Raw genomic sequence first — 57,671 nt, forward strand, 5'->3', positions numbered from 1 at the left:
TGCGATGGCGCTGTTTCCAGCTCATGCTGCATGGTGAGGCACTCTACGTAGTCCACATAATCCAGTTGCTCCACAAACCTCACAACGTCCGCCTGGTGCACGATTTGTCCGAACGACAGTTTATCCAGTTTTCCTATCGCCCAGGGGGCGAAAAATTCCTGCAGGTCTGTTTTCAGTTTTTCGGTATAATATTTTTCATCTTTCCCTTTATACAATTGAATGGAGATGTCAACCATCACTCTTTCATATCTTGGATTGGTGACCTTCAACCGCACAAAAGGAGATGAACGTTGTTTGAGGAAGGTGTGTATTTTTTCCAGCAGGCTTAACGGCGCTTTGGGTTCCATCAGGTTGCCGGCAGCAAGCTGGCGCAAATCGGGGATTACGGCTACTACTACATATCCGCCGGCAGCTACCAGGTCTTGCTGGTACACTTTGGCGCCAAGCCCCAGCGTATGGTTCACGCATTTCACTTTATACAGCTGCGGAAATTCTTCAAGTACCAGTCTTTCATAATCAAACGACTGGATAGCACGGCCTTTATGGCGCAGCTGTTCGCTGACGCGCACATAAAAATGTCCTGCCGCTTCCGGCAACCGTCCGTTGAAGCCATCATAAAGTTGTGTAACGGTTTTGATATGCGCATCTGCTTCTGCCAGTTTGGAGATGCTGCCGGCCTTTAATACTTCGCCCAGGCGCATCGGGTCATTTTCAGGCAGCACCGTGAAAGTAGCCAGTGCGGCCTGTGTATGCACGCCGATGGTTTCACACACGGCCGCTACGTTTTCGGGGATAGCGGCTTTCAGCCAGTACGTACCGGCGGGCATAACGGTGTTGACTATATTAATATCGCCGGGTACGGCTATTTTGATAATGCCGGAGCGGGTTAACCCGTCGGTATCATCATTAAGCACCTCGAATCCTTTGCGAAGCGGCTTCCAGACATTGCTGCACAGGTAAAACCATTCCACTTCCGCTTTTTCCGATTCAGAATCAGCCGTAGCTTCTGCCAGCTGAAATAAGAGATTCAGGTTGCCGTATGGCTGCAAACGATCAAGCCCTACAAACAAAGTACCTTCGTCGCAAAATACCGGTAACAGCGAGGGTTCAAGATCCAGTACTTCTTCCTTAAAAGTATTTTCAAAAGGATACAGGTGCAGCAACTGCACATCTTCCCGGATAGCGGTAGCGCTGTAGTCAATGGAAATCTGGCTGATCACCGGTGTCCAGGGTTCATTGGGGATGATGGCAGACAGTGTGTTGGTGTCTACCACGGATACCTGGATGTCTTCCAGCTTTTCTTTGATATCTTTTGCCAGTTCGGTGAGCCCTTCAAATCCCTGGAAGAAGCCGCCACGTAAGGGGAAGTCCGGTGGATTGGGGCCCCTGGAAATATAGCGGATGGTTAATGCTTCCGCAGGTGTGGGCGTCCAGGCCCAGGGAGGCGACATGCTATCAGATGGAATCCTGCCATCGAGACCACTCGGCCCCTGAATATATTTATTGAGATTTAAAGCATCTGCATAAGTATCCTGTACCAGTTGCTTCAGTTCTTTCAGGTTGAACACTACCGGGGAGCCTACTGAATTGTAGTAAGCAGCGGTATCGATCCTGTTTTTCGGATCTTTCGGATCATCCAGCAGGCGGTTAAAGGCGGTCATCTGGCGGGCCAGTACAAATGCATAATCTTTATGCATAAAGTCCTGCCGGGTGAGGGTTATCTTAGCGAAGTAATTACGGGTATCCGCATTGTACCGGGTTACCTTGTCGCTGGTAAGACTGAACTGATCCTTGAAATCTATTGCCGTTGGCTGATCAAAAGCGATGGAGTAATCGTATATCTTCTGCGGATCACAGGGTACATCCTCATTTTTGGTGAACAATTCTTCTGCCGATGCATTCTCTTTAAACCATTTTCCATCCTGCAAAACATATTTATTAATCTTGAAGTCGGTTTCTGCCAACCCGCCCTGGACGTAGCCTGCATAATACGCTTCAAAACTGGCTGGTTTATCTTTCCAGTTCATGTTCACATATACCTTGTCCCATTTCTTGCCGAAAATTTCTGTAGAGCCAATGTAGAAACTGGGGCCTTTAGCAGTGGTGGAAAATTCCTTTTTACCTTTCAGTATTTCAAAATCAATGAGCGCTGGCCGGGTACCAAAGGGATAAACAGGCGAGTTAACATCCTGCACCGTTTCATCATTTTGCACAATCACATTTTTCACACCACAAACATCTACTTTGATAGACACATTCTTTATGCGGAAGTCGCGCAGGAAGTGATACAGCGCAATAGCGGTTACTGTGTTCTTTGGCTGGCGTTCCAGTTTACACTGGCCGCAATCGCCCCCCACTTTTTCAACCAGGATATCATCCAGACTTAATTTCACCTGCTGGTCCACTTCCACACGCAGCACGGGCAAGGTGGTGTTATAGTTGCCACTGAGCGCTTTCTTATCATAAAAAGTAACCGCGGGTACTTCCGGTGGCAGCTCTACTTTCAGCGTTAATTTATACCCCCCGGGTTGTGTAATAATGGAGATGTCTGCCAGCTTTGGCGGAGCAATCCACTCTTCCGCACCGCTGAAAAACAGCTGCAACACGCTGCGGGGTTTAAACAATTCTTTTACTGCTACCGGCAATGCGTTGATGTTCGTTAACGGTGGGTCAGGCGTTACGCCGTTGTCCGTTAACACCGCATGTGTACCATCTGAAGCATATCTTACATCCGTAAGCGCATCCCGCAATACGGTGATGGTGGCGGCGTCCACGCCCATTTCTTCCGCCTTTGCAATCAGGTCGTCCGACAGGTAGGTGTATTTATTTTTGAGGATAATTTTCAGTGCATCGAAGTAATCGCTGTCCTGCAGCAACACATTATCGTCGCAGTTTTCAGAAAGGATGCACTCAATATCCACCGTGATTTTACGGGTGCCTTCCTGCAGGAGTAATACCGGCGAAGCCAGCATAAATCCGAGGCGGGCATAAGGATGCTGCACCGGTTGTACTTTGCCGGGTGCAATAAATTTACTGTAGCGGGAACCAGCGGTAAACCAGTTCTTCGGCATATTTTCCTGGAAGGGTTTGTCTACCCCATCCGCCATATTGGCTTTGGTGGCGATATACAATCCTTCGATAAAATTCCTTTTATAACAAAGCTGGCCTCCGTCCGTCAATGTTCTTTTGAATGCTGTTACCGGGTTTACATACAGGGTAAGTAAACTGGAGATGGCAGCATTGTCTACTACTATTTCATCATCAAGCCGGAAGAGCACATCTGTTTTCAGTTTATCCTTTCCATCGCGGAGGGCAGTTCCTTTCGGGAGCAGGTATTGCTGAAAGGGTTGCTGTACCTCAAACACCACGTGCGCCTTATCCGGCGTGAGCGGTTTGGGTACCAGTTTTAATACCTGTTGAAAGAAGAAATCAAGATGTTTTTGTGTGAATCCGTTCAGTTGTTGCTGTACATGTGTGAAGAGGTACAGGAATGCAAAGAGCAGACCCAGGTGTGGTGTATGATTCTTTTTATAGGCTTCATTCAGTGGTTGCAAACTTTCTCCGATGCTATCCGGCGCCAGTGCGGCGATAGCGGCAATAGCATCCATGAATGGCTGAAAGATGGACTGGTAAGCCTGCAACAGCAGCAATGCTTTTTCGCGGGAGGTGGCGGCGTAATGAAAACTTTCGTTCCATTCGAGATAAGCGAATAGCGGATCAATACCCCAGATGTCTTCATTTTTTATTTGAGAAAGATCGATGGGACGAACGCAGAACCATTTCACAGCGCCGTTGGTGAACTGGATGAACCGCGACAGCGGGGTACGGAGTTTTTGTTGTATAATGGCTTCTATACTACGTTCCATTGGCAGTCCTGTACCATGAAAATCCAGCTGCCACTGTGCAATAGGAACAATTACATCATCATATAAAAAATTGATCAGGAGTTGAAGCGTATCTTTTGTGGGGCGTTCATATACCTGGTTTACATATCCTTCAAAATTATCTTTCAGCTGGCTGGTATTTGTTTTAGCCAGTTGTGCCAGCAGAAAAGGGAGGCTGTTCCGGAAGAAAGGCTGCCAGTCGTTGATCAGGTAGGCATCTTTGTATTGGTAATAATTGATCTGCGGCGCCATTTGTACGAAGTAATGGAGCAGGTCCGCGAGCTTTCTCCCGTCTATCGGTGCGGAGGCAGCATCCAGGGCCGGTAGTAGCCGGTTACGCTGACTGATGCCTGGTTCATATTGAAAAGGATGTACGATCATGATTTAACTGATTAATTGATGACCCTGTGGCGGAGGCGCCGGTCAGGGTTTTTGCGCTGCTTCCAGCAAATAGAAATCATACACATAATTGTACCTTGAATTAGTACTGGCAATCGTATAGTCGATAGAGATAGTAAACCTTCCTTCTATCAGGTCGGGGCTATCCATCGCTACCACGCCTACTTCTTCCACTTTGATACGCGGTTCATAGAAGAGGATGGCATTTTCCACCAGGTCGCGCAGGAAGCCGATCATGGCGGCGTTGAGCGGTTCAAAAATATAGTCCTGCAGATCGCATCCGTAACGGGGTTGCATCACTCTTTCTCCCAAACTGGTCGACAGCAGGATGTCCAGGCTTTCTTTGATATCGGCTTCATTACTCACCAGTTCCACTGCTCCGCTTTGCAGATCAAATGTTGGCGGGAATTTCCAGCCGGTGCCGAGGAATGAACGGGGATCATTTTGTAACATGTCTGATATTTTTTAACCGCCAATAATTACTGTAGGGGCTCCCATCACAATTACGCCGCCGTGTGCCGTGAGGTCGCCCATTCTTGCGGCGGGCCGCCCTCCTATCATCACGGTGGCAGATCCTTTCACGATAGCATCCGGCGGACCTACGCAGGTGCAGATATCACCGGTTACGGCTGCCGGGATACCGGCAATCATCACCGTGGGTACGCCTGGGCCTACCACCGGACCGCCTACATGAGGTACCGGTCCTGAAAACAGGGGGCAGGTGTGAAAGTCGCTGATGCGTGCTGCAGGAGGCATGAGATTAACAATTTAAGTGACCGGCAATCGTTGTTCTTTTTGGGGTTTGCCGGCTAGTTTATTTTTACTAAAGAACCTGTTATTTCAGTGATACCCTGTGAAGATAATTTTGCGATCGCTCCTTTCAGCTCTACTGCGCCATCTGCTGCTGCCGAGATACTGGCGCCGCCTATCGACAAGGCCGCACCGGCCGACAGCACCAGGTTTACGCCTGCTTTCAACTCCACGTTCATAGGGCTTTCCAGCTTGATACCGGAAGTATCCATCGTTACCGTGTTGCTGTTCTGGTCTTTCAGTTTAATGCTGGTAGAAGCTTCATCGATCGTAATACTGTTTCCTGCGGGGGTATCTATGGTGATTGTTTTCGTATTGTCGTTGAAGTGAATACGCATGCCGCTTCTTGTTACAAATCCTTTTTCATCATTGGCGTCCTGCGCATTGATGGGGGCCGGCTTTGCGCTGCTGTTGAGCATTCCCAGCACAACGGCATCCCGGGGATCATCGTTGATAAAACCCACAATCACTTCATCATCAATTTCCGGGCGGAAAAAAGCGCCGCGGTTATTCCCTGCATCCAGGCTGGCTACCCTCACCCAGATGCCACGCGCCGCGTTATCTATCACCGGGATCTTTACCAGGATGCGGTGTTCGCCATCGGGATCATTTTGCAGCTGCACCACCTTGCCGATCTGTAAACCGTGAATAGCGGGCAGCAATCCTGCTGCGGGAATATCTGAAATATCCTTATAGGCTTCAGCGAGCCAGTCGGGTTCCAGTCCGAACTGGATATGTGTATCCCAGCTGCCATGTGCTACTTCATGCCGCACACCGGTTACAAAAGCGTTGCCGTTATACCGGTTGCCGATGCCCTGGAGGGTAACCATATCGCCGGGCGCTACGCCGGAGAAGCCGAGGAACTTTGCCCTGCCGCGGATCTTTGCCAGCCTGCTTTTGAGCATAGCGGCATTGGTGAGCTGCTGCAACTCTTCTGCTGCACGGCGGCCGCTGTGCGCCAGTTCATAGTGTTGCAAACCGATTACACCGGCTAATGTGCTGCCGGAAACATTGCCCTGCTCCGTATAATCAGCGGAAGAGGTTTCTGCTTCGTATAGCTGCTGACCGGTGTAATCCCAGGCGCTGGCATGTACGGAGCTCCATTGATAGCGGGCATCCATTTCTGCTTCCAGTTCCAGCAAGGAAGCGCCGTAGGTAAGCTGTAATACCGCCGATGCTGTGGTATCCGGTTTCTTTACCTTTACCTTTCCCTGGTCGGCGATCACCAGTTTGCCGTTGGCTTCTGCACGAAGCAGGAGGAAGTCCCAGTCGGTGCTATGGTGTTGTACCAGTTCTTTGTGCTGCACGGTTGTTGCTTCCACATCTGCACTTAAACCACTATAGCCCCTGATGAGCTGTTCAATCACTTCGCTGTCCTTTACTTTTTCATAGTACCTGCTATGCCTGCCGATGGCCATTTTCACAGTTTCATCGCGGCATTCCACCGTGAGCACCGGGTTGCCATCCTGGCGGAATTTGATGCCCTGGTGAACGATTACGCCTTTGAATAATACTTTGTTGGAGCCATCGCGTCCGATTTTGATGGTGAGTTTGGTACCGGGCAGGAGATCGCTGGTATTGCTGATAGCGAAATTCTGGTCGGCGGCAGCGCCGTCGCGTAACACGATCTTTGCCACCGGGATTTTATTCACCACCTGTGTAAGCGTGAGCGACAGCACCTCGTACACAGGATTCAACGGCTCGGTACCGTTCAACAGGATGTTGTAACTCGCTACATCATGTGCAGAAGTATTGGGTATTCCTGTTTCGTTCATGATACTTCGCTTTTATCGAATGGAGGGAAATAGATCTCTTTACCAACCGGTACTCTTTTGAAAGAGGTAAGGTTATTTTGCCGGGCTACCTGTAACATGTATTTAGGTTCCTGGTAGATCTTGAAACTGAAAAGATCCAGCCGGTCGCCCTGTTTAAAAACGCGGTGGTGTGTAAGGTCAGGCGATGCTTTGCTTTGCTCCCTTTCATTGGCTTCCCTTGCGCGGTAGTTGAGAAAGGTAGCGCTGACCTTTACCCGGAGCGGGCTTCCGTCTGCATTAAACAACACATAGTTCAGGTCCAGGTTGGACATTACGCAGGGGAATGCGATCTGCTTGCCCCAGAACACTTTCAGAAAACGTGGCCGATGTGTTTCCCCATCCATGTAGTACACGGTATCCAGCAGCAGCTTTACCTGCGCCTGTACATCCATACCGGGATAACCGTATCCTTCTATGGTGTTGGTACCGTCCAGTACAAAGTCGAGCTTCAGCTCTTCCGGGATGGTAGAAATAAAACGTGCTTCTGTTTTCTGGCTGCCTGGCTCACGGCGGATGTCATAGTCTACTTTCAGCGACCGGGTATAAGTTTCCGCATTTACCGGGATGGTAAATTTGTGGTTCTTATCCAGTTGCTGCTGCAACCTGTCAGAATACGTGAGGATGTAGATCTTTTCCACTTTTGCGTCTGTCATCGTTCATTTTTTTCTTTCAGTGCCTGTAATACTTTTTCCACGCACAACGCGATCATGGCTTCTGTTGCATGGCTGCCATCGGCGGCGGCTGTTGTGCTGCTGCCTGCCGATCCGCCGGAGGCGTTATCCGGCGCCACTTCGGCTTTGATGATCAGTTCACGGATTTCTATGGGCATGACTCAGCTGTTTTTAAATTCAAACCGGTTATAGTTCAGTTCCAGTGTTTCTATCAGCACTTCGCTGCGTTCTGCGTGTAACTCCGCCAGCTTCCAGCTGCGGGGCCATACCCAGGCGAGGTTCCAGTACATGAGGATGTTATGGTCCTCATCCAGCAGCGCCACCTTTACCAGCTGCAAAGGCTTGATCTGCTGGTCTTCCAGCGCCCTTCGGCACCAGGATGACAAAGAAGAATCAGCCGGCCGGAGCAATCCCCTTTTCAGTACCAGCGGCGAGTAAGTACGCCGCACGGGAATGTTGTGCTCAAACCTGTTCTCCCCGCCTTCCTTCACCTGTTCAACACCGATGCTGGCTTCCAGACCGGTAACGCTCTGAAAGCGGATATCGAGATCCGATCCGGAATCTTTGCCACCGCTGTTTTTGGGTAATCCAAAAAAAGTGACAGAGAAATGGAAGCCTACCGTTTGCCAGAAGTTATCGGGCTTTATCACTGCTTGTGCCATGTTAATCTACGTTCATGATCTCCAGCCCTTCGTGCACCAGTTCCATTGTTTCAATGGCTACTTCATTGGCGTCGGCTTTCAGATCAGTGGAGGTTATTTTGGAAGGCCATGCGTTCAGTACTTTCCAGGTGATCACCGGCTCATGACTTTCATTGAGCAGCTTGATGGTTACATCGCGGCGGTATTTGCTACCGGCTTTGTTGCCTTCCTGGAAGTAGTATGTTTCGCGCCAGGCTTTGTAGAAGTCGTAGTCGCCTTCAAATATGCCACGTTTCAACGTGATGTTGGCGTATTTGGTCAGCCCCGGCTGTTTGCTTTTATTATATTTCTTGCTGTTACCTTCCCGGTATTCGATCACTTCTGTTTCAAAGTCGAGGCCGGAAACTTCTGTGAATCCCAGGCGTACGTCTTTCCCCCATTCTACCAGGAAATGAAATTTGGGTAACGGGTATGTTCCTTTTGCGGGCATATCTTTAAATTTAAAAAGATGATAAAAATTTGAACAATGCTTAATAGTCAGGCGCCGTTATTTACAAGCTTTGGCGTCCTGGGCCTGTTTGATAGCTTTGGTAAGACTATCCGTACATGCCTGCAGGCGGTTTGCTTCCTGGCTTACTTTATCGTATTCCGGTTTAATGGCCGCCAGCCGGGTATCCGCATTGGTGAGGTGCTTTTCAGTAAGCGTATAGTAATGATCATTTTTGAGCGGGAATACAGGGCATACCAGTTTATCGGTGCAGCATATTTCCATGTCATCTTCCCCGGATTTGATACCGCCATTACCATTATTGCCGTTGCCGGTTGGATTAAAGATGCAACCGATACCGGCAATCGCTGACTTAATGCCGTAGTCCTTCTCGCAGATGGTTTCATCCAGGATGGTAGCAGCTTTCAGGGCAATTACGATATTATTGAAGATATCATTGCCGATAGTGATCACGTCCTGGAGTTTTTTGCCATAATCCACCCAGGCATCTGTGATACCGCCCTTCTTCAGCACCTGGTCGTTTGAGCAGTCGATGGCTTTGGAAATATTATTGTAGCAGGCCGCTACTTCATCCACTTTTGTATATAACTCTTTGGTCATGCAGAAGAGGATTTCAATAGCTGTTACAGAGAAGCCGGTGCTTTTACAGAGTTTTTCCAGGATGTCCAGCACTACTTTTACTTTGCTGGTGATGGCATCTGCTTTCTCGGCGCTTTTCTGTACGTTATCGAAGTAGAGCTTTACTTTATTGCGCCAGTCGAGTGCGCGGGCCAGCTCTTCTTTTTTCTTGGCTGCTTCGGCTGCTTTCTGCTGATACAGGCTGCCTTTTGCTTTCAGTTCTTTTTTCCAGTCGTCCACACAGCCGCACTCCGTCTCATTGCTGCCTGGAATAGTGGCGCAGCAGGAGTCTTCACTTTCTATAAAGGGTTCATACACTTTATCGCAATTCATGGTGAATATTTTTTTGTGATCAGGAATATTTATTTTCTGCCGGATGGGAATCAGTCATCACAGTGTCCGCCATTGCCGTTGCTGTTGCAATAATTACCCTGTGCCTGTTCGCAGATGGATTTGATAGTGGGTAAATCGCCGCAGGGCAGTGTGCAAAGGAATTCGCGGATATCGTCGATTCCCTGTGTCTGGGTTCTGGCAGACCAGAGTGTTTCGCGGATCGTTACCTTCTGGATCTTGGCATCGCCCAGTTCGCCGTAGGTTTTCTTCTGATCGTCCTCTCCGGTTTTGATATTCTGCAATACATCATCCCGGAAAATTTTAATAGCGTCTGCGAGATCTTTATGCAGGGCGATCACATTTTCCAGGCTGGTAAACGACTGTATGCCGGAAACGTCGCCGATGGCGCAGTGCAGCTTGTTGATGCTAACGGTTTCACCGTCGCCGCAACCGCCTTCGGAGGCGTACATTTCCTGTGAGCCATCTACGATGTTATCAAAGCAGGTTTTGAAATCTTTGCTGCCGGCTTTCAGTTTACCCAGTGCGGCGCGTTGTGCTTTGTTGCAGTTGTCTTCTGCTTTGTTGTTCAGCTTATGGGCTGCTTCACTAAGCAGGGCAAACTTCTGTTTGGCGTCCTGGATGTTTTTGGCAACAATGGCGAGAGCGGCTGCCACGGCTTTGTTCACGTCGTTTGCTTTGCTCAGTTTATCTTTTATCAGGTCCGCATCTTTTTGTGCAGGCAAGGTAGCACACAGGTCGATGGAGCGGTAAAAGCGCCAGGTTTCTTCTGCTTTGATAAAGAAACACTGTTTGTATTTGTACACCGGTTTGTAGCCTTTGTACTCGCCTTCGCGCATACGCAATACATTCAGCGAATCTGAGAAGGCGCTGCAGATTCCGCGTTTGTTGTTATCGATGTATTGCTGCGTTTTATTGGTGGAGTCACCGCAGCCATTGCTGGCCGATGATTGGGTGGGGTTCATTGCGTTCATACAGTATTCAGTTTATTTGGTCTGAATGTAAAAGGATTAAGATTCCTGCAGCATTTTGTGGCTGAAGCGCAGGATGATGAATTCTGCAGGGCGTACCACTGCCATTCCTATCTCCACAATCATACGTCCTTCCCATACATCCAGCTCCGTCATGGTTTCGCCAAGTCCAACCTTTACAAAATAGGCTTCCCTGGTGGTAGTGCCCATTAATGCGCCGGCCTTCCATTGCTGTGTGAGGTAGTTTTCTATCATAGATTTCACGCGTACCCAGGTATTCAGGTCGTTTGGTTCAAACACAAACTGCTGGGTGGCATTCTTCACAGATTCTTCTACCATGTTGAAGAAGCGGCGAACGGAGATGTAACGCCACTCGTTGTCGTTACCTGCCAGTGTGCGGGCGCCCCAGATGATAGCCGGACCACGGCCGGGGAAGAACCGGATCACATTAACGGATTTACCATCGCGTACATCCACGTTGAGGTCGTCCTGTTCACGTTTGGTGACAATCACTTCAGGGCTTACGGCGTAATCAATGCCGATGTTGGCAGGTGCCTTCCATACACCGCGGCTGTTATCTGTTTCAGCATATTTGCCCACTACTGCAGCAGAAGAAGGCAACAGCATTCTTATCTGTGTAATAGCATTTAATGCCTGGTAGTAAAACGCGTTGTTAATACCCTTCAATGCCGCAAGCGTACCGTTAAGAGAGCCATCGCCGCCGGTTTGTACCACCTGTACGGTTGCTTCGTCGTAGGCATAAGCCAGCTGGGTGTTTACCCGTGGAAAATAAACGGCGCCGTACTTTTTGGTTTCTATCTCACCAAAACCGGCATCCCTGAACAGGGTAACGTTATGATCGATGATGCTTTCAGCGGGACCAATAGCGGGGTCCATCCATATATCAAAAACGGTAAAACGGTCTTTCAGCAGGCTGCACTGATCCAGTGCTGACTTATGCAGCGTGTAATAAGAAGCTGCATCCGTGAGGTTGATGGCATCGGGGAAAAGGAGAAGCGTTACCTCATCAATCTTTTCCACGGCATTCAGTCCGTCGGTGAGCGTAGTAAGTGAAATCACGCCACCGGTGCTGTAATCTCCTGTAGAAACGATGTAGCATGGACCACCGCCGTTGTTGAAAAACATCTGCAGCTGGTATGCCATCAGGTATTTGGATGCTTTTAACGGATCTATCACTGCTTTGATCACTGCCTGTGGCTGGGAGCTGTCGATGTTCACCGTAATGCTTTCTTCTTCCTGCTGCGGGCCGCCGAAGATGCGGTTGTAGTCGAGCATAGAAGTGATACGGGTGGGAATCATCACCAGATCGCCTGGCACTTTGTTCTGAGCAGATTCCGTATAGCCGATGAAAGCCGGAATAGCTGTTTCAACAGAGGCTATGGAGGGGGGAAATTTTACGATCTCCTCGATGTAGACGCCGGGAGTTTTATATTCTGCCATATGTTTGGGGTTTTAACTGTTTTTAATTGTTGTTTGAATAGATCATACGCTGAACTTAAGGCCCTTGCGGAAATATTTTTGAGAGCAGCACTACCACATCCGCGTACAGCCGCTGATCGGCATCACTGGTAATGGAAAGTCCACGTGGATTTGGTAACAGTTGTTCGTAGTTAGTGATATTGTTTTCTGTAACGGGGAACAACCGGTTATTAAAGGAAAACGGCCAGGGCTCTTTGGTGGTGCGAGCCCCATTGCCGTCTGCTACGGAGAGCAGTGTGTTGGCGTGGTTACTGAACACCAGCGTTTGCCCGTGTTGGGGTGAATAGCGCCAGTAGGAATTCCTGCTTCTGAAGCGCAATTCATAAATCGTGTGCAGGATTTTTGTACCGTTCTGTTGCAGTTTTGTTTTGAGGGTACCATCGGCATCCAGCATGGCAAAATCGCCACCGGCTGTATTTACGCGGAGGTCCACTACTCCGATGTTGCCTGCCCTGTACATTTCACTACGACTTACATACACCAGGTGTTGCGCCGTGAAGTTATTGTCGCCGGTTACTTTGAGGTTATACCAGCCGTCACCGGGCAGGGTTTTATCCGGCAGCGGCCCGGAGAAATCCAGTTTTACCTGTGATAAAATACTGGTGGACGTAAAAGATTGTTGTAAAGACGCATTGCCTGAAATGCTTTCCAGCACAGCAGCTCCGGCGGTCACCGATGCGGTGGGCGGAAAAAAATACTGGAAAGAGAAAGGCAGTAACAACCGGTCGCCTTCATGAACAAATCCGTTGCCTTTGATCTTGCGCCACTGCGAAGGATCGTTGGCGGGTGTACCGGGTTTGTTGAGGTACTCCGATACATCGGCGCCTACTTTAGCCAGTTCTCCCTGTTCGTATTGCCGGGTGTTATCATTTACGGGCACCGGAACGGAAAGCGATGGAAATGTTTTTGTGTTATCGGTGTTGTCGTTGGAGAAATAGTACTGCGCCGGTAGTGCGCGGCGCATCCGCATGCTGGTAAAGGCCAGTGCGCCTGCATTCCGCGGTACAATTGCAAACCGGAAGGCCGTATCCGGGGGGATCTGCACAAAGGGTGTGTATGCGAGTGTGGTACCCTGCATTACCTTCTTTACTTCTATGGCTCCTTTGAAACCTGTAGCAGTGGGCAGTAACCGGAGGTGATAGTTTTTCATCAGCACAGCGGTGGCTGGCAGCGGCTGAATGTCCCAGTCGCGGAGTAGCCGGTACTGGTCCTGCCGCAGCTTTTCCATCAGGAAATCTGCACGTTGCTGATCGGTGGTCTGCTCAAAAAAGGAAATCCCTTTACTGTTTTGCAGATAGTATTCGTGCAGCAACTGCACTTCAAACAATATCTTGTAAATAACAGACATAAAAACTTTAAGAAGTAGGGTGTTGTGTGTCTTCGATTTCCTCTATCAGCGGTACTACTCTGAGTACAGCGTTTTCCGTGATAGCAACGAGTCGTACCTTATACATCACAAAAGGGACCTGGCGTCCGCCGAGTGATGCCCACAGGTGGTTAATCTGTTCAAATGTAAGTGTGTACAATTCCAGGGTGAGGTCCAGCGAGCCATCGGCATTCTTAAAGGTTTTCTGTGCCTGGAAAAAACTGATCACAGCCGACAGCCGGTGCAGGGCTTCTTCATAGTAATCGTGTGTGGCATCTCCAAAAAGCACGGCAGTGAATAGTACGTACAGGTTGAGGTATACCGGCGGATGCTGGTACCGGGCGCGGTTATCCGGCCAGGTGGTATATGCCTTGCTGTTTTTAAGCGTACTCTCCTCTTCCACATTTACAAGGGAGATAATAACGTTACCATTGAAGTTATTGGCATGCGTTGTTTCCAGCAAACCAATGTTTTCAACGATCACACTATTGGCAGGGAATCCTCTGAGTGCAAAGAATGCCTGCAAATGATCACGTATCAATGTAAGCGCATTACTTATCACGAATGACGAAGGGGTTTGGGGTTCAGTAAATTTGGGGTTTCAATTACCTGTCTCTTCTATGTCTTTCAAAACGTTCTTGTTAACTAAGTTAAAGAACATTTTTTAATTCGGAAATAAATATTTTTTTAAGATGTAATTTTCGCGCAACTGTATTTTGCGGCAACACATCACAGAACACAATACCAGTAAGCATCTTCATTACATCTCCTGAAATTATTCTCTTTTAAAAATCATCCTGCGGAAAATACGCACCCGGATTGCTGGTAAACTACATTTACTATTACTTATAAATAAGCCACCATTAAGCATTACAGGCAAACAATCCCTGCACTTTTATTTCAGTTAAGTTATGATTCCTATCTACCATATCCTACGTATAAGTACGTAATTTTTACATAACATAAATTATTGCCTTAAAAATTTCCGGTATTTATATGCGGACGATTGAAAACCGGTTATCGTTTTTTAGCCGCCTGCAGATACTCCTCTCCCAGGGGTGATAAGGTATAGCCTTCCGTTTGACTGATAGTGAGTCCGAGGTTCTTTAGTTTCCGGATATTCCCCTTCAGCCAGTCTTTTTCCTTTCCAAGCAATTCTGCCAGCGCTGCGGCTTTCAGATAGGGATGTTTGCGGATTGCTTCCAGTACGGCGGCGGTCCAACTGCCCTGTGTACTATACTGATCCAGGCGCGCCAGTTTCGCAGTAAGTGTGGTGATGGCATCTGTTGTCAGGGAAGTTTGTTCGCGTAGTTTGATCCGCGGATCTGCTGAGTGATAATGCACACGGATTTTATACAGGATGCCCTCAGGTATTTTGTTGAGCGTTGCACACAGCGCCGCCAGATTTTTATAACCGGCAGCCATCGCATCCGCTTCCGAAAGTTGATTGATACGGTATTCCGTGATATCGGTAACAGCCACCACACCAATACTGGTATTGATCAGGCTGCCTTTATTCACCGCAGGTTTCTTCCATTTGCGGAAAGCCAGCGATACTTTTCCCGAACTGATTCCTTCCAGGTGTTCCTGCTTAAACAGCATGCTGCGAATTTTAAATAAATTTACTTCAATCAAACCAAAACATTTAAAGGTGGAGGTGATTTCCTGGGCAACACTTATACTTATTCCTGTTTCATTTACCATTATTCCTGACTAAGGCGAGTAATAAGTCCCCGCGAAAATACTTATTGTAGATTCGAGTAAAATTTGAAGCGAATTATCCCATTTCAAATTTGATACACGAAGTGCTTTAAAAACCTTGATTAAAATGAACAGTGATATACTTTATACTCATATCTGCTCTTATGTCCAAATATCCAGAGATGAGTTTGAGCGCTTTTTTAATCTCCTTAAACCGGTTCATTTAAAAAAAGGTGAGTTCCATTATATAGCGGGTAAAGTTCCCAGGTATTGGTCGTTTATTTTAAAAGGTTGCTTGCGTGAATATTTCGTCGATACCCAGGGCAATGAGCAAATTTTCCAATTTTATGAGGAAAATACATGGGTTGGCCAGGTCGAAAGTATGATTACGCAAAAGCCGACGGACATGAACCTACAGGCACTTGAAGATTGCGAGTTATTGTGTATAACAGGCGATGATATGTGTAATGCTGCAAAGACGCCCTGGATTCAGCACTACACTATTCAGAACAGTTTTTCTCAAAATGCAGCTGTAATGGAAAATTTCAACCGCATTAAATCAGCATCTCCTGAAGTGTTATACCTGGAAATTCTTAATGAAAGATCCTCCCTATTGTTGCGTGTTCCACAACACTATATTGCAAACTTCCTTGGTATGCGGAAAGAAACGCTTAGCAGGGTTAGAAAAAGAGTTGCCCACCTATGATTTGTTGATTCAAGTCAACAGCATTCAATTACAGTTCCGGTAATTTTACAGCGGGAAACGATCATCTCAATGTTATCAATGTTCCTGCGCTTTGTAAGCAGGTCGTTATAATCCATGGTGATCTGATCATCTTTTTGAATAATAAATTACTAATAAAAATACTGAATCTATGAAGAGAATAGTCTATGACAAATACGGTAGTGTCGACGATTTACATGCTGTAGAAGTAAATAAGCCAATTCCTGATAAGGAGCAAATTTTGATTAAAGTAAAGGCAGTTTCTATTAATCCTCTTGACTGGAAGATTTTAATGGGTGAAGTAAAACTGGTGTCAGGTAAGAAATTCCCAAAATCTGTTGGCTGCGACTTCTCCGGCACAATAGAAAGTATAGGCCAGGACATCCAAAAATTTAAAGCAGGAGACGACGTATTTGGCGTAATAAATCCTTTTAAAGAGGGTGTTCTTGGAGAATACATCCTGGTGAATGAAAAAGAAATTGCCAGGAAGCCAGCGAATCTGTCATTTGAGCACGCTGCTGCAATACCAACGGCCGGTCAATCAGCTTTACAAATGCTCACTAAAAACGTTAACAGCATCAAAGGGAAGGAAATTTTGATAAATGGCGCATCTGCCGGAGTAGGTATGTTTGCTATACAGATTGCTAAAAGCCAGGGAGCGATTGTTACGGCTGTGTCAAGCGCAAAAGGACATCATCTGTTAAAAAAATGGGGTAGTGATTATGTGATTGATTACAACAAAGAAGAGGTGACGAATTTAAGAAAGCAGTTTGATGTTATCATTGAACTCTCTGCAAAATTACCTTTCAGGAAAGTTAAAAAGTTGATGAAGCCGGAATCAACTTATATTACCGTCATTCCTTCGCTATGGAATTTTGTGCACTCATTTTCAAATAATATTGTATCAGGAAAGAAGTATAAAATTCTATTAATGAAATCAGATACAGAAAGTTTGAATCGATTAGCAAGTGATGCATTAAAAGGTATCGATATCCACATTAGCAAGACCTACCCTATGTCAGATTATAAGGAAGCTTATAAAACTATCATCAAAGAGGGAGCTTTAGGTAAAGTCGTTTTTAATATCTTATCTTAAAAATATTTGTTTACTTGTTAAATTTCTTTTGACATGCCCGGGCCTCGGGAAACAAAGTCCTGGGGCATCTTGCGTCTACCAGTCAACTCAATGAATTCCGGTATTCATTGGGTGAATGCCCGACATGCTGTTTAAAGAAACGGGTAAAATGTGAGGGATACTTAAAGCCAAGCTTATAAGCAACCTCGCTTACCGATTTGCTTATATCAAGTATCTGTTCTTTCGCGGCATCAATCAGTTTTAGCTGTATGTACTCCAGCGCTGATTTTCCGGTTTCTTTCTTTACCAGATCTCCGAAATATTTGGAAGATAGATTAAGCTGTGCTGCACAATACGAAACGGAAGGCAATCCCAGGGTTTGCAGCTTTTCCGATTGGAAGTAATCGTTTAGTAATCCCTCAAATCCGGTCAATACATCTTTATGAATATGTTCTCTTGTGAGAAACTGCCGGTCATAGAACCGAACGCAATAATTCAGGAACATTTCGATGTTACTTACGATTAAAGTCCTGCTGTGCTTATCAATAGTGTGAGCTAATTCATATCGTATCTTGTTAAAACACTCCAACACAATTCCCCTCTCTGCATCCGACACATGAAGTGCTTCATTGGCACTGTAAGAGAAAAAACTGTATTCGTTAATGCATTTGCCCAGGTGGGTGCCACGGATTAAATCGGGATGAAAGACTAATGCCCATCCTGATGGCTGTATCATGTTTTCGCTTTCTTCAAATCCGAATACCTGTCCGGGTGCAATAAAAAGAAGTGTTCCCTCTTCGTAATCATAATGATTACGGCCATATTTTAACTCCCCGCATTTCTCATCCTTTAAAAAGATCATGTATACATCGGTAATATAACGTGCTTCTCTTACAGGCGTCGACAGCGATTGATCAAGAACGCTTACCAAAGGATGCAGGGTCTTTTGCCCCCGGTCGTTATTGACCTGAGCCACACTTTCAATTCTGAGAGGTTTACCCATGATTTCGTTTATTTGAAGTAAAATTAGATTAAGTAATTCAAAAATCCCTGCAGAAGTACGCCTGAACAGATATAATGGTAAGAGAAACAGGATTCTGTATAACAACCCGATGCAAAAATATAGTATTGGGTGAAGTGATAAGAATTGGTAAGGGACTTTCTAAAAAATACTTCGGAATAATGGCTAGAAAAACAGGAATCCGTATAACAGTCTTGACCGAAAGTATCAGGAACTTTACCCTTCAATACAGGTAAATCATTTACTGCATCTGTGAAAGACCTATTAAGTAAAATAAAATTCTTTTAGGAATATTAATATAAACAAACCAATGAAATTATCAAACAACAAAATTTTAATCACCGGTGGAGCTACCGGCATCGGTCTGGGATTGACTGAAAGATTTATTCAGGAAAATAACCAGGTTATTATTTGTGGAAGAAGGAAAGAAGCGCTGAAAGAAGTGTCTGACAAATTCCCGGCAGTAATCACAAAGGTTTGCGACTTATCGGAGGAATCCGGGCGTACGGAGCTTTATCACTGGATTACTGAACATCATAGTGACTTGAACGTATTGGTAAACAATGCAGGTATTCAAAACTGGATGGATATTTCAGATAAGAGTTTTTATGATAAAGCAAAAAGTGAAATTCAGATAAATGTTTTGGCTCCGTTACATTTGACTTCACTCTTCGTCGAACTCAAATCATTGGACACTGTCATAAATGTAACTTCCGGATTGGCATTTGTGCCGCTTACAAAAGTTCCCGTTTATTGCGCCACAAAATCTTTTTTCCACTCCTTTACCATTTCACTGAGGCATTTGCTGAAATCAAGAAATATAGAGATCATTGAATTGATCCCACCTGCCCTCAACACCGATCTGGGTGGTAAAGGGTTGCACAGCGAGCACCCTTCCGTAGATGATTTTATTAAGGCAATATTTCAACAACTGGAAGAAGGCAAAAATGAATTAACTTTTGGATATAGCGAGATGCTATCGAAAGCAACACCAACTGAAATACAGGGAATGTTCAAAAGAATGAACCCATAAGGTTAATTCAACCGGCATGCCCGATCTTGCCGGTCAGAAAACCTTTACCCAGCAGACTTATTATAATTCTGGCTGCTTTGCACTTCCGATGAGGTTAACATCTGTCAGTTCCAGTTTTTTTACCATGTTTTGCACGGTAGTCTTGTACTTTTTAAAGTGGGGGGTTACAATATGTTTTTGATAGGCTGCGCTGTCCGCGTAGATTTCCAGGATAGTTATTCTCCAGGGGGCTTTTTTGTCGGCGACGGCGTAATAGGTCAATACGCCAGGTTCCAACCGGACAGCGGTTTTCATCTGTTCTTTTAGCGCTGCGTTATAATCCTTGAGTTGTGCCGGATCAACTTCAATTTTGGCAAGACGGATCATCCGCTTATCTGTTTGTGCCTGAGCATATTGGACAGAAAGAAGTAACATCCCGCAACAACCAAGTATCCTTACCGATGCCTGAACTGTCTTTCTGTAAACATGATTGCTGATTTTCATAGGTGCAGTGTTAATTTTTATTGAGTGACTTTGAGCTTAGTCAGTACTGTACGGGCAGCATCTGCCTGCTGTTTCCCAATGTTGCTTTCCAGTAAGCCAAAAGCTTGTTCCAGTTGTCCTTCCGTAAGCCCTACATTCATACCCATGCCTAAATGTGCCTGTAACTGCGCTTCCAGTCCGGGTAGGCTCGCCAGTACCGCGATCGTTGCCAATTCCCGCTCCTGATAAGTTAGTACGCCCCGTCCGAAGATGTCGGCAAACAGGTGCTCTTTCAAAAAAGCATCAATACCGGGCGCAAAAGCATTGGCCCCGGTGAGCTGACCACTCACCGGCCTGCCTGTTAAGGTTTCCAGCATTTTCCTGCCCATCTCATATTTGTTTTCATTTGTACCGGTGACTGTAACCGGTGACTGTCCTTCCGTGGCCTGAATACCCTCGGATTTCCGTTCCTCCAGTACTGACATAAACATGGTAATGCCATTAAGGCTACGCGGAAAACCACAGTAGGCATATAACTGTACCAATTCTTCCCTGATCTGACTGATGGTCAATCCTGCATCAAGGCCTGCATTCAGGGCATTCTTCAATCGTGGCATATTACCGGTTGCAGTAAAGGCGGCAATCAATAAGATATGCTTGTGGTGTGGATTTAATTCGTGGTTTTGCTGTGCATTCATAGTAAGACCTGTAATTGTTATCAGAAGTATTCCAAAGTTTCAGCCGCTTTAGTTTAGCAATACAAAGCTCGGGAGGAAATATTAGCCTGTGGTTATACAGACTCCTGTAATACTTATCATTATTCCTGATTGTGATATTATACCGGTATTGATCAGGCTGCCTTTATTCACCGCAGGTTTCTTCCATTTACGGAAAAGCCAGCGATACTTTTCCCGAACTGATTCCATCCAGGTGTTCCTGCTTAAACAGCATACTGCGAATTTTAAATAAATTTACTTCAATCAAACCAAAACAGGTACATAGCCGTTACCAGCTATCCGTTTTTCACAAAAAAAAGACCGGCAGATGGAATAACTGCCGGCCGCATTTTTATTTATAATTATCTTCAGACAACTATACTCTCCATTCCTTTCTGCAGAGCAGTTTCGCGCAACTCCGGCGAACTCACCCCTTCCACACGGAAGGTGGTAACGTCGTGTACTCCAATAAATCCAAAGATCCATTTCAGATAAGGTTCTGCAAAGTCCATTGCCTTCATCGGTCCTTCAGAATAAACACCGCCGGATGCAATGGCCAGGTATACCTTTTTATTTTTTAATAGTCCTTCGGGACGACCACTGCCGTAACTGAATGTTTTACCGGCGCGCACCACGTGATCAATCCATGCTTTCAGCGCAGACGGGATGTGAAAATTATAGACAGGTACACCAATCACAATAATGTCCGCAGCTTCCAGCTCCGCGATGGCTTCATCAGAATGTTGTATAGCCGTTTTATAGGCTTCGCTTTCGTTTTCCGGAGGAGCAAAAAAAGCCGTGAGATGCGACTCTTCCAGGTGCGGATATTTTTTCTTTACCAGGTCCCGTTGGGTTACCGTGCTGCCGGGGTATTGTGCCTTTAATTTTTCGATGATGGCGCTGCTCAGTTGTGTGCTGTTGGAAGCAGCGCCCCTTGCGCTCGAAACTATTTCCAGTATCTTTTTCATGATTTTTTTTTACTGATGATGATACTGCAAAACTATCCATCTTTGTAATCGCTTTACCCGGAGTATGCTAAAGGTTACCAGTAACCTTTGGGTTAGCACAGCCGCCAACAGCAAGAATTTCCGGGGAAGATAAAGCTAACGGCGCCCGTATTTATCCCTAAATTTGTACCTGCATCTGCTTAAAAATCTACGCGATGGAAATAAACGAACGGTTTCCCTGGGCGGCTGCTATCATCGCACCCAAACCAACATCGGTACTGCTGGAAATTGGCTGTGGCGCCGGTTTGCTCACCGGACTGATAGCCGATAAATTAACAACTGGAAGTATCACCGGTATTGATCAATCGCACCCCATGATCAGGATGGCCACGCAGCGAAACCAGGCAGCTGTTTCATCCGGCAAGGCGGCATTTCAAACCGGCAGTTTTGCGAAGATGGAATTCCCGGATCATACCTTCGACAAAGTATTTGCATTTAACGTTAACTTCTTCTGGAAGCAACCGGCAAAAGAATTACAGCTGATCAGTCAATGTTTGAAACGCAAGGGTGAGCTGTTTGTTTTTTACCAGACGCCCGGCGGCATAGACAGGAAACTATGCGAATCAATAAAAACCAGGCTGGAAGAAAACGGCTTTCGTGTGAGTGATACACTGTTCGGGCAGTTCAGCGTTTCCGCTGCGTTTTGCATTATTGCAAAGCCGCCTGCCTCTTTACCACGGAATTAAAAAATACCTGCTTCCGGGTATTTTAATATAAACAGGCACCCGGTAATTTTGCAGGTGGAACCATCATCTTAATTATGAAACGTATACTTACTTTTAGCTTCCTGATTTCCGTTGTTTTGTTTTCCTGCAGTAAGGATGAAAAAGCAAAAGGCCCAAGCAATGAAGAAATCCTGACAAAGAAAATTGCGGACATCATTCCGCAGAAATATCTTGACACTTTAAAACTATTGGGACTGAATGTTCATGAGGGCGTGAATCCACCGAATGTAGAAGGCACCTACAAGATCGCACCGCATAAACTGGATAGCAGTAATGTTCCGGGCGACCGGCCAGGCTCGTATTTCAGTGATGCATTGGTAACTTTCTCCGAGCAGAGTACAACAGATTACAGCATTAAGCTCACCGGTAAAAATTTCCTGAGCTACGCCGATACCAGCATTGCCACCGCTATTTCCGGCTCCGGTAACAACTTTACGGTATATGGCAAAGTGAAAGCCGTAAATGGTACTTACTCTGCTGTATTCGCCCTGGTTTTTACCGGTACCAAAGAAGGAAACGACCTGAAAAACGTACGGGTAGCCATTATCAATATTGATAACAGTCGTGGCGGCAGTGGCATCTTTATCCAGGAAGGTACTGGCCGTATCGGCTTTGATGAAGACGGCACTTCACCGAAGGTAGCTGAAAAGTTGGCCCCTGAAAGCGGCGGACGCAGCGCACTTACGAATACATTAGGTCATTTCCTGCAACAATAAAATAAACACAACTGAAAAATGAAAGGTGGCTTTATAGCCACCTTTTTTTTGTGCCCCTACCCTTCGCATGAAAAAAAATATTTGCTAAACCGAATGGTTATATATACTTTTACTAAACCAAATGGTTTAGTATTTTAATTATACCGGAATGAAAGCAAGAAGAGATGTGTTCCAGGCGATCGCAGACCCGACAAGACGCGCTATTATTGGCTTACTGGCCCAGCAAACGCTTACCCTCAACACGGTAGCGGATAACTTCAACATGAGCCAGCCGGCCATATCAAAACATATGCGCATCCTCACGGAATGCGGACTGGTGATCATTGTAAAACAAGGAAGAGAAAGGCATTGCACCGCCAGTTTTAAAGCATTGGAAGAAGTGGAACAGTGGGCCGCACAATACCGCCGGTTCTGGACCAGCCGGCTTGATAAACTGGAGCAACTATTGGACGAACCCGAATCATAGCTGTTTATTCATCCTAAAATATTACACAATGGCAAGCAGTGAAACACCCTGGGTAGAAGCCCAGATGCTGATACGCAAACCGGTGATGAACTGCTGCGTGCAATCAACGACAACACCGGCGGATTCACCACGGTACTCGATGGCCTGAAAGCCTACCTGGAACATAATATTAACCTGAACCTCATCGCAGATAAATTTCCAAAAGGTGTAGCTACACACTAAAATAATTATCACCCTTCTAAATTAAAGGACATGGAAAAAACAGGACAGATCCTCTCTCCCGGCACCATTCGTTTTGAACGCAGTTTGCCCGGCCCTATTGAAAGAGTATGGGCCTATCTTACTGAATCCGAAAAGCGCGGCAAGTGGCTTGCCAGCGGGCAAATGGACTTATTTGAAGGCGGCAGTGTTCATCTGCATTTTCTTCACCAGGAGCTTAGTCCGCTTCCTGATACTATTCCTGAAAAATACCGCGACATGAAAGATGGTCATCATTTTACAGGCAAGATATTAAAGGTGGAACCACCACGCCTGCTGGCATTCACCTGGGAAGGCGGATCGGAAGTTACAATGGAGTTATCTGAGAAAGATGACCGCGTGTTATTAACGCTTACGCACCGCAAACTGGCCGACGACGTAAAAATCCGCAGCAGCGTGGGCGGTGGATGGCATACACACCTGGATATTTTAATCGCCAACCTCGAAGGCGTCACACCTCCCCCGTTCTGGAGTACACACACCAGGCTGGCCGCAATATATGCTGATATGGTGTAGATTTCCGTCATCGCCCGCGCTTCATATCGCTGATCTGAAGCAGCGTGGCGTAGCCACCACTCCCGGTGAACGGCTGCGTTTCTGTGCCGTTCACCTTTTACTCCAGCACCAGCCGGATCTCATTATTCCTTTTCATATCGGTGCTAAGGTTCAGCGTTTTTGATTCTTTCCCAAACCGTATACGTAACTCCGCCGTGTTTGGTGGAATGGAACCCAGGTTATCGGCAGTAAACAATAGTATGTTCTCACCGGGCTGCAGCCGGATAGCAATTTGCTGTACGGCTTTTTTTACGGGAAAGCCTGTAACTACCCACTGGCCGTTTAACCGCAGGGAAATGCTGTCGCCGTCCTGTATGCGTGTATCTTTCAGTTCCAGGATAATATCGGCGGTGCGAACCGGTATAGTGGCTACAGGTACCGCTGTTCTTTTGATCACGTTACTGGTAATGGTGTCTGTATTGTTATCAGCAGCAGCGCGATAAATATTTGCTACCAGGAAGGTGGCCCAGGCATTGGAGCGGTCGCTGAAATCAAATCCGTACGGTCTACCGTTAATGGTAGTACGAATCCGGCCGGTATTGGGCGGAAGCCCGCCGTAGTTATCTGCAAACAAAACAAAGTAGTTCCGGCCGGTGTCCAGCCGCGCTTTCAGGTGACGGTTATGATCATTGATCTGCTCCCTGGCAAAGATCGTGTTGCCGTTGTGGAGCAGCGTAATGGTATCTTCATCATATTTCTCCTGGTCTTCTATCTCCAGGGGAATCTCACTGTCTTTCGCCACAATGCTGTCGTAAATACCAAAATAAATCTGGTAGGTTTCAGGATGCATGATCCGCTGCACGCTGGAATCGGGCAGTGGCTTATTCCCGGCTTTTGTCAGTTTAAAATCCCCGCGGTACAGGAAGTCGCGCAAAGCTACTTTTGATTGTTCATAAATTTCATCGTCGTCATCTAATCCGCGCATCCAGAAGCTGGCTTTGTTGATCCACATGCGGCTCAGGGAAATACTGTTATCCTTGTAATTCATGGTACCATTGAGGTACCACATCCAGATGCCGAGCTTATACGGCGTTTCCTTCAACGGATATTTGTTGCGGCCTATTCCTAACTGCCCGTCGTTTTTCTTTGCGAGCAGTAGTTCATAAATACCGGTAAACTCCCCGTATTGTAAGGTGATCACCGCAGGGTACAATACGCCTTGCTGCGCCTCGCCAATATGCAGTTGCATGGTGATAGGTGTCCGGTTTCCCCAGGGGTGAAGGGCTGCTTTCCAGATGCCGGTCCATTTATCGGTTTGCGCGCCGGCAGTGTTGAGGATGGTGGTTAACAACACAATGAGTAAAAAGAATTTCAGTTTCAATATGGTCATCATTATTTATGATTCACAATTTAATACTATTTTGGGCGTGTAACAGCGCGTTGAATGCGCCGTTGTAAAATAACCAAATTTAAACAGATAATGGAATACACAAAGGAATACGTTGCAAAAGAAGAGCATATCGATGTACAGGATATTATGGATGGACTGTATTATCCGTTCTATATGGAGTATTGCCGGCACGACTATATCCGCGAAATACTCGGTTTTGATTTTGAGGAGCAGGCCAGGAATGGTGTTTATATGGTTTTATCAGGTTATAAGATCCAGTTTTTAAGATCCCTGAAAAAGGGAGATCAATTCACGGTTACCTGTACGTTGTTTGCGGATCCATCCGGCGGGCCGCGACTGCATTTCAAGCAATCGATCCTTCTCAATGGAAAGGTGATGACCAAAGCGGTTTTTACAGGCACCTGTATCCCGGCATCCGGAGGCCGCCCTTATTTACCGGCAGCTGTTATAGAGAAAATAGCAGGCGCACCGGTGATCGACAGCTCGGAAGTGTAAACCTGGAGATATAAAAAGCAAAGCGCCTTCGTTATGAAGGCGCTTTGCTTTTTTAGTTTAAAGTATTAAATTGTTTGTGCTATAGTATCCTATTATTAAACAGAACAGATGAACAAACTCCTTGCGGCACTGTCGCTTTCGCTGCTGGCATTAACCAGCGCCGGCCAATCTTCCCAACATGATCTGCAATTTAGTCAACTGGCCACCCGCTGGGATGAAGCCATACCACTTGGCAATGGTTTGCTGGGTGCGCTCATCTGGCAAAAAGATGATCACCTGAGACTTTCGCTGGACAGGGCCGACCTCTGGGACATGCGCCCCATGAAAGGATTGCATCGCAAAGAATTCAGCTACCAATGGGTGATAGACCAGGTTAATAAAAAAGACTACAAACCCGTTCAGCAATACCTCGATGCACCCTACGACCAGGAAGCCGCGCCTTCAAAAATACCGGGAGGTGCGCTGGAATTTGACACCAGGAACTGGGGCGCCGTACAATCTGTTCATCTTACCCTTTCCAACGCAGTATGTGAAGTAACATGGGCCGGCGGCGCACGCATGAAAACTTTTGTAGACGCCGTAAAGCCGCTGGGATGGTTTCGTTTTGAAAATGTAAACGCTGATTTTGCACCGCAACTGCTGGCGCCACAATACCAGGGCGTGGTGAAAAATGTAGCGGATCCGGTGGGCGGCGACGACCTGTCCAGGCTCGGCTACAAACAAGGCAGCATCCGGAAAACCGGCAACAGCATCACCTATCAGCAGGAAGGCTGGGGCGGATTTAAATATGAAATCAATGTACGCTGGAAAAAAATAAACGCTACTACTATAGAAGGCGTGTGGAGTATTTCCTCACAATATCCCGGTAAACCGGTTAATGAACTCGCCGCAAAGGTAACCGCCAAAGCCGCTGCCAATGATTTCAACAAAGAACTGGCAACGCATAGCAGCTGGTGGCAACATTTCTGGCATCAATCTGCTATTCATGTGCCGGATACCTTACTCGAAAAACAATGGTACCTCGAACAATATAAGTTTGGCTCCGCCGCCAGAAAAAATGCGCCGCCCATTTCCCTCCAGGCCGTATGGACCGCCGACAACGGCCGCATTGCGCCCTGGAAAGGCGACTACCACCACGATCTCAACACCCAGCTCAGTTACTGGCCCTCCTATAGCGCCAATCACCTCGATGAAGCAATGGGATATATTAATCACCTCGAAGCCAACAAAGCAAATTATCAACGTTATACCAAAATGTATTTTGGAGCAGACGGTCTTGCTGTACCAGGTGTTACCACGCTGGATGGCACTGAAATGGGCGGATGGATCCAGTACTCGCTCTCTCCTACCGTTTCGTCGTGGCTGGCCCAGCACTACTACCTGCAATGGCGTTACAGCATGGATAAGCAATTCCTGAAAACAAAAGCCTACCCCTGGATAAAAAGCGCCGCCTCATTCCTGGAAAATATTACCGTTAAAGACAACAACGGTCACCGCAAACTGAAGATAAGTTCAAGCCCCGAAATAAACGATAATAGCCTGGATGCCTGGTTCCTCCAAAATACCAACTACGACCTGGCGCTGATGAAATTCACTTTCAGCAAAGCCGCAGAACTGGCCACCGTACTGGGATTGAGCAACGAGGCCGCACACTGGAATAACATACTTTCGGAATTTGGCGACTTCTCCCTCTCCCCTGCCAATGAACTGATGTTTGCGCCGAGTATGGCGTATAATCAATCGCACCGCCACTTCTCCCACATGATGGCCATTCATCCGCTGGGGCTGATCAAATGGGAAGATGGCGCCAAAGCACAAACGATCATCAAAAACACGATTCACCTGGCGGACAGTATCGGGCCGGATTACTGGTGCGGCTACTCCTACGCGTGGATGGGCAATATCAAAGCACGTGCGAAAGACGGCGCCGGTGCGGCGAAAGACCTTCAGACCTTTGCCCGCGCCTTCTGCTCTGTGAACAGTTTTCACCTGAACGGCGACCAAACCAAATCAGGATTGTCGAAATTCCAGTACCGCCCTTTTACGCTGGAAGGTAACTTTGCCTTTGCCGCAGGACTCCAGGAGATGCTGCTGCAAAGCTATGCCGGCTTTATAGAGATCATGCCCGCCATACCTGCCACATGGAATAATGTATCATTTGAGCAATTGCGCACAGAAGGCGCTTTCCTGGTAAGTGCAAGGAAAGATGGCGGACAGGTGGATGAAGTAAAAATTGTTGCGGAAAAAGGCGGACAAACCCGCTTAAAGCTGCCGTTCAAAACTTTCTTTGCTGCCAGCAATAAAGGATTTGTAATAAATAGTACGGAAGATGGATTCCTTTCTCTCACGGCTGTTCCCGGAGCGGTGCTGGTGCTGAAGAATGGATATGAGTAAGATAGTTGCAGGGCTACGGCTAACAATGTTAGCGGTAGCCCATCATTGAAAAAGGATATTATTCCTGCGGCTTTTGTTAACCGGATGTTCTATTTCCCATTTCTCGGAAAAATATTTACCACACTCTTTGAGATATTTATAATACAGGTATTCTGTTTCAAAACTCAGCAGCAGTTCATAGCTGGGCCTGTATTCTACCATGAAAACCTCCAGCGCCGGCGATTGCAGCCCGGTGATCTTTTTTACCAGTGCTTTATTAAAACGGTGATCGATGTACTTCTCGCGTTCTTCCCGTTCCAGGAAGCGCCTGAAATTTTCCATCCGCTTAATTTTTTTCATACTGAATAGCGCATCCAGGTTAATGCCGGCGCCCATTCCACTGCCGCCACTGGTAAGGTACTCCGGCGAATAGTCGAACACTTTGCGGTATTCGTTGCGGAACTCTGCAGAATCCTGCCCGTAGCTGCGCGGCCGCGCGGCGGATACTTCTACTTCACGTAAAGAATGAATATCTACATGCAGGCTCATGTCGAACGTGCGGTTAACCGGGATCTCTTTTACGGCAAATTTCATAGTGGCTTTCCCCTGGTAAGAGAAACTGATGGAATCACTGACAGGCAATATAATGGTGTAATGACCCGCGGAATCGGTAACAGTACCGGCCCCGGAGTTACTCTTCACACTTACGCCCGCCATCCCGAAACGGGCCGTACGGTCGTATACAGTACCGCGAACCCGCACCTGCCCGGTGGACACCAGGTGAAGCGAGACGAATACTATCAATATAAATATCCTTTGTAAAAATTTGCTCATTTCCATCTCAATCTAAGACAGGATAGAAACATAAGCAAGCGTAGCCTGAATTATTAACAATTTTCTATGTTTTAATGATGCAGGTTGCCATGTTTTGCTATTAGCAATCCTATCGTATATTTGGCAGGAAAATTGACCCAAAGCACCCAAAAAAAAGTAAACCAGGCTTATGTACGAAGTAAACCCACTGACAGATGCGCTGAAAAGAGGCAACCTGTCGGCAGCAAAAGAACGGATCGATCAAGGTGAAAAATTACCCAAAGACCTTTCATCTTACGACAAAAAACAAATCTATGATACACTCATCAGGGCAAAAGCCTTTGAACTCATCGATACCCTGGTAAAAGACCGGATCATAGAAACGGATATTTACGAGTATGAAAAATTTGATGAGACGATCTTCCCCAGCCTGTTCAGGTACCTGGGCACTGAGCCGGCAGACCTGGACTTTCTTACTTCCTTCGTTGGAAAACTGGATAATATTAACGATGCCCTCCAGGATAAAACACTGTTAAGTGTTGCCTTCGACAACTCCGCTCCCATTGAACATATTAAAATACTGGTAGCCGCTGGCTGTAATGTTCATTATAAAGATAATTACGATCAAAACTACCTGTATAAAATCGTCCGCGAGTATGCCATCAAGGAAGATAAAGGCGTGGCTTACCTGGAATATCTTATCGGCGAAGGATTAGACCCCAATGCAGGAAATATTGTACAGGAAACGCCGCTGCATCTGGCCATCAGTAAATGGCAGGAAAAATATATAGACCTGCTGCTGCAAAACGGCGCAGACCTGAATCAGCCGGGGAAAGACGGCGAAACAGCTTTCTATGCGGCCATTGTACACCAGGTGTGTAATGCAGAACGGTATGAAAAGCTGGCCGCCTATGCTCCCGTGGATTTCGATATTGCCAACAAAAACGGGGAAACCGTTTTTTGCGGCGCTATGCGTATGCGCAGACAAGGCTCTCCATCGGAAGTACAGCTGCTGAAAGCATTGATCCGCGACGGCGCCGATATTTACCAGACCTCTCCCTACTATGCAAAAGACAAAGCAGCGCTGGACTGGATCGCGGAACACGCCGCGGATGTTTTACAGGCAGTGCTGGAAACAGGTGCGATAGAAATTGACCGCCGGGATAACGAAGGCAATACCCTTCTTCATAAAGTATGCGCCTACAATGTAAACTATGAACAGGAAGCGGCCAGGCAACTTTACCGCAAGGCAAAACTGCTGATAGAACACGGGGCAGATGTAAATGCCACCAACGATCTTGATCAGCGGCCAATAGACCTTGCCGGTCAGGATAACCTGAAATCAAAAACAGTAGAGTTACTTTTAAAAAATAAAGCGTAGTACCATGTCCATGTCTTTTATTATTGCCTGTGAAAGTGGCAAACGTAAAATAGCAGAAATTTTACTTGCCAACAACGAGGTAGATGTTGCCTATACCGATGAGAAAGGAAGGACTGCCCTGCATTACGCTGCGCATCACGGTTACCTGGATATTGCAAAGCTGTTGCTGGACGCCGGTGCGGATCTCGACTACGAAGATCATAATGGCGAAACACCCTTTTACTTTTCCTGTCTGCAAAAACAAAAACAAACCGCGCTGTTCCTGCTGGAAAAAGGCGCCCGCATTGATATCAACGATCTCCAGGGAAACAGCCTGTTACACCTCACTGCTAAAACCGGTCAGAAGGAACTGGTAGAAAAACTCCTGGAAAAAGGCGTTACTGTTGACCTGGAGAATAACCAGGCCGAAACACCTTTGCTCATTGCCTCCGCCTGGCGCAATAAAGAAGTGGTGCAAACGCTCATTGATCATGGCGCGGATGTGAATACCACCAATAAAGCCGGCGACAGCCCCCTCATAGTGGCGGTGCGGTCCAAAAACCTGGCAATGGCCGATGCGCTGATTCAGAATAATGCCAACGTAAACCATACCAATCACGCGGGGGAATCGGCACTGCTGATCGCCTGCTATGATACCAACCGGGCGCTCACCAACCTGCTTGTACAGCATGGCGCCGATGTGCTGATCACTTCTAAAAATGGTCTTTCCCCGATCTGGTACGCCTGCGCCAATAATCAAAAAGAGATTGTCACCCTCTTCCTGGATAAGGGCATTGATGTTAATTTCAGTCAGCCGCTCTCCGCAGATACCGCCAGTATGAACAGCTACCTGGATTGGGTGGAAAGCGCTTCCAGTCTTTCTATGGACAGCGCCTTTACCCTCAATCACACCTATAGCTACGGTGGCGAAAGCCTGTTACATGTAGCCGCTAAAAATGGCCATCTCAGCATGGTAAAGCTGTTGCTGGAACGCGGGGCCAATGTAAATATCCAGGATGAATCAGGGAATACCGCCCTGCATTACGCCGCCTCCAATGGTAAAAAGGATATCGTGAAATACCTGCTGGAACAACATGCAGATGTATCTGTTGTTAATACTAAAGAACAAAAGGCCATTGATTACGCCTCCATAAAAGGCTATAATGAAATTGCCGCCCTGTTGCTCAGTTATAATTCTCCCGAAGCAAAAGTCACGAAAAACGAGGCAGCTCCGGCCAGTGCGCCTGCCGGGAAAAGCATGGCAGATAAGAAACAAGCCTTACTGGATCTGAAAGAGCTGCTGGATGCAGGCATTCTTTCCGCCGCTGAATTTGATGAGGAGAAGGCGAAGATATTAAAAGGGTAATTCCATTGCGGCGCTCCTTCCACCAGGAGCGCCTGTTGTTTCCGGACCATCGCCCAATTTAAGCGGGCTCATAAAAAATAACTACCTTTAGCGCGTAACCATAACCGCTATATATCTCCGGAACGCTATGCGCAATGCTTTCGTAAAAAAAACAGCTATAAAGACATTGAAAATTATTTCAATATCAATTGCTGCAATCTTTCTTTTATTGTTCTTGCTCCCCGTTCTTTTTCCAACGGCCATCTCCAATAAAATAAAAACATGGACGAATAACAGTATTACCGGGGACCTGAACTTCTCCCGCGCGCGGCTGTCGTTTTTCAACCACTTCCCCTCGCTGACGCTTACCCTTTACGATTTTAGCTTAAAGGGCGCCGCTCCTTTTAAACAGGATACCCTGATAGCCGCCAACGAGGTGGCACTCGGCGTGAACCTTTCCAGCATCTTTTCCAGCGCCATTAACATCGATGAAATTTACCTGACCCGGGGAGATATCCATGTACTGGTAGATGCGGAAGGACATCCCAATTATAATGTGTACAAATCCGCGCCGGCCACCGCCGCCAGCAAGGCCGACAGCGGCAGCGCCTCCCTGAAAATAGAACGCATACAGCTGGAAAACTGCAACATCATTTATGACGACCAGTCGCTGCCCATGTACATCCAGGCCAAAGATGTGAACTATACCGGTAAAGGCGATCTGAGCAAAGCACAGTTCGACCTGCACTCACGGGTACGCATCGGCGCCTTTGATCTTACCTATGCGGGGACCTCCTATATCCTGTCGAAGAAATTAAACGGAGAACTGATCACCAAGATCAACACCAACTCCCTTGACCTGATTTTTGAGAAGAATGACCTGAAGCTGAATGAGCTGCCGGTACGACTAAACGGCTCCTTCGGATTCCTGAAAAACGGCTACCGGATGGATTTCCGTCTTAGTTCGATGGAATCCAGCCTGCATGCCATTTTCAGCGCACTCCCCGCGGAATACGTTACCTGGATGGATAAAACAGACATACAGGGAACTGCCGATGTGAATGCCAGCCTGATCGGGCAATACATCGCGGAAACCAACACCATGCCCGATGTAACCTTCAACATGAAAGTAAGGGAAGGCGTAATCACCAATGATAAAGCCCCTGCACCCATAAAGCACCTCTTCCTCAATTTCCAGTCGAGACTGCCACAACTCAATATGGATAGTCTTTATATCAATGTGGATTCTATCTTCTTTAATATTGATAAAGATTATTTCAGCTCCGTGATCCGTGTACAGGGACTTACCACACCCGACATTCACGTAAAGCTGAATACCGACATCGACCTGGAAAAATGGAACAAGGCAATAGGCGGACAATCTTTCGACATGAAAGGCAGGCTGCAGGCGCACCTGCAGGCCGATGGCAGGTATGCCAAAGGCGTTGTATACCGCGGCTTCCGCAAGCAGGCGGATACGGTGATCACCAGCGTTCCCGCATTCAGCCTGAAATCCACCCTGCGGAATGGCTACTTCAAATTTACCTCCATGCCACAGGCGCTCAATAACATCAGCTTCAATGTGGACGCCGGCTGCCCGGATAACGACTACGCACATACGTACCTCAACATTGCCGACATCAATGCGGATATGCTGAGTAACTATATCAAAGGTTTCTTCCGGCTTCACAATGCCCAGGAACCGGTGGTTGATGCACAGCTCGCGTCTGTACTACACCTCGGCGATATCAAACAGTTTTATAAAATGGACAGCCTGGACGTGACCGGCGATCTGAATATCAACATCGTCACCAAAGGCAGCTATGTACCGACAAAAAGACTGTTTCCCGTTACCACCGCCAAACTGGCCATGAATAACGGTACCGTACAAACGAAATACTACCCCCATCCTATTCAGAAAATAAATGTGGATGCCACCATTACCAATACCACCGGCACCATGCGTTCCTTACAGGTAGATCTCAAACCGGTAGCCTTTGAGTTTGAAGGACAACCCTTCATGCTAAAGGCCGATCTCAATAACTTTGATGATCTCCGGTATAATATTACTTCCAACGGTATCATCGACCTCGGCAAAATATATAAGGTGTTTGCATTACAGGGCTACGATGTACAGGGCTTTATAAAAACCGACCTCTCACTGCGCGGCACGCAAAGCGACGCCACCGCCGGCAGGTACAGTAAATTAAACAATAAAGGCTCGCTGGTGGTAAAGAACATTATTCTAACCGCCGAACTATTCCCGCTGCCATTCAATATTAAAAACGGTGTTTTCCGTTTCGACCAGGACAAAATGTGGTTCGATCAGTTTAATGCCAGCTATGGCAAATCGGTTATTACGCTGAATGGCTTTCTCAGTAATGTAATCGGTTATGCCACGCTGAAAAATCAAACCCTGCATGGCACGTTCGACCTGAAAAGCAACTACATCCTGGTGGATGAACTGATGGTGAACGGCGACACGAAAACCGCCGGCAAACCCGCCACTACGCCCAGCGGCGTTGTAATGGTACCCGCCAACCTGGCGCTGGTACTGAATGCAGCCGTGAATAAAATAAACTTCCAGGGCATCGCCATCGACAGCTTCCGCGGGCAGCTTAATGTAGACAGCAACAAAGTACGCCTGAGCAAAACGGGCTTCTCTATTATTGGCGCACCGGTAGAAATGGAAGCTACCTATGTAAGTATTCAGCCTAAGAAAGCCACGTTCGACTATCACATCAACGCAAAAGAATTTGATATAAAACGGGCATACAACGAAATAAAGATCTTTCATGATATCGCCTCTTCCGCCGCCAGTGCCAGCGGCATAGTGGGGCTCGATTACCAGCTTAGCGGCAAGCTGGATGAAAACATGCACCCGGTGTACCCTTCCCTGAAAGGAGAAGGCGTACTGTCAGTAAAGAAAATAAAGATGAAAGGCTTTAAACTGTTCAATGCCGTGAGCAGCTCCACCGGCAAAGATGATGTGAAAGATCCCGACCTCTCTAAAATAGATATTAAGTCGACCATCAATAATAATATCATCACCATTGCCAGAACAAAAATGCGGGTAGCCGGCTTCCGCCCCCGCTTTGAGGGACAGGTTAGTCTTGACGGAAAACTGAACCTGAAGGGCCGCCTCGGACTGCCGCCGTTTGGCATCTTCGGTATACCCTTCAACGTTACCGGCACGCAGAGCAATCCAAAAGTGCAGCTACGCAGGGGTTCCGGAAAAGATAACCTCGACGAAACGGCCGATCCTGATGAGACGCAAAATTGAGGATGCGCAAGTTATTTTTAAGATCGTAAGCTTTTAACCGGGTTGGCCAGTGCAGCGCGGATAGCCTGGAAACTTACTGTAAACAGGGCGATCATAACCGCCAGTAACGCGGCCAGTCCGAATATCTGCCAGCTAATAGTAATACGGTAGGCGAAATCCTGCAGCCAGCGATGCATTACCCACCAGCCCGCAGGAAAAGCAAACAGGATGGAGATCATCACGAGTTTTAAGAAATCCTTCGACAACAGGTTTACGATGTTGGTGGCGGTAGCGCCTAATACTTTCCGGATGCCTATTTCACGGGTACGCTGTTCTGCGGCATAAGCCGCCAGTCCGAATAACCCCAGGCAGGCGATGAAGATGGCCAGCACCGAAAAGGACAGGGAAATTCTGCCCATCCTGTTCTCCGACTTATAGAGTGCATTAAAATCATCGTCCATGAAAGAATAGCTGAATGGCTGGTTAGGAACTGTTAGCTTCCATTTTTCTTCCATCTGCGCAATCAGCTGCGGAATATTATTGCCCTTAATGCGGAGCGCCATACTGCCCCGGTTATCGCGGAGAAAAAGCGCCAGCGGCGTTACCTGTTCCCGCAGGGAATTGAAGTTAAAATCTTTCACCACGCCTACAATCGTATAGGCATCCATTTCCTTGCTCTGTGCGTCATCACGGAATGCATATATCTTTTGGTTGAGCGGATCTTTAAGTCCCATCAGCCTTGCAGCCGATTCATTGATCACTACCGCCTGCGAGTCTGTAGGAAAATCTTTCGAAAAATTCCGGCCCTTTATGACTCTCATGCCCAGTACAGGAATATACTGATCGTCTACCGACCATGTTTGCATAGAGATCGCGCTTTCCTGGTCAGGGATTGGTTTCAGGAACAAAGGATTATCATTGCGAAGAGATGAGGTGGGCAGATAGGAAGTCATAGTAGCTCCATCCACACCGTTCATTCCCAGTACATCCTGTTTGAAGGACCTGGCATGGCCACCCAGTGTATGCGTGTTTTGGACAATCATCACCTGCTCCCGGTTAAAGCCGAGTTGTTTATTACGGATATAGCTTAGCTGATTGTAAATAACCATTGTGCCTACAATGAGGAATATGGAGATACTGAACTGGAATACCACCAATGAATTACGTAACATGCCCGTCCGGAAACCTGCCGCAATAGTACCTTTCAGCACCAGCACCGGCCGGAACGCAGAAAGGAAAAAGGCAGGGTAACTGCCGGCGAGCAATCCTACCAGGACAGCTATACCCGCCAGCGCAGCCATCAGCCAGGGCGTAGTCAGCAACCCAATGCTCATTTCTTTACCCGCCAGCTCATTGAAATAAGGCATTAACAGCCATGCAATACCCAATGCGATGATTAAAGCGATAAAGCTGATCAGCATGGATTCTGTGATAAACTGCACAATCAGTTGCGTGCGCACAGAGCCCAGTACTTTACGGATTCCTACTTCTTTTGCACGGTTGGCGGAACGCGCCGTAGAGAGGTTCATGAAGTTAACGCATGCAATCAGCAGGATGAACATGGCAATGGCGGAAAAGATATAAACGTACTGGATGGAACTGTTGGGACTCAGCTCATATCCTTTGTTACTGTATAAATGAATGCTGGTGAGCGGCGTAAGACTATACCGGATATAGTTTCCTGTTTTCAGGAAATCTTCCATAGATGTATTCATAGCAGATCCTATCTGTGGCGCGATATATTTATCGACCATCTGGTCCAGCCTGGCGGGCATTTTCCCGGGGTCTGCTCCTTCTTTTAAAAGTATATAGGTATTGAAATTATTGCTGAGCCAATTGGAACTCCGGCTTTCTTCCGATCCTGCCAGCGAAGCAAAGAAATCGAACTGCAGGTGCGATTGTCCGGGCAGTGCTTTCAATACGCCCGTGATCTGGAAATTAACGCTGTCATTGATGAGCAGGTTACGACCTACCACATCGGTGCTGTTGAAATATTTGCGGGCTACCTTTTCCGTTACCACTACGGTATTGGGTTGCTTTAATGCCGTGGCCGGGTTGCCGGCTATGAGGGGTAGACTAAACACATTGAACAAGGTGGGGTCTGCATAGATCACCTTTTCTTCTTTTATATTCCTGGCATCCAGGCGAACCAGGAAGCCGCCGTAGTCACGGAAGCGGACGGCCTGCTCTACTTCAGGCAGGTCTTGTTTAAGCGCTTCCGCCATTGGTGCGGTGGCGGTGGCCACATCATAACGGGTGCCTCCAAATTTAATATCCGCATCCACGCGGTAAATACGGTCTGCCTGTTTATTAAACCGGTCGTAACTCAGCTCATCGAGTACGTAGATCATGATGAGCAAACAGGTAGCCAGGCCGATGGCCAGGCCCAGGATATTGATCGCAGAAAATTCTTTGTTCTTCCAAAGATTACGAAATGCAACCCTGAAATAACTTTTAAACATAAACGAAAATTTACCGGTTAAGAAGTGGAAACGGATGACCAAAGAAAGCGCCAATTCGTTAATCTATTCATAACCAGTTACCTATAACTATTTAAATCACATTTATTGTCCGCTTCCGGACAGTAATTGTTCAATTATAAACTGCCTTGTTTGTTCTCTTTAAAGATCCGTTCAAGTTCTTCCTGGAGGTGATCTTCCCGGAGATTTTGCGCAATGATTTTACCGGAGGGATCAATCAGGAAATTAGCAGGAATGGAGCGGATGCCGTATTGTTGCGCCACCACGTTATCCCAGCCTTTGAGATCCGACACCTGTGGCCACGTCAGCTGATCAGTTTCTATGGCCTTCAGCCAGGCGTCTTTCTGGCCGGGCATGTCCAGCGATACGCCCAATACAGTAAACCCTTTCTCTTTGTATTTATTATAGGCTTTCAGTACGTTGGGGTTTTCTTTCCGGCAGGGGCCACACCAGCTGGCCCAGAAATCAAGCAATACATAGTTGCCCCTGAACGAGGAGAGCTTTACGGCTTTGCCATCGGGAGCGTACTGTGTAAAGTCGGGCGCCAGCTTGCCCATTTCTGTATTTGCCCTGGAGGCGAGTAACACCGGGATTCTTTTTCCCAGGGGAGAATTTTTCAGATGAGGGGCCAGGCCTTCATACGCCTTTCCTGCTGCTGCGGCCATTCCCGGATGGGCGGCTGCCTGGGTAAGACTCACCACGCTGAGATAAGATGCCGGGTGCTTTTGGGCAAACTCCAGGTGAATCTGGTACGACTCCGTAAGCAGCTGGTTTTCGCGTGCTACAAAAGCATCATATACTTTTTTGTCTTTCTGTTGGGCTTCCGGCAGCGCTTCAAATTCTTTTGTCAGCGCGGCAAACTGTTCATCATTTTTTTTCAGCATGGACCGAAGCACAGCCTGCTGATCGTTTACAGGCGAGCCTTTGATCACAATGTTCTTCAGTGAATCGCGGGATTCTACCTTAAAGGTAGCGGGTTCCAGGTATAGCCTCACGTAGTCCATTTGCTGGCCGGCTGCCAGTCGCTGCACATAGGGATTTTGATTAAGGAATAAACTGGTGTAAACCGGGTATTCCAGTTTTCCCCTGAAAACAAAACGGCCATTTGTCACCATGGTGGAATCTGTGATCCGTTGATCTTCCACCTGGTAAACAAGATAAATTTTGTCGCCATTATGCAAACCATCTACCTTTCCGTTCAGCTCAAAGTGATCCTGGGCCTGGAGTGAAAGAGGATATACACCGATAAGCAACAATAATAATTTACGCATAGGATTGCATTTTAACGTTTATGGGTAACCGGTAGTTTGTTATGAAACCGGAAATGTAAGTCGTAAGTCGCGGCTACCAGCCTGTTCTATCTGAGCAGTTGCCGGATTCCGGCCAGGTGATGATCATCATGTTCTGCTACAAAATAAGCCAGGTCGATGATCCGCATGGGCGTTTTCAGGCGCGGGTGCAACGCTGATTTTGTCAGCTGCTCATCGTTCAGGCTCCAGAGACGGCTGACCAGCTGTTGCCGTTGTTCCCGGAACTGTTGCAGCAATACAGGGGCGGGTGTTGCATTATGATTGGCAGTATGTGTTTTCTGGTTAGTTAAATCTGCTACCCTCAGCTCTGTGGCGCCGTTGATAAGATCTTCCAAACGGCCAAGCCACAGCGGTTCCATATCTGCAAGATGTCCTGTTTCTTCATTGATACTCCACTTCTCCCCTGTTTTTATTACCAGTAATTCAGGAGATGTTGTACGGATGATCTCTTCTATACGGGCGGGCGTTCCGCTAAGCCGTTCAATAATACCTGGCAGTATACCGTTATCTTCAATAACGGGGAATATCCTGTTGAACCACTCTGTTCTTTTCATTACTATCTGTTTACTTAACTTAAAAATAATGATAATAAGTGATTTCTATAAAAAAATAAACAGCTATCAAACATTGCTATATCTCGTTAGGAATGCTGATAATATTTTTTAATTCTAAACATTCTTCTTAATTTCAGACCTCAAAATGAAAATAACCATATATGAAACCCAGAAAACCCGGATCCTTTTTTTCATTGATAATTTATTCTTATAGTTGTTAACCGCCGGGCATTCCCTGCCTGTACGCTGTTACGCTAATTCATTCCCTTATAAATCATTAAAGGCCCGCTGATGCACCGTCGTCGGCTGCTAAACTTATATCCTGCAGGATTGTCAGGTAACTATTTATTTATTCTTCACCCTCAAAATTTAATCAAATGGGTATTATCGTTTTTTATGAAGGCAACAATGGCACACAGAACATTGTACAAACAGTAGAAGACATTCCCGGCCAGGATTTCAAGCCGGTACAGAATGACGAGATCCGCTCTCTAAAACTATATGGCGTAAGACCAGGTTGTATCATCAAGGTATATGATTCACCGGACGGCTCCACGAACGATGACTTCTGCATTATTAATGTAAAAAGGGATTCGCCGGAATATACGGTGGCCACTTTTGAACGAAGCTATGAAGACGAATATGCGGTGGTAACGTTTATACGGAACAACGGCCTTGATGGCAAGGTATCGCGTATAAAAATAAACTGATGAATGAAAACAGCCGGCTCTCCATATCAGGGCCGGCTGTTTCTTTAGAAATTTGTGCTCCTCCTCAAATCACGCTTCCATTCATAAATACCTGTTGATCCCTTGAGTTGCTCAATGCTTTTGCTGAACAAAAGTTGGTAATTCAAATAAAGTTTGTAATTTAGTAGTCGCAACTACTAAACTTGATATAATGTCAAATCCAACACAACTCTCCTTTGTTTCACTCCAGGTGAGTGATCTCGACGTATCCGGAAAATTCTATACCGGAATTTTGAATTTTAAGCCGGTTTTAAAATCCCCACCCGACGCAATAGTATTTGAGCAAAAGAATGGTGCGGCCTTCGCTATCAGAAAGCCTATGATTGAACTTTCGAAAGCAAATTTGCTTGGCTGGGGAGTAGCCCTATGGTTTGCAATAGGCGACCTGGACACATTTTTGGAGACAAACAGGGAGAAAATTTCTATTGTCAAGGATATCCATCCTACGCCGTTTGGAAGAATCCTCGTTATATCCGATCCTGATGGTTATTCAATTACATTACAGGAAACAAAAGAAGGTTGATGGTATGGATAAACAAAATCAGATATTCTCCTATGTAGAACCGGAAGAAAACAGCGGGTACCTGCTTTGGCAGGTGACCATGCAATGGCAGTTAAGCATGAACAGGGCACTTGGAAAGATGGGACTCACGCTAACTCAATTTTCTTTAATGGCAGGCCTTTATTGGTTAAGTAGAAAAGAAAAAACAGTTACCCAGCAGCAATTGGCGGATTACGCTAATACCGATAAAATGATGACTTCTAAAGTATTAATGGCTTTAGAAAAAAAACAGATCATAAAAAGAATAAAAGATCCTGTCGACAGTCGTGCGAAACAATTAAAAATTACCAGCAAAGGCACACAAATACTAAAAGAGGCTTATCATATTGTTGAACAGGTAGATGCCGTATTTTTCAAAAATGTGATAAAAGATAAAGCGACATTCGATCATTTACTTATGAGATTAATAAAGTAGATAACGTTGAATGAGATAACTGCTAGTACGTTTCCTCTGCGTACGCCACGGTTTCATCCACCGGTGGATGAAATTCCTTTTCGCTCTTTGCAATAACGATCGTAGCCACGCCATTACCGATGATATTAGTGATGGCGCGCGCTTCGCTCATAAATTTATCTACCCCCAACAGGAAAGCAAGCCCTTCTACCGGAATTTTATGAATAGCCGTAAGTGTGGAAGCCAATACAATAAATCCGCTGCCGGTTACGCCTGCGGCGCCTTTCGAGGTAACCATCAGTATGCCTATAATAGTGAGGATTTCCCCGATAGTGAGATGTACGTCATACAGCTGTGCAATAAAAATAACGGACATCGACAGGTAAATAGAGGTCCCATCCAGGTTAAAGGAATAGCCGGTTGGCACTACCAGTCCTACTACCGATTTACTGCAACCCATTTTCTCCAGCTTCAGCATAATAGAAGGTAAGGCCGATTCTGAAGAGGAAGTGCCCAGCACCAGTAAAAGCTCTTCCCTGATATATTTAAGAAAACGCAGGATGCTCATTTTATAGTACTTCAAAATACCGCCGAGTACCAGGAAAATAAAAACGGCCATCGTCAGGTATACGGTGCCCATTAACTTGGCCAGTGGCACCAATGTATGCAAACCGAACTTCCCAACGGTATAGGCCATTCCCCCGAAAGCCCCCAGCGGGGCCAGGTACATCACATACTTCAGTGCTTTGAAAACCAGTTTGGAAAGTTTACCCAGGCCCCTGATCACCACCAGCCGGTGTTTCGAGTAATTGAGCAATACCCCGATGATGATAGCGGCTACCAATACCTGCAGCGTCATATTATTCAGAAAGAAGGAAAGCCAGTCGAAACTTTTTGCTGCACCGGAAGTATATTTGGAAGCATTTTCAATTTGCAGACTCGACTTATCAATTTTTCCCGGCTTGATCAATAATGCCATCAGCACACCGGCGGCCAGTGAAATGGTGGAAACTACCTCAAAATAAAGAAGCGACTTAACACCAATACGCCCCACTTTTTTCAGATCGTCCATTCCGCTGATACCTAAAACAATGGTCAGGAAAATAATCGGCGCAATAAACAGCTTGATAATATCAATAAAGGTTTTTCCTATGATTTCCATCTTCACACCGGTGGCCGGCGCCAGGCTGCCCAGTAATACGCCGGCGATAATGGCGATGAGCACCCAGAAGGTAAGATTGGTAAAGATCCTGATGTGTAAACTCCGTTTCACAGCTGCTTCCGGCTTGTACGAGGCTATATCTTCGTGCATGGGTTCGATCGATTTTCGTTGAAATTTCCGTCAAGTAACGAAATTTTAGCCGCTTATTTTAGCATGGGTCATATATTTATTTTATTGGATTTGGTTGCTCCATATTTATAACCCGCCGGTTTCAATAATGGAAATGATTTGTTGGCGTGCCTGTTTGGATTCAGGTAAGTTAATGAGCATCCAGTCGTGAACCATACCCGGATACTCCACATAAATAAACTGTACATCTTCCGGATCGATCATTTTCTTCAGTTTACGCGCGTCTGCCACCAGGATTTCCCGGGTCCCCACAAAAACAGAGATGTGCTCCAATCCCTTAAACGAACCATAGATGGGGCTAAGCAGGTAGTGGTCCAGCGGCGCATTGCCGGCATAGATCCTGCCGGCCTGTAAAAGCCCTTCCAGCCCCATAAAGGGGTCCTGCGTAACGATTTCGTGTATTTCGGGGTTACTGAGACTGATATCCAGCCACGGCGAAAGCAGGATCAATTGCCCCGGCTGCGGCAGCTGTTCTTTTACCAATAACTGGCATAAAGCCAATGCCAGGCCACCACCTGAAGAATCGCCCATCACAATCAGGTCTTCCTTTGCTACTTTCTCAAGTAATTCTTTGTAAAGCGCCAGGATCATATTAAATGTATCCTCAAAGGTAAAGTCCGGCGCCAACGGGTAGTCCGGTGCTGAAATGGTGCAATGTGTGGCGGCTACTAATTCAGTCATAAATGACCAGTGATGAGAGGTAAAGCGCTGTACATAAGCGCCCCCATGCAGATACAAGATATGCTTCCGCCCTCTCCCCGCGCGGGATTGCAGGGTAAAAACAGGATGACCGTTTACCAGGCGTTTATCCACTATACAAAATTTGTATACCTTAGTGGTTGGTTCCGGGCTACTATAGAAATTTTGCCTGCCTGTGGCCAGCAGCGTTTTTAAAAAATGCTTCTTCCCGATTAACCGGAGAAAAAAAGCGAATAATTTACTGTGTATACTGGCCAAATTGATCAGTTTAAATATGACAGCGGTGTTACCGGCATAATGTTTTACAATCGGTAAGGTATGCCTAATATTCAGACAAACGACTTCTGGCTCCGCCTGGATAATGCAGCAAAAATTTATCCGGCTATTAAGGATAAAGAGTTGACCTCTGTTTTCCGCGTAGCTGTTGTATTAAAAGACCGGGTTAAGGCAAAGGCCATGCTGGAAGCCGTTAATGAAATTGAAAACCGTTTCCCCTACTACAAAGTGACACTTAAAGCAGGCTTTTTCTGGTATTACCTCGAACAGCAGCAAGGCCCCATCCCCGTAGAGGCAGATTTACAAACACCCTGCCGCGCCTTCAAAAAACGGGAACTGATGTTCCGCATACTGGTAAAGGAAAATAAAATCAGCGTTGAATTTTCTCATATTCTGACGGATGGCACCGGCGCATTTGAATTTCTGAAGACACTGTTACTGGTGTATTTTGAAAAATGCTGTATTCCACTTGCAGATAAACCGGCGTTTTATGACCCCGGGGAAAAGCCGGCGCCGGAAGAGTATGAAGATGCCTATAGCAGGTATTTTAAAAAGATTGATGCACCGCATATAAAAACGCCCGGCGCCTTTCATGTTCCCTTCTCTTTAAAAGGGAAACCCAGGTTCAGTGTGCTTACAGCCATTATGCCCATAGCCCAGCTTTCCCAAAAGGCAAAGGCGCTGGGAGTGAGCCTTACTGTATATCTCACCGCTGTTTATCTTCACGCACTCCAGCAAATTCATGAGCAGCAACCCCGGCTAAAAAAGAATATCAACAGGAAGATACTACGTATTGAAGTGCCGCTGAACCTGCGTAAACTATATCCCACACAGTCTATGAGAAACTTCTCGCTGTATATCCTTCCACAGATTGATCTGCGGCTGGGACATTACACGTTTGAGGAGATCGTTAAAACAGTGTATCACCAGATGCAACTGGAAACCGACCAGAAACTGATCAATAAAATGATTTCACGCAATGTGGGCGGTGAACGCAATACGCTTGTCAGGAATATCCCGCTTTTCCTGAAATCATTGTTCCTTTCCAGGTTGTATATTATTAGCACAAAACAATACAGTGGCGTGGTCACCAACCTGGGAAAGATAGACCTGGGCGCAGCTGCCAATCAACTGATAGAGCAGTTTATATTCATAGCGCCGCCGCCCAACAAAGTGTTGAGAGTAAATTGCGGCGTTGCCGGGTTTGGCGACAATCTCGTATTAAGCTTTGGTAATATCACTACTTCCAAAGAACTGGAAAGATATTTTCTGACATTTTTGACGCATCAGGGCATCGCTGTTAAAATAATAAATTCATGACCGTATGAAATATTGCAATAACTGTGGCGTAATACTGGAAGATGATATGCAGATATGTCCTTTGTGTGGTTATGAGGCCGGTACAAACAGCGCCAGCCCGGAGCCGGTAGTAACGCAACCGGCTGCAACGCTCACCAGGCAACAAAAGAAACTGGTGTGGGAAATTGTGTCCCTGGTGCTGATTTCCTCCATTATAGCAGCGTTGCTCATCAATCTTATTGTAAATAAAACAATTTCGTGGTCAGAATACCCGGTAGCTGTTTGTCTTACTATTTTCTGCTATGTTTCTTTCTTTGCCTTCTGGTCTGGCAGCAGCGCGGCCCGTATGCTGGGAGGATTTATCACCTCAGCGGTTCTTCTGTTGCTGTTGGATACGTTTACCGGTGGCCTCAGCTGGGCCGCCACCATAGCGATTCCTGTATTACTGGTAGCCAGTCTTATCACCGCCATTTTCCTAAGCATCACCCGGCATACGGTTTCCAAAGGGGTAAATCTTATTGCCTATGCGTTTATTGGCAGCGCGGTATTATGCGTAGCTATTGAAGGCATACTGTCGTTTTACCACACCAGGACGATCCGGCTGGAATGGAGCCTCATTGTTTGTTTATGCGTGCTGTTGGTGGCTATTGCTTTATTATTCCTGCATTTCCGGTTAAAGAAAGGCAGGAGCCTGGAAAAAACTTTTCACCGGTAATTACAGTTTGTAAACCTCGCTGCCCGCCAGCAGGAAACAGCCCAGTCCATAATCTTCAAAGTCGGGGACTTTATCAAAGGTAACAGGCTGACCATCCTTAGGTTCCTTACCAGTGCCCTGCACATACCCCAATCTTCCATCTTTATCGATACAATTTTTCAGGAGGGCATTCCATGCTTTCCGGACAATGGGCAGATAGGTTTTCTTATCGATCAGCCTGTGATTAATGCCCCAGGCCATTCCGTATACGAACAGCGAGGTGCCGGTTAATTCCATTCCGCCATAGTTATCCGCATCATGCAAACTTACATTCCAAAAGCCATCCGGGCGCTGAATGGGAACCAGGGCTTTTAACATATCCCGGTAGTCCTGCAGGTATTCCGCGTAATGCGGATCGGTGGCGGGAAGCAGGTCCAGCGTGCGCACCAGCGCTGCTACTACCCAGCCATTGCCCCTGCTCCAGTAGCAATCTTCCCCGTTTGGCGCTGTATAGGGAGGAACAAAGTCTTTGTCTCTCCACCACAGGTGATCCGCCGGGTTATAAAGACCTTTACCGCCATGATTATATTTCGTGTAGGCGTACATGGTATACATCCTGTTAAAATAGCTGGTATCTTTATAAACCACTCCCAGCCGGGTGTACACGGGCATTGCCATTTGCAGCGCATCAATCCACCACCAGTCGTCCACCTGCTGAGAGGCTTTCATATTATCCATAGCGGCTTTGATATCACGTATGCGTTCTTCTTTTTTGTCGATGAGATAGAGATCGATATAGGTTTGGCCGCAGCATTGATTGTCCGCGTTCCGTACCTCTGTGCCGCCCCAAAGCCCCCACTGATGGCTTTCGCCCCAGGCAACGGCATAATCGTAGTAAGCGGCTTGTTTGTCGATGTTGTACAGCGCCATCAGCCCTTCGTAATAAACGGCCCGGGTCCAGAGATTCGATGGGCGCTCTTTATTGGTAAAGGTAGGCTTACCCGGATCGGGCCATTTCTGCATAAAATACTGATTGGTGAGACGCATGGCCGATAGTACGTCTTTCTTTGCCGGGATCGTTTGTGCAAAGGCAATCTGGCTGATAAAGCATATCGCAATAAACAGGTTTTTCATACGTGGTAATCTATTTAAGAGTCTTCTGACGGGTTAGTATAACTGTCAATTTAACAATTAAAAACAACACCAGCGCGTTTTTCCGGTCATTTTTTTTACGGTCTGGTATGGGGATTGTTGTAAGTTTGATCCATAAGTTCACCGTATAAATTCTTCCCCATATGAAACAAAGCGCCGGCATTTTGCTTCTCCGTTCTGCGGACAACGGGCCTGAGTTTTTCCTGGTACATCCGGGCGGACCTTTTTTTGCGAAGAAAGACGCCGGCTGGTGGACGGTTCCCAAAGGAGAAATTATGCCTGGAGAAGATCCGCTAAATACTGCTGTCAGGGAGTTTGTAGAAGAAACCGGTTATAAGCCGGCTCCTCCTTTCACCCGGCTTACCTCCATTACACAAAAGGGCGGCAAACAGGTACATTGCTGGGCCGCCTTCGGCAACCCCGATCCTGCGAAAATAGTAAGCAATACATTTGAAATAGAGTGGCCGCCTAAAAGCGGGAAACATAAAACCTATCCCGAAATAGATAAGGCCGGTTGGTTTACCTCGCAGGAAGCCGTAAAGCTGATTAATGAAAAACAGGTGCCGTTTTTGGAAGAAGTATTGCAGTTGGGATTTACGGCCTTATAAAACCCGCCGGGCTTCGCTGTTTATACGATAGTATTGAGCACCCCTCCATCTGCGCGAAGCGCCGCCCCGTTTGTAGCTACCGACAAAGGACTGGCAAGATAAGCCACCAGGCTGGCGATTTCAGACGGATCAATAAACCGTTGCAATAGTGAGTTTGGAATCAGTGTTTTAACAAGACCGGCCTTCACCTGCTCCACGCTGCAGTTTTGCGCTTCCGCAATTTGTTCTACTGTACCAGCCACGCCTTCGGAGTAAGTGGGACCTCCGAGGATAGTATTTACCGTAACCCCGGTATTTTTAGTCAGCTCGGCAAGACCACGGCTCACAGCCAGCATGGCGGTTTTAGTAGTGCCGTAATGGATCATGTTTCCCGGAACATGAATACCGGATTCACTGCTGATGAAAACAATTCTGCCCTGGTTCTTCTCCAGCATTTTGGGTAACAATCGCCTCGACAAGCGGATACCACTCAATACATTGATCTCAAAAATTCTCAGCCAGTCTTCATCCCGGATATCCGCAAATTCTTTCAGTTCAAATATACCAACATTGTTTATTAAAATATCGATATCCGGAAGCGCGTCCAATAACCTGTTCACTTCCGCTTCGCTGCCAAAGTCAGCTGATATACCGGAAACTTTTGCTGCCGGTATTTCTTTCTTCAGCTTTTCCACTGCCATAGCCACCTTCTCCGGTGTTCTTCCGTTGATAACCACTGCCGCTCCTTCCTGCAATAATAATCTGGCAATGGCAAAGCCAATGCCCTGTGTTGATCCGCTGACAAAAGCTGTTTTTGATGTTAACTGTAAATCCATGCGTGTGTTGTTATTTTAATGGCGAAGAAATTATATTTTGTGTTGATCATTACAAAAATCGGTAAAAAAATCAGCGGAGGATTTCCAGCTGCATTTCAATTTGTTTAAGGAGTATTTTATTATCAGGATACATACGCCTGGTAACGTTTAACCCGTTCCAGAGTGTAACCAGGTAACGGCCCAGGATCACCGGGTCGGTTTGATTTTGCATGGTGCCGTTTTTCTGCGCACGGCGGATGGCTTTGGTGTAAAGCTGCTCTACTTCTTTGAGGATCGTTACGGCTTCTTCTTCGAGGTCTTTATCAAGAGAGGCCATTTCCACCACGGTATTAACGATTATACAGCCCTGCAGGTGCGTTTCCCGGTCGGCCCGGGCCATACTGCGAAAGAAATCCCTGATCAGCTCCATGGGTGCATCACTTTGGTTAAGCGCGGTTTCAAACTCCCTGAATGCATCCCGGCGCTGCTGAATGGCTTTCCGGAACAGCTCCTTCTTTCCACCTTTAAAAGCATTATAAAAACTTCCGCTGCCCATACCCATCGCGGTGAGTATATCCTCCAGGGAAGTAGCGGTATATCCTTTTGTCCAAAACACTTTCTGCGCTTTCATCAGCACATCTTTGTCGTCATATATGGCCGGTCGTCCTCTCATACAATAACAATTTTGTATTAATCACTACAAAAATAGATATTTTATCGAAACTACCATCCTTCTCTCTAAAATTTTAATGTTTGAAATATTTCCACAGGTAAGCAGCAACGTTTTTAATTAACACCTGCGCTTCGTTATCATCTGTCCACCGCTGATCTTTATTATTTTTGGTACCCACGTAAAAAACATATTCCCCGCGTGGTTCGTTTACCAGTATCACTTCAGACCTGGACGCATCCAGTGAACCGGTTTTATGGGCGGCCTGTACATAAGGCGGAATAGCCGACAGGCCCGTTTCATCGTAGTATCCATGTGTCATTAACCGGTACATTCTTTCGGAAGCGGCTTTGCTGATCACCTCTCCATTACGGATTTTCACCAGCAGGGTAGCCATTTCGCGGGGGGTAGTCATGCCCCAGCCGTATACCTTCCAGATCTCCGCGCGCCCGGGAGTGCGGGAATTCACCCGGGTAACCGCAAGCCCATACTGCTCCATCAGCTCATTAATACGCTGCCCCCCTCCTGCCAGCGACTGGTTCCAGATGGACGCAGTATTATCGCTGTAAGACATCATCAGCGCCAGCAATACACTCAATTCTGTAGCGGTGCTGTCTTTAAAGAACTGCATCAGCCCCGATCCGCCATATTTAATAGAATCCCGGTAAATCAGCGGCTGATGATACTTCAGCTCGCCTTTCTCAATTTTATCAAATATGCCCACGAGAATAGGAATTTTCACAATGCTGGCCGTAGGGAAAATAGTGTCGGCATTGATAGCTGCATACCTGCCGGTTCTCAGGTTCTTCACATAGATCCCCACATCGCCATGAAACCCGGTGATGAGATCTTTCAACCCCTTTTCAAGTTTATGGTCCTGCTGCGCGAAAGCAAGTACAGGAGTTAATATCAGTAGCAGCAACCATTTGTGCATATAAGGAAATGTTTGCTTTAAGTTATAAAACCCTTTTGAAAACAACTAATCACCCGTAACAATTGTAACAATCATCCAGGAAACACGTCCTGATGCCTTATTCTTTAAGCTTAATGCCTTTTGTACTATAAAAATGGCAGAAACACCCCCGGAAGATTTCACAAATTACCACCCTGTTTAATAAGTTTATGGACTATTTTTGAGACGCTGATGAGCATTCCAAAAGAATGCTACCTCTTTACAAATACGGCACCATCAAAAAGAAAAGCTATTAAACATAAAACTGTTAGTTATGAAAACAAAAAAGATCTGGGCCAATTTCGGTGTTCAGGATTTGGAACGAACCACTACATTCTATAAACAACTTGGATTTAAATCAAACGGAGCGTCGGAACAACTGACCAGCTTCTTCTTTGGTGAAGAAAACTTTATCATCCATTTCTTTTTGAAGGATATACTTGAACCCGCCATGATGGGACCGATCATTGATACCAAAGCAGGGAATGAAATTATATTTACTCTTTCTGCTGATACTAAGGAAGAGGTTAATAATTGGGAGAAAGAAGTACAGCAGGCCGGCGGAACAATTGTTTCCAGGCCGGAAGAGTTTGGAAAGGGTTATTATGGTTTCGTGTTTGCTGATCCTGATGGCCATAAGTTCAATGTATTTCACATGTAGTATCAATATTGGCAAACGCCATTAGATTTGAAAACTTTTTCTTACCTTAATGAAGTATCCCTCAAAAGTAAACCATCTGCTATGAACCAAGCAAATAGCAAATCATCCTCCAATCAATCTCAGGGGCGTTCTGTTGCCGGAAACCTCGCTGGACCAGGTGGCATATCCCTGCCGGCAGTATCCACCCAATTTCCAGCACAACAAGTAGTTCAGCGTGTGTATGACGGCTCCCGGAGTATGGAGGATAAAAAAGTGAAGGACCTGCTCAAAGACCTGGCTGAAATGTTTGAAGGATTAAATAATGAACGTTCTGAAGAATACAAGAAATTTAAGAAGATGATCGAATCAGGAAAGGATTATGATCAAATGGAAATCACTAACGTACTATTGGGAGAGGCTACGATAGAAGAAGAGAAAGAAAAGCATAACAGCTCTGACGAGGAGGAAGAAGACTCGAACGAAGAAGGTGAAGAAGGTGAAGAAAACGAAGACTGGGAAGAAGAAGAGCAGGACTTTTATGATTACCAGGAACCCGTGGAAAAGGAGAAAGAAAGCAGTAAAGCGGAAGTGAAGGATGAAGGGGAAAAATTTGTCATTGTAAAACCGATCACCACTGATTTTAAAGCAGTGGTACTTTGGGCTGGTACTCAGCTAACAGAATTTCAGATAACAGCCATCAAAAACGCCGCAATAAGCCATTCCGACCCTGATGTGGATCAGGGCAGTGCAGAGGGGTGGTCAAAAACCGTCTTTAGTAAAGTACAATTTGATCCGGATGACTTAATTAACAATTTTCACAAAGGAAACGTCAAAGAAAGCGGGGTACAACAGGCCGTGGAACAGGAAAGCATACATGCTAAACAAATAAACGACATCGTTAAAATATTAGGCGCCCTGGGAGCGCATGTACAGGTATTCCGTCCCGCTGATAACCTTTTGATCCGACGGGAAAATCCCTATATTCAAAATAGCTGGATACCATATGCAGGGGATTTTTCCAATGTTCAGCCATTTATTGACAAATCCGCTAAAACGATCCTCGTTACTGTCGGGCATGGATTCCCTACGGGCAGAACCAACTTCCCGGCACAAGGCATGCTGCTGCAATCCGAAATCCAGCAAAAATTAAAGCTCCCGTCAGACGGAAATGCGGTCATGTATATTCCCTTACAGTGCTATCCCGGCATGGCGGTTAGGGAAGGCTCAGAGATAGGTTGGCATTCCCGGAGTATTCCCTCCGACCAGGTATCCAGTGATGGCGAAATGCGGCAATGGGTAGAGCGGCAATTATTAAAAGAAGTATACCAATGGTTGGGAGGTTAAAGATTACTAAGTTCAAGTGCTTCCTTACTATACTTTAAATAGGTAACACGCACTTTAGCTCCTGTTTCGTAACGATAATAATCAGCTTTCTTAACCGGAATTCTGAATTTCTCACCTTTATGCCGTCCTGCAAAAGTGAGCATATATTCGTCATTTTCTGTTTTGTGACGGCTGATAATTACGCTTGACAGTTTGTTTTTCCCATGCCTGATATCTTTCTCCCAATTCTTTTTGAAATTTCTGAATGTCAACCAGACAATTAAATAGAAGAAGCTGAACATGGCAAATCCTGCAAAAACAAACAACACATAGTATCGGAAATTGATTAATTCGTTTTGTATAAAATAATAAGCAATCGCCATTATCAAAAGTGTACCGGCCATCAAAATACCTGTTGTATTCTTAAAAAATTCTCTCCGTTGCTTATCAATGTGTGCTATCTCTTCATCACTTAAAGGAATGTTCTCTTGTAATACTATTTGTAAATAGTCAATGGGGATATTAGTCATGTAGTGTTAATTCAGGTTTGCCTGTATGGTCGCTTATCTGTCCTGAAATAAAGATACATAAAGTTTCTAAAGTGAGCATTTTCAATAATTGCGCACATAAGATATACCCGATACTTCCCGGATGCCTCGGCGATGCGTCGGACCTGGATACCCCATGGACTATCCATGCACTATCTATACTGTTCCCATGCACTCCTCATGCACTCCTCATGCACTATTAATGCACTATCCATGCACTATCCTCCCTTCATATGGGTGAGATCGCTTTCTCGTACTCCTGTTTCGTTAACCGGTATTGATAAACGGTTTTATAAACATCATCTACTTTATACTGGTCTACCAGCTCCCCTTCTTTTACCAGGCCGTTATTGATTAAAGTCCTTTCCGATGCACGGTTATCTGTAAAAACAGTAGCAAAAATTTTATGGAGATGCAGGGTTCCGAATCCAAATTTCAGGACTTCTTTCACCGCTTCCGTCATCAGTCCTTTGCCCCAGAATGGCTCCCCGATCCAGTAGCCTAATTCGGCATGGTTATGCCGGGTATCGATACGCAATCCTATTGCACCAATAAACTCGCTGAGTTCTTTTAAATTAATAGCAAAAACCACCCGTTCCCCGCTCGCATAGGCTTTTATCGCAAGATCTATCCAAAACGCCGCATCTCCCTCTTTATAGGGATACGTGATATTCAATATATTTTCGGAGATCTTCTTGTTATTGGCATACCTGACTAAGGCGTTCAGGTCATCTGTGGCTACTTTTCGCAGTTTTAACCTGTTGGTATACAGTTCAGGAAATGTTTTCATAGTGGTGCTTACCTGTTACAGTGTGCAAATATAGCAGATATGCGTTTACATTTTTTCGTATTTTCTGATAGAAAAATGAAGGCCCGAAGGATTCCTGGTACCCCCTTCACCCGTTTTAAATAAAATCACGTCTCTAATAGATATCAAATGCTACGTTATGAAGCTAATTCCACCCAAATGGAGTCCTTTCCTGCAAGGACTGCTGCTCTTCTTTTGGCTTAACCAGCCGGTTGTTTTTGCGCAGGGGCAGAAACAGGTAACCCTGAAAAGCGGGAATGCCGCCATCAGCCTGGCAGACATCTTCAAAGCCATCCGGCAGCAAACCGGTTACACCGTTTTTTACAACAACCTTATCCTGAACGATAAGGAAAAGATGAAAGTGGACTTCAACAGAAGCGATTTACCTGCCGTACTTAATACAGTATTGAAAGATAAAAATATCGAGTGGACATTTAACGATACTTATATTATTCTGAAGAAGAAAGATAATGCCGCTTCACCTTCTCCTAAACAGGAAAAGCTGCAGGGCCGGGTTACAGACGATACCGGCCAGCCCTTAGCCAGGGCATCGGTGCGGATTAAAAACACCACCGCAGCGGCGCTTACAGATGCCAACGGCAACTTCTCCATCGCCCTGCCGGAACCCTCCGGCATTTTACAGATCGGCTTTATCGGGTATGAACCGCTGGAAGTACCGGTTAACGACCTGCGCTTCCAGGATATAAAACTAAAGCCCTCCAACAGCGGCCTTAATGAAGTAATTGTGATCGGCTATGGCACCACCACCCGCAGGGACCTCACCGGATCCGTAGGCAAGGCCAATGTGGAAGACATGCAGAAAGCCCCCGTAGCCTCTTTCGACCAGGCTCTGGCCGGGCGCATTGCCGGCGTGGAAGTAAGCTCCAACGACGGGCAGCCCGGCGCGGCCTCCAAAATTGTGGTAAGAGGAAGCTCCGTGAGCCAGGATGGTTCTCCCCTGTTTGTAATAGATGGCTTCCCCATTGAAAACATGGATATCAACTCCATCAACCCTAATGATATCGCCTCCCTGGAAGTACTGAAAGATGCGTCTTCTATCGCCATTTACGGTGCAAGAGGCGCCAACGGCGTTATCATCATCAATACAAAAAGAGGAAAACCCGGGCCGCCAAGAGTTACCTACAGCTATGCGCTGGGCATGCAGCAAATCACAAAGAAAATGGAAATGCTCAGTCCCTACGAATTTGTAAAACTGCAGCTCGAACTGGACAGCGTGGCAAGTACCCCCGGCACACCCGTTAATACCAATGCACGCATCTACCTAGATCCGGCACATGGCATTACGCTTGACTCCTACAAGAACAATCCCGGGTACGACTGGCAGGACCTGCTGGTGCGAACCGGGCTTACACAAAGCCACTCCCTGAATATCAGCGCGGGTACGGCAGATACGCGGTACTCAATCAGCGGCTCCTACTACGATCAGAAAGGAATTATCATCAACACCGGCATGAAAAGATATGATGGCAAATTCACGCTCGATCAACGGCTGAATAAAAATCTCCGGATGGGCATCACCGCCGGGTATTCCAATTCTTCTTCCTACGGCACCATACCCGCCGCGGCTGCCAGTGGCGGCGTAGTACAGGGTATGTGGCAATACCGGCCCGTTTCCGGCGTGGGTAACCAGGATCTGCTCAATGAGGTGATCGACAGCCTCGCGCTGGAAGACTTCAACAACGGCACTTCCACTGCCACCCTGGGAAACAACCTGGTAAACCCATTGCTGCAGGCGCAGAACGAATACCGGAAAAACATCAACAACACCGGTACTATTAATGCTTTTCTCGAATATACTTTCCTGAAGAAATTCAGGTTGAAAATCTCCGGCGGCTATAACGCCACCAACCTGAAGTCTGAAACCTTCTATAATTCACAAACCCAACAGGGTAATTTATTTAAGAACAAAGCAGGTGCAATACCTAATGTGAACGGGATTAACGGTACTATCAACAATCAGCTGAACAGTAATTATCTTAGTGAAAATATCCTGAACTATAAAACCACTATCGGGAAAAAACATGTGATTGATGCGCTGGCAGGTTTCACTTATCAATACGCCACAAACAACTATACCGGTTTCAGATCCATCAATGTGCCACAGTCGACCGAATACCTGGGCATTAAAAGCATTGGCGGCGGCACCGCCGCTTCACCCAATGCAGGCGGCTCCCGCTGGCAGCTGTTCTCTTTCTTAGGCCGCCTGAATTATGCCTATGAAGATAAATACCTGTTCACCGCCACTGCACGGTCCGATGGTTCTTCAAAATTTGCTGCGGGCAAACAATGGGGATACTTTCCCTCCGGCGCTTTTGCCTGGAGGTTTACGGAAGAGTCTTTCGCAGCAGGCTTGCGGTCGATACTAAATGATGGTAAGTTCCGGGCCAGTTACGGCAGCGTGGGCAACAACAAAGTGGGCGACTTCAGCTACCTGGCTACACTGGCCGGCGGCACACAGTTTGGCTATCCGTTCAACAACTCCTATACGAGAGGTACCGTACCTTTTGGAAACGGTAACGCCAACCTCACCTGGGAAACCACTACAGAACTGGATCTTGGACTGAACCTCAGCTTCTTCAACGACCGCATCTCTATAGATGCTGATTACTACAACCGGAAAACAAAAAACTTCCTGCTGCTGGTGCAAATTCCTTACTTCGCCGGTTATAGTATCACTTCTTTCAATACCCAATACCAGAACACCGGGGAAATCAGCAATAAAGGTTTTGAACTCACCATCAATACCATAAATATCAAAGGAAAAGACTTCAACTGGAACAGTAGTTTCAATATCAGTTTTAATAAAGGAAAGATCGTTAAATTTTATGATGGCTTTGAAGTAATGCAAACACGTTACGATCTTCCTGGTGGCAACAGCACCACCGGCTGGATTGCCAAAGTAGATGCGCCCATCTCCCAGTTCTATGGCTACAAATGGGCCGGTGTGTACCAGTACGATGATTTTGTGAAACAAGGCAATGGCGCCTATATCCTGAAAAACGGCGTACCCGGCTATTCCCCTAATATTCAGCCCGGCGATCCCAAATACAAAGATATCAACGGCGATGGCGTAGTGGACGCCAACGATCAAACTACGCTGGGTAGTCCGCTCCCTATTCATACCGGTGGGTTCTCCAATAATTTTAACTACAAAAATTTCTACCTGAATATTTTCCTGCAATGGAGTTATGGCAATGAAATACTGAATACGAACAGGATGGCCTTTGCTTCCACCGGCAGCTATTTCCCGAATGGCAACCAGTTTGCAGAATATGCCAACCGGTGGACACCAACCAATCCTACCAACGACGTGCCCAGGGCCATGGCCAACAACAAAGGCGATGCCGGCAGCTCTACGCCGAAGGTAACCTCCCGCTACATAGAAGATGGCTCCTTCCTGCGGCTCAAAACTATTTCGCTGGGGTACGACCTGCCACAGGAACTGATCCGGCGCGCAGGCTTCAAAGGATTGAGGGCATATGTATCAGCACAGAATATTTTCACCATCACCAAATACTCCGGTATTGATCCGGAGGTGTCGTCTTTCAGGGTGCAAAACCCTGCCAATGCACCGGGAAACACTCCCGGCGTTACCGCCACCAGCGGTACCGGCTATACGTTCCTGCAACCAAGCAGCAGTTACTCCGCCTTATCCGGTGGACTCGATTATACGGCTTATCCACGCGCATTTACACTCAGTTTTGGTATTACCGCTACTTTCTGATTCCATGTTTAAAATGTTGTTATGAAAAACTTGCAGCAATTACTACTTCCACTCATATGCATACTCGCAGCTTCCTGTAAAATGGATGTAAGCCTCGATCCGCCCACCTTCCGCCCTATCACGTTTACCACCGAAGCGCAGCTGGATGAACAGGTAGCCGGGATGTATAATATCCTCCAGCAGGACCCCGTGTACGGCTTTGGGTTATGGGGCTACATTAACGCCGGCGCCGATGAAAGCTTCCGCAGCAACGCCAGTTACACCGTTACGCTCACGGAGTTTTATCATATCAGTAATACCGAACAGAATGTACTGCTGCTATGGCGGAATCTATACAAGGGTATTGAAGATGCCAACGTGATCCTCGATGTGGCCGACAAACCACAGATGGATGAAACAAAACGTTCGCAGATTAAAGGACAGGCCCGCTTCCTGAGGGCTTATTATTTCTACCTGCTGGTGACGCACTTCGGGGATGTGCCGCTTAAAACAATGCTGGCCACAGACCTGGGTACTAATTATAATCTCCCCCGTACCCCGTCAAAAGATATTTATGATTTTATTGTGAAAGAAATGATAGCAGCCGATAGCCTCGTGCCTAAAATGGCACAGGTAAACACGCCCAGCATTGTTACACAATCTGCCGTGGAAGCCATTCTTGCAAGGGTGTATCTCAAAATGGCAGGTAACCCCCTGAATGATGTGGCGCGTTATAAAGACGCCCTGTTCTGGGCGCAAAAGCTGATCAACTCAAATACGCACAGTTTAATTAGTTCACCGCATCCGCTTTATCCCACTACCCCGGCATATGCCCGCCTTTTCATTAACAAAATGCAGAACAATATGAATGATAACGGCACTTCAGAAAGTATCTGGGATGCCGCATTCTTATCCAAATCAAATGTTACCGGCAACTATGCAGGCACCGGCTACCTGGTTACGCAACAGCTGGGCGCTGTAATGGGCGTGTATTGCCCTGATGCAGGTATTACAGGCGTGAATGGTTACTCGCCCGGCACCTACCGGGTACATCCGGGCTTATACAACCTGTATGGCCCCGGCGATCAGCGAA

Annotated in this window: 54 protein-coding genes (2 of these 54 running past the window's edge); 22 read left to right on the top strand and 32 right to left on the bottom strand. The window is 46.5% G+C overall.

The features are described from left to right. From PV783_RS32320 to PV783_RS32385, 14 genes are all read right to left on the bottom strand, one after another. Positions 1–4,265, bottom strand: partial view of a hypothetical protein gene (locus PV783_RS32320; protein WP_420990893.1) — the 5' portion only. It extends 208 nt beyond the left edge of the window; the window shows 4,265 of its 4,473 coding nt (coding positions 1–4,265); the start codon lies at positions 4,263–4,265; its stop codon lies beyond the left edge, outside the window. 42 nt (positions 4,266–4,307) lie between these two features. Continuing rightward, positions 4,308–4,736: a GPW/gp25 family protein gene (locus tag PV783_RS32325; RefSeq protein ID WP_079472165.1), complete on the bottom strand. Its 429-nt coding sequence runs from the start codon at positions 4,734–4,736 to the stop codon at positions 4,308–4,310. A 12-nt stretch (positions 4,737–4,748) separates the two neighbouring features. Next, complete coding sequence (locus PV783_RS32330; protein ID WP_079472166.1) at positions 4,749–5,039, bottom strand: PAAR domain-containing protein; 291 nt, start codon at positions 5,037–5,039, stop codon at positions 4,749–4,751. A 53-nt stretch (positions 5,040–5,092) separates the two neighbouring features. After that, positions 5,093–6,868 (bottom strand): type VI secretion system tip protein VgrG, encoded by a 1,776-nt coding sequence (vgrG, locus tag PV783_RS32335; RefSeq protein WP_420990894.1) that lies wholly within the window; start codon positions 6,866–6,868, stop codon positions 5,093–5,095. After that, on the bottom strand, positions 6,865–7,560 hold the full coding sequence (locus tag PV783_RS32340) for a hypothetical protein (protein WP_079472168.1): 696 nt from the start codon (positions 7,558–7,560) through the stop codon (positions 6,865–6,867). The genes vgrG and PV783_RS32340 overlap by 4 nt, the downstream gene beginning before the upstream one ends. Next, complete coding sequence (locus tag PV783_RS32345; RefSeq protein WP_079472169.1) at positions 7,557–7,736, bottom strand: DUF5908 family protein; 180 nt, start codon at positions 7,734–7,736, stop codon at positions 7,557–7,559. The genes PV783_RS32340 and PV783_RS32345 overlap by 4 nt, the downstream gene beginning before the upstream one ends. Before the next feature lie 3 nt (positions 7,737–7,739). Beyond that, complete coding sequence (locus PV783_RS32350) at positions 7,740–8,240, bottom strand: phage tail protein (RefSeq protein ID WP_079472170.1); 501 nt, start codon at positions 8,238–8,240, stop codon at positions 7,740–7,742. Position 8,241: 1 nt separating this feature from the next. After that, on the bottom strand, positions 8,242–8,709 hold the full coding sequence (locus PV783_RS32355) for a phage tail protein (RefSeq protein ID WP_079472171.1): 468 nt from the start codon (positions 8,707–8,709) through the stop codon (positions 8,242–8,244). 57 nt (positions 8,710–8,766) lie between these two features. Continuing rightward, entirely contained in the window at positions 8,767–9,678 is a 912-nt protein-coding gene (locus tag PV783_RS32360) for a hypothetical protein (protein ID WP_079472172.1), read from the bottom strand. A 50-nt stretch (positions 9,679–9,728) separates the two neighbouring features. Next, positions 9,729–10,670 carry a hypothetical protein gene (locus PV783_RS32365; RefSeq protein ID WP_079472173.1) on the bottom strand — a complete coding sequence of 314 codons (942 nt, stop codon included), beginning with the start codon at positions 10,668–10,670 and terminating at the stop codon, positions 9,729–9,731. Between the two features lie 36 nt (positions 10,671–10,706). Continuing rightward, positions 10,707–12,128: a phage tail sheath family protein gene (locus tag PV783_RS32370; RefSeq protein ID WP_079472174.1), complete on the bottom strand. Its 1,422-nt coding sequence runs from the start codon at positions 12,126–12,128 to the stop codon at positions 10,707–10,709. Positions 12,129–12,183: 55 nt separating this feature from the next. Next, complete coding sequence (locus PV783_RS32375; RefSeq protein ID WP_420990895.1) at positions 12,184–13,515, bottom strand: hypothetical protein; 1,332 nt, start codon at positions 13,513–13,515, stop codon at positions 12,184–12,186. A 7-nt stretch (positions 13,516–13,522) separates the two neighbouring features. After that, positions 13,523–14,095, bottom strand: a complete 573-nt coding sequence (locus tag PV783_RS32380) for a DUF4255 domain-containing protein (protein WP_079472176.1) — start codon at positions 14,093–14,095, stop codon at positions 13,523–13,525. Positions 14,096–14,550: 455 nt separating this feature from the next. Next, positions 14,551–15,135 carry a hypothetical protein gene (locus PV783_RS32385; protein WP_420990896.1) on the bottom strand — a complete coding sequence of 195 codons (585 nt, stop codon included), beginning with the start codon at positions 15,133–15,135 and terminating at the stop codon, positions 14,551–14,553. Between the two features lie 226 nt (positions 15,136–15,361). Between PV783_RS32385 and PV783_RS32390 the strand changes: the two genes are divergently transcribed. Together PV783_RS32390 and PV783_RS32395 are read left to right on the top strand one after the other, a co-directional pair. Further along, positions 15,362–15,940 (top strand): Crp/Fnr family transcriptional regulator, encoded by a 579-nt coding sequence (locus PV783_RS32390; RefSeq protein ID WP_420990897.1) that lies wholly within the window; start codon positions 15,362–15,364, stop codon positions 15,938–15,940. 169 nt (positions 15,941–16,109) lie between these two features. Further along, on the top strand, positions 16,110–17,054 hold the full coding sequence (locus tag PV783_RS32395; protein WP_420990898.1) for an NAD(P)-dependent alcohol dehydrogenase: 945 nt from the start codon (positions 16,110–16,112) through the stop codon (positions 17,052–17,054). 82 nt (positions 17,055–17,136) lie between these two features. Here PV783_RS32395 and PV783_RS32400 read toward each other — a convergent pair whose 3' ends face one another. Beyond that, on the bottom strand, positions 17,137–18,036 hold the full coding sequence (locus PV783_RS32400) for a helix-turn-helix domain-containing protein (RefSeq protein ID WP_420990899.1): 900 nt from the start codon (positions 18,034–18,036) through the stop codon (positions 17,137–17,139). 328 nt (positions 18,037–18,364) lie between these two features. Here PV783_RS32400 and PV783_RS32405 point away from each other — a divergent pair, with 328 nt between their 5' ends. Then, a complete protein-coding gene (locus PV783_RS32405; protein ID WP_420990900.1) occupies positions 18,365–19,087 on the top strand; it encodes an SDR family oxidoreductase in 723 nt (240 codons plus the stop codon). A 60-nt stretch (positions 19,088–19,147) separates the two neighbouring features. Here the strand turns inward: PV783_RS32405 and PV783_RS32410 are convergent, their stop codons facing one another. The 3 genes from PV783_RS32410 to PV783_RS32420 form a co-directional block, all read right to left on the bottom strand. Continuing rightward, a complete protein-coding gene (locus PV783_RS32410) occupies positions 19,148–19,570 on the bottom strand; it encodes a putative quinol monooxygenase (RefSeq protein ID WP_420990901.1) in 423 nt (140 codons plus the stop codon). Between the two features lie 17 nt (positions 19,571–19,587). Continuing rightward, complete coding sequence (locus tag PV783_RS32415; protein WP_420991158.1) at positions 19,588–20,277, bottom strand: carboxymuconolactone decarboxylase family protein; 690 nt, start codon at positions 20,275–20,277, stop codon at positions 19,588–19,590. A gap of 356 nt (positions 20,278–20,633) precedes the next feature. Continuing rightward, positions 20,634–21,233, bottom strand: coding sequence for an FMN-dependent NADH-azoreductase (locus PV783_RS32420; RefSeq protein ID WP_420990902.1), 600 nt, complete (start codon positions 21,231–21,233; stop codon positions 20,634–20,636). Between the two features lie 194 nt (positions 21,234–21,427). Here PV783_RS32420 and PV783_RS32425 point away from each other — a divergent pair, with 194 nt between their 5' ends. From PV783_RS32425 to PV783_RS32435, 3 genes are all read left to right on the top strand, one after another. Further along, complete coding sequence (locus PV783_RS32425) at positions 21,428–21,958, top strand: class I SAM-dependent methyltransferase (protein ID WP_420990903.1); 531 nt, start codon at positions 21,428–21,430, stop codon at positions 21,956–21,958. Positions 21,959–22,032: 74 nt separating this feature from the next. Beyond that, positions 22,033–22,713 (top strand): hypothetical protein, encoded by a 681-nt coding sequence (locus PV783_RS32430; protein WP_420990904.1) that lies wholly within the window; start codon positions 22,033–22,035, stop codon positions 22,711–22,713. A gap of 148 nt (positions 22,714–22,861) precedes the next feature. Then, positions 22,862–23,179: an ArsR/SmtB family transcription factor gene (locus PV783_RS32435; protein WP_079472186.1), complete on the top strand. Its 318-nt coding sequence runs from the start codon at positions 22,862–22,864 to the stop codon at positions 23,177–23,179. Positions 23,180–23,200: 21 nt separating this feature from the next. Here PV783_RS32435 and PV783_RS32440 read toward each other — a convergent pair whose 3' ends face one another. After that, positions 23,201–23,344, bottom strand: a complete 144-nt coding sequence (locus PV783_RS32440) for a hypothetical protein (protein ID WP_420990905.1) — start codon at positions 23,342–23,344, stop codon at positions 23,201–23,203. Positions 23,345–23,431: 87 nt separating this feature from the next. On the opposite strand from PV783_RS32440, the gene PV783_RS32445 reads away from it, so the two are divergent. Next, positions 23,432–23,953, top strand: a complete 522-nt coding sequence (locus PV783_RS32445; protein ID WP_420990906.1) for an SRPBCC family protein — start codon at positions 23,432–23,434, stop codon at positions 23,951–23,953. Between the two features lie 97 nt (positions 23,954–24,050). On the opposite strand, the gene PV783_RS32450 is transcribed toward PV783_RS32445, so the two are convergent. After that, positions 24,051–25,325 (bottom strand): hypothetical protein, encoded by a 1,275-nt coding sequence (locus tag PV783_RS32450; RefSeq protein ID WP_143313680.1) that lies wholly within the window; start codon positions 25,323–25,325, stop codon positions 24,051–24,053. An 87-nt stretch (positions 25,326–25,412) separates the two neighbouring features. Here PV783_RS32450 and PV783_RS32455 point away from each other — a divergent pair, with 87 nt between their 5' ends. Both PV783_RS32455 and PV783_RS32460 read left to right on the top strand, forming a co-directional pair. Further along, positions 25,413–25,838 carry an acyl-CoA thioesterase gene (locus PV783_RS32455; protein ID WP_079472189.1) on the top strand — a complete coding sequence of 142 codons (426 nt, stop codon included), beginning with the start codon at positions 25,413–25,415 and terminating at the stop codon, positions 25,836–25,838. Positions 25,839–25,946: 108 nt separating this feature from the next. After that, on the top strand, positions 25,947–28,232 hold the full coding sequence (locus PV783_RS32460; protein WP_420990907.1) for a glycosyl hydrolase family 95 catalytic domain-containing protein: 2,286 nt from the start codon (positions 25,947–25,949) through the stop codon (positions 28,230–28,232). A 42-nt stretch (positions 28,233–28,274) separates the two neighbouring features. Here the strand turns inward: PV783_RS32460 and PV783_RS32465 are convergent, their stop codons facing one another. Further along, positions 28,275–29,015 carry a hypothetical protein gene (locus PV783_RS32465; RefSeq protein WP_336388350.1) on the bottom strand — a complete coding sequence of 247 codons (741 nt, stop codon included), beginning with the start codon at positions 29,013–29,015 and terminating at the stop codon, positions 28,275–28,277. Between the two features lie 199 nt (positions 29,016–29,214). Between PV783_RS32465 and PV783_RS32470 the strand changes: the two genes are divergently transcribed. The 3 genes from PV783_RS32470 (at position 29,215) to PV783_RS32480 (ending at position 35,012) form a co-directional block, all read left to right on the top strand. Further along, positions 29,215–30,405, top strand: coding sequence for an ankyrin repeat domain-containing protein (locus PV783_RS32470; protein ID WP_079472192.1), 1,191 nt, complete (start codon positions 29,215–29,217; stop codon positions 30,403–30,405). 4 nt (positions 30,406–30,409) lie between these two features. Continuing rightward, positions 30,410–31,750: an ankyrin repeat domain-containing protein gene (locus PV783_RS32475; protein WP_420990908.1), complete on the top strand. Its 1,341-nt coding sequence runs from the start codon at positions 30,410–30,412 to the stop codon at positions 31,748–31,750. Positions 31,751–31,877: 127 nt separating this feature from the next. Further along, positions 31,878–35,012 carry an AsmA family protein gene (locus PV783_RS32480; RefSeq protein WP_420990909.1) on the top strand — a complete coding sequence of 1,045 codons (3,135 nt, stop codon included), beginning with the start codon at positions 31,878–31,880 and terminating at the stop codon, positions 35,010–35,012. A 17-nt stretch (positions 35,013–35,029) separates the two neighbouring features. On the opposite strand, the gene PV783_RS32485 is transcribed toward PV783_RS32480, so the two are convergent. The 3 genes from PV783_RS32485 to PV783_RS32495 all read right to left on the bottom strand — a co-directional run bounded on the left by PV783_RS32485 (position 35,030) and on the right by PV783_RS32495 (position 39,335). After that, positions 35,030–37,453, bottom strand: coding sequence for an ABC transporter permease (locus PV783_RS32485; RefSeq protein ID WP_420990910.1), 2,424 nt, complete (start codon positions 37,451–37,453; stop codon positions 35,030–35,032). A 134-nt stretch (positions 37,454–37,587) separates the two neighbouring features. Then, a complete protein-coding gene (locus PV783_RS32490) occupies positions 37,588–38,742 on the bottom strand; it encodes a redoxin domain-containing protein (protein ID WP_420990911.1) in 1,155 nt (384 codons plus the stop codon). Between the two features lie 86 nt (positions 38,743–38,828). Next, entirely contained in the window at positions 38,829–39,335 is a 507-nt protein-coding gene (locus tag PV783_RS32495; protein ID WP_420990912.1) for a DinB family protein, read from the bottom strand. Positions 39,336–39,712: 377 nt separating this feature from the next. On the opposite strand from PV783_RS32495, the gene PV783_RS32500 reads away from it, so the two are divergent. The 3 genes from PV783_RS32500 to PV783_RS32510 all read left to right on the top strand — a co-directional run bounded on the left by PV783_RS32500 (position 39,713) and on the right by PV783_RS32510 (position 41,061). Continuing rightward, positions 39,713–40,045, top strand: coding sequence for a hypothetical protein (locus PV783_RS32500; RefSeq protein WP_420990913.1), 333 nt, complete (start codon positions 39,713–39,715; stop codon positions 40,043–40,045). 190 nt (positions 40,046–40,235) lie between these two features. After that, a complete protein-coding gene (locus PV783_RS32505) occupies positions 40,236–40,607 on the top strand; it encodes a VOC family protein (RefSeq protein WP_079472199.1) in 372 nt (123 codons plus the stop codon). A gap of 4 nt (positions 40,608–40,611) precedes the next feature. Next, positions 40,612–41,061: a MarR family winged helix-turn-helix transcriptional regulator gene (locus PV783_RS32510; protein ID WP_420990914.1), complete on the top strand. Its 450-nt coding sequence runs from the start codon at positions 40,612–40,614 to the stop codon at positions 41,059–41,061. A gap of 22 nt (positions 41,062–41,083) precedes the next feature. Here the strand turns inward: PV783_RS32510 and PV783_RS32515 are convergent, their stop codons facing one another. Beyond that, a complete protein-coding gene (locus PV783_RS32515) occupies positions 41,084–42,352 on the bottom strand; it encodes a cation:dicarboxylate symporter family transporter (RefSeq protein ID WP_420990915.1) in 1,269 nt (422 codons plus the stop codon). Between the two features lie 105 nt (positions 42,353–42,457). Then, positions 42,458–43,348: an alpha/beta hydrolase gene (locus PV783_RS32520; protein WP_420990916.1), complete on the bottom strand. Its 891-nt coding sequence runs from the start codon at positions 43,346–43,348 to the stop codon at positions 42,458–42,460. Positions 43,349–43,408: 60 nt separating this feature from the next. On the opposite strand from PV783_RS32520, the gene PV783_RS32525 reads away from it, so the two are divergent. Both PV783_RS32525 and PV783_RS32530 read left to right on the top strand, forming a co-directional pair. Then, positions 43,409–44,686: a hypothetical protein gene (locus PV783_RS32525; RefSeq protein ID WP_420990917.1), complete on the top strand. Its 1,278-nt coding sequence runs from the start codon at positions 43,409–43,411 to the stop codon at positions 44,684–44,686. 4 nt (positions 44,687–44,690) lie between these two features. Continuing rightward, complete coding sequence (locus PV783_RS32530) at positions 44,691–45,380, top strand: DUF6320 domain-containing protein (protein ID WP_420990918.1); 690 nt, start codon at positions 44,691–44,693, stop codon at positions 45,378–45,380. On the opposite strand, the gene PV783_RS32535 is transcribed toward PV783_RS32530, so the two are convergent. Next, entirely contained in the window at positions 45,381–46,493 is a 1,113-nt protein-coding gene (locus tag PV783_RS32535) for a glycoside hydrolase family 88 protein (RefSeq protein WP_420990919.1), read from the bottom strand. A gap of 161 nt (positions 46,494–46,654) precedes the next feature. On the opposite strand from PV783_RS32535, the gene PV783_RS32540 reads away from it, so the two are divergent. Continuing rightward, positions 46,655–47,119 (top strand): NUDIX domain-containing protein, encoded by a 465-nt coding sequence (locus PV783_RS32540; RefSeq protein WP_420990920.1) that lies wholly within the window; start codon positions 46,655–46,657, stop codon positions 47,117–47,119. A gap of 20 nt (positions 47,120–47,139) precedes the next feature. On the opposite strand, the gene PV783_RS32545 is transcribed toward PV783_RS32540, so the two are convergent. From PV783_RS32545 to PV783_RS32555, 3 genes are all read right to left on the bottom strand, one after another. After that, positions 47,140–47,934 (bottom strand): SDR family NAD(P)-dependent oxidoreductase, encoded by a 795-nt coding sequence (locus tag PV783_RS32545; RefSeq protein ID WP_420990921.1) that lies wholly within the window; start codon positions 47,932–47,934, stop codon positions 47,140–47,142. A 70-nt stretch (positions 47,935–48,004) separates the two neighbouring features. After that, positions 48,005–48,586: a TetR/AcrR family transcriptional regulator gene (locus PV783_RS32550; protein WP_420990922.1), complete on the bottom strand. Its 582-nt coding sequence runs from the start codon at positions 48,584–48,586 to the stop codon at positions 48,005–48,007. A 73-nt stretch (positions 48,587–48,659) separates the two neighbouring features. Further along, positions 48,660–49,517 (bottom strand): serine hydrolase, encoded by an 858-nt coding sequence (locus PV783_RS32555; RefSeq protein WP_420990923.1) that lies wholly within the window; start codon positions 49,515–49,517, stop codon positions 48,660–48,662. Positions 49,518–49,809: 292 nt separating this feature from the next. On the opposite strand from PV783_RS32555, the gene PV783_RS32560 reads away from it, so the two are divergent. Both PV783_RS32560 and PV783_RS32565 read left to right on the top strand, forming a co-directional pair. Next, entirely contained in the window at positions 49,810–50,196 is a 387-nt protein-coding gene (locus PV783_RS32560) for a VOC family protein (protein ID WP_420990924.1), read from the top strand. An 81-nt stretch (positions 50,197–50,277) separates the two neighbouring features. Next, positions 50,278–51,519: a hypothetical protein gene (locus tag PV783_RS32565; RefSeq protein ID WP_420990925.1), complete on the top strand. Its 1,242-nt coding sequence runs from the start codon at positions 50,278–50,280 to the stop codon at positions 51,517–51,519. Here PV783_RS32565 and PV783_RS32570 read toward each other — a convergent pair. Next, a complete protein-coding gene (locus PV783_RS32570; RefSeq protein WP_420990926.1) occupies positions 51,516–52,028 on the bottom strand; it encodes a hypothetical protein in 513 nt (170 codons plus the stop codon). The two genes, PV783_RS32565 and PV783_RS32570, sit on opposite strands and share 4 nt — an antisense overlap. Positions 52,029–52,275: 247 nt before the next feature. Further along, positions 52,276–52,836 (bottom strand): GNAT family N-acetyltransferase, encoded by a 561-nt coding sequence (locus tag PV783_RS32575; protein ID WP_420990927.1) that lies wholly within the window; start codon positions 52,834–52,836, stop codon positions 52,276–52,278. A 157-nt stretch (positions 52,837–52,993) separates the two neighbouring features. On the opposite strand from PV783_RS32575, the gene PV783_RS32580 reads away from it, so the two are divergent. Further along, positions 52,994–56,599 carry a SusC/RagA family TonB-linked outer membrane protein gene (locus tag PV783_RS32580; protein WP_420990928.1) on the top strand — a complete coding sequence of 1,202 codons (3,606 nt, stop codon included), beginning with the start codon at positions 52,994–52,996 and terminating at the stop codon, positions 56,597–56,599. A 21-nt stretch (positions 56,600–56,620) separates the two neighbouring features. Continuing rightward, positions 56,621–57,671: the 5' portion of a RagB/SusD family nutrient uptake outer membrane protein gene (locus tag PV783_RS32585; RefSeq protein ID WP_363436620.1), read on the top strand. 848 nt of this gene lie beyond the right edge of the window; only the first 1,051 of its 1,899 coding nucleotides appear in the window; its start codon is at positions 56,621–56,623; its stop codon lies off the right edge, out of view.

The sequence above is a fragment of the Chitinophaga sp. CC14 genome, assembly GCF_048957795.1.
Lineage (GTDB): Bacteria > Bacteroidota > Bacteroidia > Chitinophagales > Chitinophagaceae > Chitinophaga > Chitinophaga ginsengisegetis.

Coding starts and splice junctions, on each gene's coding strand:
- PV783_RS32325 (WP_079472165.1), bottom strand. CDS start 4,736: ATGTTACAAAATGATCCCCGTTCATTCCTCGGCACCGGCTGGAAATTC.
- PV783_RS32330 (WP_079472166.1), bottom strand. CDS start 5,039: ATGCCTCCTGCAGCACGCATCAGCGACTTTCACACCTGCCCCCTGTTT.
- vgrG (WP_420990894.1), bottom strand. CDS start 6,868: ATGAACGAAACAGGAATACCCAATACTTCTGCACATGATGTAGCGAGT.
- PV783_RS32340 (WP_079472168.1), bottom strand. CDS start 7,560: ATGACAGACGCAAAAGTGGAAAAGATCTACATCCTCACGTATTCTGAC.
- PV783_RS32345 (WP_079472169.1), bottom strand. CDS start 7,736: ATGCCCATAGAAATCCGTGAACTGATCATCAAAGCCGAAGTGGCGCCG.
- PV783_RS32350 (WP_079472170.1), bottom strand. CDS start 8,240: ATGGCACAAGCAGTGATAAAGCCCGATAACTTCTGGCAAACGGTAGGC.
- PV783_RS32355 (WP_079472171.1), bottom strand. CDS start 8,709: ATGCCCGCAAAAGGAACATACCCGTTACCCAAATTTCATTTCCTGGTA.
- PV783_RS32360 (WP_079472172.1), bottom strand. CDS start 9,678: ATGAATTGCGATAAAGTGTATGAACCCTTTATAGAAAGTGAAGACTCC.
- PV783_RS32365 (WP_079472173.1), bottom strand. CDS start 10,670: ATGAACGCAATGAACCCCACCCAATCATCGGCCAGCAATGGCTGCGGT.
- PV783_RS32370 (WP_079472174.1), bottom strand. CDS start 12,128: ATGGCAGAATATAAAACTCCCGGCGTCTACATCGAGGAGATCGTAAAA.
- PV783_RS32375 (WP_420990895.1), bottom strand. CDS start 13,515: ATGTCTGTTATTTACAAGATATTGTTTGAAGTGCAGTTGCTGCACGAA.
- PV783_RS32385 (WP_420990896.1), bottom strand. CDS start 15,135: ATGCTGTTTAAGCAGGAACACCTGGAAGGAATCAGTTCGGGAAAAGTA.
- PV783_RS32390 (WP_420990897.1), top strand. CDS start 15,362: ATGAACAGTGATATACTTTATACTCATATCTGCTCTTATGTCCAAATA.
- PV783_RS32395 (WP_420990898.1), top strand. CDS start 16,110: ATGAAGAGAATAGTCTATGACAAATACGGTAGTGTCGACGATTTACAT.
- PV783_RS32400 (WP_420990899.1), bottom strand. CDS start 18,036: ATGGGTAAACCTCTCAGAATTGAAAGTGTGGCTCAGGTCAATAACGAC.
- PV783_RS32405 (WP_420990900.1), top strand. CDS start 18,365: ATGAAATTATCAAACAACAAAATTTTAATCACCGGTGGAGCTACCGGC.
- PV783_RS32410 (WP_420990901.1), bottom strand. CDS start 19,570: ATGAAAATCAGCAATCATGTTTACAGAAAGACAGTTCAGGCATCGGTA.
- PV783_RS32420 (WP_420990902.1), bottom strand. CDS start 21,233: ATGAAAAAGATACTGGAAATAGTTTCGAGCGCAAGGGGCGCTGCTTCC.
- PV783_RS32425 (WP_420990903.1), top strand. CDS start 21,428: ATGGAAATAAACGAACGGTTTCCCTGGGCGGCTGCTATCATCGCACCC.
- PV783_RS32430 (WP_420990904.1), top strand. CDS start 22,033: ATGAAACGTATACTTACTTTTAGCTTCCTGATTTCCGTTGTTTTGTTT.
- PV783_RS32435 (WP_079472186.1), top strand. CDS start 22,862: ATGAAAGCAAGAAGAGATGTGTTCCAGGCGATCGCAGACCCGACAAGA.
- PV783_RS32440 (WP_420990905.1), bottom strand. CDS start 23,344: ATGTTCCAGGTAGGCTTTCAGGCCATCGAGTACCGTGGTGAATCCGCC.
- PV783_RS32445 (WP_420990906.1), top strand. CDS start 23,432: ATGGAAAAAACAGGACAGATCCTCTCTCCCGGCACCATTCGTTTTGAA.
- PV783_RS32450 (WP_143313680.1), bottom strand. CDS start 25,325: ATGATGACCATATTGAAACTGAAATTCTTTTTACTCATTGTGTTGTTA.
- PV783_RS32455 (WP_079472189.1), top strand. CDS start 25,413: ATGGAATACACAAAGGAATACGTTGCAAAAGAAGAGCATATCGATGTA.
- PV783_RS32460 (WP_420990907.1), top strand. CDS start 25,947: ATGAACAAACTCCTTGCGGCACTGTCGCTTTCGCTGCTGGCATTAACC.
- PV783_RS32470 (WP_079472192.1), top strand. CDS start 29,215: ATGTACGAAGTAAACCCACTGACAGATGCGCTGAAAAGAGGCAACCTG.
- PV783_RS32475 (WP_420990908.1), top strand. CDS start 30,410: ATGTCCATGTCTTTTATTATTGCCTGTGAAAGTGGCAAACGTAAAATA.
- PV783_RS32480 (WP_420990909.1), top strand. CDS start 31,878: ATGCGCAATGCTTTCGTAAAAAAAACAGCTATAAAGACATTGAAAATT.
- PV783_RS32485 (WP_420990910.1), bottom strand. CDS start 37,453: ATGTTTAAAAGTTATTTCAGGGTTGCATTTCGTAATCTTTGGAAGAAC.
- PV783_RS32490 (WP_420990911.1), bottom strand. CDS start 38,742: ATGCGTAAATTATTATTGTTGCTTATCGGTGTATATCCTCTTTCACTC.
- PV783_RS32495 (WP_420990912.1), bottom strand. CDS start 39,335: ATGAAAAGAACAGAGTGGTTCAACAGGATATTCCCCGTTATTGAAGAT.
- PV783_RS32500 (WP_420990913.1), top strand. CDS start 39,713: ATGGGTATTATCGTTTTTTATGAAGGCAACAATGGCACACAGAACATT.
- PV783_RS32505 (WP_079472199.1), top strand. CDS start 40,236: ATGTCAAATCCAACACAACTCTCCTTTGTTTCACTCCAGGTGAGTGAT.
- PV783_RS32510 (WP_420990914.1), top strand. CDS start 40,612: ATGGATAAACAAAATCAGATATTCTCCTATGTAGAACCGGAAGAAAAC.
- PV783_RS32515 (WP_420990915.1), bottom strand. CDS start 42,352: ATGCACGAAGATATAGCCTCGTACAAGCCGGAAGCAGCTGTGAAACGG.
- PV783_RS32525 (WP_420990917.1), top strand. CDS start 43,409: ATGCCTAATATTCAGACAAACGACTTCTGGCTCCGCCTGGATAATGCA.
- PV783_RS32530 (WP_420990918.1), top strand. CDS start 44,691: ATGAAATATTGCAATAACTGTGGCGTAATACTGGAAGATGATATGCAG.
- PV783_RS32535 (WP_420990919.1), bottom strand. CDS start 46,493: ATGAAAAACCTGTTTATTGCGATATGCTTTATCAGCCAGATTGCCTTT.
- PV783_RS32540 (WP_420990920.1), top strand. CDS start 46,655: ATGAAACAAAGCGCCGGCATTTTGCTTCTCCGTTCTGCGGACAACGGG.
- PV783_RS32545 (WP_420990921.1), bottom strand. CDS start 47,934: ATGGATTTACAGTTAACATCAAAAACAGCTTTTGTCAGCGGATCAACA.
- PV783_RS32550 (WP_420990922.1), bottom strand. CDS start 48,586: ATGAGAGGACGACCGGCCATATATGACGACAAAGATGTGCTGATGAAA.
- PV783_RS32555 (WP_420990923.1), bottom strand. CDS start 49,517: ATGCACAAATGGTTGCTGCTACTGATATTAACTCCTGTACTTGCTTTC.
- PV783_RS32560 (WP_420990924.1), top strand. CDS start 49,810: ATGAAAACAAAAAAGATCTGGGCCAATTTCGGTGTTCAGGATTTGGAA.
- PV783_RS32565 (WP_420990925.1), top strand. CDS start 50,278: ATGAACCAAGCAAATAGCAAATCATCCTCCAATCAATCTCAGGGGCGT.
- PV783_RS32570 (WP_420990926.1), bottom strand. CDS start 52,028: ATGACTAATATCCCCATTGACTATTTACAAATAGTATTACAAGAGAAC.
- PV783_RS32575 (WP_420990927.1), bottom strand. CDS start 52,836: ATGAAAACATTTCCTGAACTGTATACCAACAGGTTAAAACTGCGAAAA.
- PV783_RS32580 (WP_420990928.1), top strand. CDS start 52,994: ATGAAGCTAATTCCACCCAAATGGAGTCCTTTCCTGCAAGGACTGCTG.